Origin of the sequence: Flavobacterium succinicans LMG 10402 (assembly GCF_000611675.1) — a bacterium.
Lineage (GTDB): Bacteria > Bacteroidota > Bacteroidia > Flavobacteriales > Flavobacteriaceae > Flavobacterium > Flavobacterium succinicans.
The window spans coordinates 1-57,671 of record NZ_JATV01000011.1 but is presented as its reverse complement, the minus strand read 5'-3'; the positions used below and the strand labels follow the sequence as shown (position 1 = coordinate 57,671).

The 57,671-nt window shown below is 35.4% G+C and carries 57 protein-coding genes (1 of these 57 running past the window's edge); 32 read left to right on the top strand and 25 right to left on the bottom strand.

The annotated features are described in order from the left end of the window. From AO58_RS0111920 to AO58_RS0111905, 3 genes are all read right to left on the bottom strand, one after another. On the bottom strand, positions 1–809 hold the beginning of the coding sequence (locus AO58_RS0111920; protein ID WP_024981924.1) for a ribonucleoside-diphosphate reductase subunit alpha. Its footprint begins 1,615 nt before the window's first position; the window shows 809 of its 2,424 coding nt (coding positions 1–809); its start codon is at positions 807–809; its stop codon lies beyond the left edge, outside the window. Positions 810–1,020: 211 nt separating this feature from the next. Further along, positions 1,021–1,998 (bottom strand): ribonucleotide-diphosphate reductase subunit beta, encoded by a 978-nt coding sequence (locus AO58_RS0111915; RefSeq protein WP_024981923.1) that lies wholly within the window; start codon positions 1,996–1,998, stop codon positions 1,021–1,023. Between the two features lie 269 nt (positions 1,999–2,267). After that, on the bottom strand, positions 2,268–2,834 hold the full coding sequence (locus AO58_RS0111905; protein ID WP_024981922.1) for a DUF3109 family protein: 567 nt from the start codon (positions 2,832–2,834) through the stop codon (positions 2,268–2,270). Positions 2,835–3,079: 245 nt separating this feature from the next. Here AO58_RS0111905 and AO58_RS0111900 point away from each other — a divergent pair, with 245 nt between their 5' ends. From AO58_RS0111900 to AO58_RS0111890, 3 genes are all read left to right on the top strand, one after another. Next, positions 3,080–3,658, top strand: a complete 579-nt coding sequence (locus AO58_RS0111900; RefSeq protein WP_024981921.1) for a MarC family protein — start codon at positions 3,080–3,082, stop codon at positions 3,656–3,658. Positions 3,659–3,754: 96 nt separating this feature from the next. Then, a complete protein-coding gene (locus AO58_RS0111895; protein WP_024981920.1) occupies positions 3,755–3,958 on the top strand; it encodes a hypothetical protein in 204 nt (67 codons plus the stop codon). Next, entirely contained in the window at positions 3,958–4,578 is a 621-nt protein-coding gene (locus AO58_RS0111890) for an FAD-dependent oxidoreductase (RefSeq protein WP_024981919.1), read from the top strand. Before AO58_RS0111895 ends, AO58_RS0111890 begins: the two co-directional genes overlap by 1 nt. 2 nt (positions 4,579–4,580) lie before the next feature. Here AO58_RS0111890 and AO58_RS0111885 read toward each other — a convergent pair whose 3' ends face one another. Genes AO58_RS0111885 through AO58_RS0111875 form a run of 3 tightly spaced genes read right to left on the bottom strand, consistent with a single transcriptional unit; the run spans position 4,581 to position 7,180 of the window. After that, entirely contained in the window at positions 4,581–6,152 is a 1,572-nt protein-coding gene (locus AO58_RS0111885) for a S41 family peptidase (RefSeq protein ID WP_024981918.1), read from the bottom strand. Further along, the gene (locus tag AO58_RS0111880; RefSeq protein ID WP_024981917.1) at positions 6,153–6,584 is read right to left on the bottom strand and encodes a deoxycytidylate deaminase; all 432 of its coding nucleotides are present in this window, start codon (positions 6,582–6,584) and stop codon (positions 6,153–6,155) included. Between the two features lie 2 nt (positions 6,585–6,586). After that, positions 6,587–7,180, bottom strand: coding sequence for a HupE/UreJ family protein (locus AO58_RS0111875; protein WP_024981916.1), 594 nt, complete (start codon positions 7,178–7,180; stop codon positions 6,587–6,589). A gap of 265 nt (positions 7,181–7,445) precedes the next feature. On the opposite strand from AO58_RS0111875, the gene AO58_RS0111870 reads away from it, so the two are divergent. Both AO58_RS0111870 and AO58_RS18310 read left to right on the top strand, forming a co-directional pair. Then, the gene (locus AO58_RS0111870) at positions 7,446–7,877 is read left to right on the top strand and encodes a tellurite resistance TerB family protein (protein WP_024981915.1); all 432 of its coding nucleotides are present in this window, start codon (positions 7,446–7,448) and stop codon (positions 7,875–7,877) included. Positions 7,878–8,208: 331 nt separating this feature from the next. Continuing rightward, positions 8,209–8,334 (top strand): hypothetical protein, encoded by a 126-nt coding sequence (locus tag AO58_RS18310; protein ID WP_255211334.1) that lies wholly within the window; start codon positions 8,209–8,211, stop codon positions 8,332–8,334. A 179-nt stretch (positions 8,335–8,513) separates the two neighbouring features. On the opposite strand, the gene fbp is transcribed toward AO58_RS18310, so the two are convergent. Then, positions 8,514–9,521, bottom strand: a complete 1,008-nt coding sequence (gene fbp / locus AO58_RS0111855) for a class 1 fructose-bisphosphatase (RefSeq protein WP_024981914.1) — start codon at positions 9,519–9,521, stop codon at positions 8,514–8,516. Between the two features lie 170 nt (positions 9,522–9,691). Between fbp and AO58_RS0111850 the strand changes: the two genes are divergently transcribed. After that, positions 9,692–10,165 (top strand): GNAT family N-acetyltransferase, encoded by a 474-nt coding sequence (locus AO58_RS0111850; RefSeq protein WP_024981913.1) that lies wholly within the window; start codon positions 9,692–9,694, stop codon positions 10,163–10,165. A gap of 67 nt (positions 10,166–10,232) precedes the next feature. Beyond that, complete coding sequence (locus AO58_RS0111845; protein ID WP_024981912.1) at positions 10,233–11,492, top strand: aspartate kinase; 1,260 nt, start codon at positions 10,233–10,235, stop codon at positions 11,490–11,492. 67 nt (positions 11,493–11,559) lie between these two features. Here AO58_RS0111845 and AO58_RS0111840 read toward each other — a convergent pair whose 3' ends face one another. Continuing rightward, the gene (locus AO58_RS0111840; RefSeq protein WP_024981911.1) at positions 11,560–12,858 is read right to left on the bottom strand and encodes a TlpA family protein disulfide reductase; all 1,299 of its coding nucleotides are present in this window, start codon (positions 12,856–12,858) and stop codon (positions 11,560–11,562) included. A gap of 60 nt (positions 12,859–12,918) precedes the next feature. Further along, the gene (locus tag AO58_RS17810; RefSeq protein WP_074917642.1) at positions 12,919–13,623 is read right to left on the bottom strand and encodes a CPBP family glutamic-type intramembrane protease; all 705 of its coding nucleotides are present in this window, start codon (positions 13,621–13,623) and stop codon (positions 12,919–12,921) included. Between the two features lie 252 nt (positions 13,624–13,875). On the opposite strand from AO58_RS17810, the gene AO58_RS0111830 reads away from it, so the two are divergent. The 3 genes from AO58_RS0111830 to AO58_RS0111820 all read left to right on the top strand — a co-directional run bounded on the left by AO58_RS0111830 (position 13,876) and on the right by AO58_RS0111820 (position 19,406). Further along, a complete protein-coding gene (locus AO58_RS0111830; RefSeq protein ID WP_024981909.1) occupies positions 13,876–17,307 on the top strand; it encodes a DUF8818 domain-containing protein in 3,432 nt (1,143 codons plus the stop codon). A 418-nt stretch (positions 17,308–17,725) separates the two neighbouring features. Further along, a complete protein-coding gene (locus AO58_RS0111825) occupies positions 17,726–18,163 on the top strand; it encodes a hypothetical protein (protein WP_024981908.1) in 438 nt (145 codons plus the stop codon). 163 nt (positions 18,164–18,326) lie between these two features. Beyond that, entirely contained in the window at positions 18,327–19,406 is a 1,080-nt protein-coding gene (locus AO58_RS0111820) for a glycosyltransferase (protein WP_024981907.1), read from the top strand. Between the two features lie 61 nt (positions 19,407–19,467). Here AO58_RS0111820 and phoU read toward each other — a convergent pair whose 3' ends face one another. The 7 genes from phoU to AO58_RS0111785 form a co-directional block, all read right to left on the bottom strand. Continuing rightward, positions 19,468–20,136 carry a phosphate signaling complex protein PhoU gene (gene phoU, locus AO58_RS0111815; protein WP_024981906.1) on the bottom strand — a complete coding sequence of 223 codons (669 nt, stop codon included), beginning with the start codon at positions 20,134–20,136 and terminating at the stop codon, positions 19,468–19,470. Between the two features lie 72 nt (positions 20,137–20,208). Further along, the gene (gene pstB, locus AO58_RS0111810) at positions 20,209–20,967 is read right to left on the bottom strand and encodes a phosphate ABC transporter ATP-binding protein PstB (RefSeq protein ID WP_035717738.1); all 759 of its coding nucleotides are present in this window, start codon (positions 20,965–20,967) and stop codon (positions 20,209–20,211) included. Between the two features lie 427 nt (positions 20,968–21,394). Continuing rightward, the gene (gene pstA / locus AO58_RS0111805; protein ID WP_024981904.1) at positions 21,395–22,342 is read right to left on the bottom strand and encodes a phosphate ABC transporter permease PstA; all 948 of its coding nucleotides are present in this window, start codon (positions 22,340–22,342) and stop codon (positions 21,395–21,397) included. Between the two features lie 3 nt (positions 22,343–22,345). Next, positions 22,346–23,521, bottom strand: a complete 1,176-nt coding sequence (gene pstC, locus AO58_RS0111800) for a phosphate ABC transporter permease subunit PstC (RefSeq protein WP_024981903.1) — start codon at positions 23,519–23,521, stop codon at positions 22,346–22,348. Positions 23,522–23,585: 64 nt separating this feature from the next. Next, positions 23,586–24,419, bottom strand: coding sequence for a phosphate ABC transporter substrate-binding protein (locus AO58_RS0111795; RefSeq protein WP_024981902.1), 834 nt, complete (start codon positions 24,417–24,419; stop codon positions 23,586–23,588). A gap of 365 nt (positions 24,420–24,784) precedes the next feature. Further along, on the bottom strand, positions 24,785–25,867 hold the full coding sequence (locus AO58_RS0111790; protein WP_024981901.1) for a sensor histidine kinase: 1,083 nt from the start codon (positions 25,865–25,867) through the stop codon (positions 24,785–24,787). A 166-nt stretch (positions 25,868–26,033) separates the two neighbouring features. Beyond that, the gene (locus tag AO58_RS0111785; RefSeq protein ID WP_024981900.1) at positions 26,034–26,717 is read right to left on the bottom strand and encodes a response regulator transcription factor; all 684 of its coding nucleotides are present in this window, start codon (positions 26,715–26,717) and stop codon (positions 26,034–26,036) included. Positions 26,718–26,959: 242 nt separating this feature from the next. Between AO58_RS0111785 and AO58_RS0111780 the strand changes: the two genes are divergently transcribed. The 5 genes from AO58_RS0111780 (at position 26,960) to AO58_RS0111755 (ending at position 33,403) form a co-directional block, all read left to right on the top strand. Continuing rightward, positions 26,960–29,743, top strand: a complete 2,784-nt coding sequence (locus tag AO58_RS0111780; RefSeq protein ID WP_024981899.1) for a TonB-dependent receptor — start codon at positions 26,960–26,962, stop codon at positions 29,741–29,743. A gap of 190 nt (positions 29,744–29,933) precedes the next feature. Continuing rightward, on the top strand, positions 29,934–31,130 hold the full coding sequence (locus AO58_RS0111775; RefSeq protein WP_024981898.1) for a beta-helix domain-containing protein: 1,197 nt from the start codon (positions 29,934–29,936) through the stop codon (positions 31,128–31,130). Positions 31,131–31,239: 109 nt separating this feature from the next. Next, positions 31,240–31,578, top strand: coding sequence for a T9SS type A sorting domain-containing protein (locus tag AO58_RS0111770; RefSeq protein WP_024981897.1), 339 nt, complete (start codon positions 31,240–31,242; stop codon positions 31,576–31,578). 114 nt (positions 31,579–31,692) lie between these two features. Beyond that, positions 31,693–32,673, top strand: coding sequence for a LuxE/PaaK family acyltransferase (locus tag AO58_RS0111760; RefSeq protein WP_024981896.1), 981 nt, complete (start codon positions 31,693–31,695; stop codon positions 32,671–32,673). 10 nt (positions 32,674–32,683) lie between these two features. Beyond that, positions 32,684–33,403 carry a hypothetical protein gene (locus AO58_RS0111755; RefSeq protein ID WP_024981895.1) on the top strand — a complete coding sequence of 240 codons (720 nt, stop codon included), beginning with the start codon at positions 32,684–32,686 and terminating at the stop codon, positions 33,401–33,403. A gap of 50 nt (positions 33,404–33,453) precedes the next feature. Here the strand turns inward: AO58_RS0111755 and tyrS are convergent, their stop codons facing one another. Continuing rightward, positions 33,454–34,746, bottom strand: coding sequence for a tyrosine--tRNA ligase (gene tyrS / locus AO58_RS0111750; RefSeq protein ID WP_024981894.1), 1,293 nt, complete (start codon positions 34,744–34,746; stop codon positions 33,454–33,456). Positions 34,747–34,827: 81 nt separating this feature from the next. Here tyrS and AO58_RS0111745 point away from each other — a divergent pair, with 81 nt between their 5' ends. Continuing rightward, complete coding sequence (locus tag AO58_RS0111745) at positions 34,828–35,820, top strand: NAD-dependent epimerase/dehydratase family protein (RefSeq protein WP_024981893.1); 993 nt, start codon at positions 34,828–34,830, stop codon at positions 35,818–35,820. A gap of 158 nt (positions 35,821–35,978) precedes the next feature. Here the strand turns inward: AO58_RS0111745 and AO58_RS0111740 are convergent, their stop codons facing one another. The 5 genes from AO58_RS0111740 to AO58_RS0111720 form a co-directional block, all read right to left on the bottom strand. Further along, positions 35,979–36,533, bottom strand: coding sequence for a YbhB/YbcL family Raf kinase inhibitor-like protein (locus tag AO58_RS0111740; protein ID WP_024981892.1), 555 nt, complete (start codon positions 36,531–36,533; stop codon positions 35,979–35,981). A gap of 88 nt (positions 36,534–36,621) precedes the next feature. Further along, positions 36,622–37,458, bottom strand: a complete 837-nt coding sequence (locus AO58_RS0111735) for a helix-turn-helix domain-containing protein (protein ID WP_024981891.1) — start codon at positions 37,456–37,458, stop codon at positions 36,622–36,624. A 104-nt stretch (positions 37,459–37,562) separates the two neighbouring features. Continuing rightward, positions 37,563–38,006 (bottom strand): DUF4296 domain-containing protein, encoded by a 444-nt coding sequence (locus AO58_RS0111730; protein WP_024981890.1) that lies wholly within the window; start codon positions 38,004–38,006, stop codon positions 37,563–37,565. Further along, entirely contained in the window at positions 37,996–39,336 is a 1,341-nt protein-coding gene (locus AO58_RS0111725) for a dihydroorotase (RefSeq protein WP_024981889.1), read from the bottom strand. Before AO58_RS0111725 ends, AO58_RS0111730 begins: the two co-directional genes overlap by 11 nt. 11 nt (positions 39,337–39,347) lie before the next feature. Next, entirely contained in the window at positions 39,348–40,073 is a 726-nt protein-coding gene (locus AO58_RS0111720; protein WP_024981888.1) for a polyprenol monophosphomannose synthase, read from the bottom strand. 103 nt (positions 40,074–40,176) lie between these two features. Here AO58_RS0111720 and AO58_RS0111715 point away from each other — a divergent pair, with 103 nt between their 5' ends. From AO58_RS0111715 to AO58_RS0111705, 3 genes are all read left to right on the top strand, one after another. Beyond that, on the top strand, positions 40,177–40,848 hold the full coding sequence (locus AO58_RS0111715; RefSeq protein ID WP_024981887.1) for a DUF4271 domain-containing protein: 672 nt from the start codon (positions 40,177–40,179) through the stop codon (positions 40,846–40,848). Between the two features lie 12 nt (positions 40,849–40,860). Next, entirely contained in the window at positions 40,861–41,610 is a 750-nt protein-coding gene (locus tag AO58_RS0111710; protein WP_024981886.1) for a uroporphyrinogen-III synthase, read from the top strand. 567 nt (positions 41,611–42,177) lie between these two features. After that, positions 42,178–42,648 (top strand): Lrp/AsnC family transcriptional regulator, encoded by a 471-nt coding sequence (locus tag AO58_RS0111705; protein ID WP_024981885.1) that lies wholly within the window; start codon positions 42,178–42,180, stop codon positions 42,646–42,648. Positions 42,649–42,793: 145 nt separating this feature from the next. Here the strand turns inward: AO58_RS0111705 and AO58_RS0111700 are convergent, their stop codons facing one another. After that, the gene (locus AO58_RS0111700; protein ID WP_024981884.1) at positions 42,794–43,480 is read right to left on the bottom strand and encodes a zinc metallopeptidase; all 687 of its coding nucleotides are present in this window, start codon (positions 43,478–43,480) and stop codon (positions 42,794–42,796) included. Positions 43,481–43,643: 163 nt separating this feature from the next. Beyond that, on the bottom strand, positions 43,644–47,237 hold the full coding sequence (locus AO58_RS0111695; RefSeq protein WP_024981883.1) for a leucine--tRNA ligase: 3,594 nt from the start codon (positions 47,235–47,237) through the stop codon (positions 43,644–43,646). Positions 47,238–47,541: 304 nt separating this feature from the next. Here AO58_RS0111695 and AO58_RS0111690 point away from each other — a divergent pair, with 304 nt between their 5' ends. The 4 genes from AO58_RS0111690 (at position 47,542) to truB (ending at position 50,266) form a co-directional block, all read left to right on the top strand. Beyond that, positions 47,542–48,417, top strand: coding sequence for a cell division protein FtsX (locus tag AO58_RS0111690; RefSeq protein WP_024981882.1), 876 nt, complete (start codon positions 47,542–47,544; stop codon positions 48,415–48,417). A 65-nt stretch (positions 48,418–48,482) separates the two neighbouring features. Next, a complete protein-coding gene (locus AO58_RS0111685) occupies positions 48,483–48,725 on the top strand; it encodes a DUF3098 domain-containing protein (RefSeq protein WP_024981881.1) in 243 nt (80 codons plus the stop codon). A gap of 51 nt (positions 48,726–48,776) precedes the next feature. Continuing rightward, positions 48,777–49,571 carry an undecaprenyl-diphosphate phosphatase gene (locus AO58_RS0111680; RefSeq protein WP_024981880.1) on the top strand — a complete coding sequence of 265 codons (795 nt, stop codon included), beginning with the start codon at positions 48,777–48,779 and terminating at the stop codon, positions 49,569–49,571. Continuing rightward, positions 49,571–50,266, top strand: coding sequence for a tRNA pseudouridine(55) synthase TruB (gene truB / locus AO58_RS0111675; protein WP_024981879.1), 696 nt, complete (start codon positions 49,571–49,573; stop codon positions 50,264–50,266). The genes AO58_RS0111680 and truB overlap by 1 nt, the downstream gene beginning before the upstream one ends. 357 nt (positions 50,267–50,623) lie before the next feature. Here the strand turns inward: truB and AO58_RS0111670 are convergent, their stop codons facing one another. Then, entirely contained in the window at positions 50,624–51,241 is a 618-nt protein-coding gene (locus AO58_RS0111670; protein ID WP_024981878.1) for a thioredoxin family protein, read from the bottom strand. Between the two features lie 89 nt (positions 51,242–51,330). Between AO58_RS0111670 and AO58_RS0111665 the strand changes: the two genes are divergently transcribed. From AO58_RS0111665 to AO58_RS0111625, 9 genes are all read left to right on the top strand, one after another. Next, positions 51,331–52,116, top strand: a complete 786-nt coding sequence (locus AO58_RS0111665; protein ID WP_024981877.1) for a patatin-like phospholipase family protein — start codon at positions 51,331–51,333, stop codon at positions 52,114–52,116. A gap of 61 nt (positions 52,117–52,177) precedes the next feature. Then, positions 52,178–52,885, top strand: coding sequence for a UMP kinase (gene pyrH / locus AO58_RS0111660; RefSeq protein WP_024981876.1), 708 nt, complete (start codon positions 52,178–52,180; stop codon positions 52,883–52,885). A gap of 70 nt (positions 52,886–52,955) precedes the next feature. Continuing rightward, positions 52,956–53,519, top strand: a complete 564-nt coding sequence (gene frr / locus AO58_RS0111655; RefSeq protein ID WP_024981875.1) for a ribosome recycling factor — start codon at positions 52,956–52,958, stop codon at positions 53,517–53,519. A gap of 163 nt (positions 53,520–53,682) precedes the next feature. After that, positions 53,683–54,294, top strand: coding sequence for a hypothetical protein (locus tag AO58_RS0111650; protein WP_155959419.1), 612 nt, complete (start codon positions 53,683–53,685; stop codon positions 54,292–54,294). After that, positions 54,276–55,115 (top strand): hypothetical protein, encoded by an 840-nt coding sequence (locus AO58_RS0111645; protein WP_024981873.1) that lies wholly within the window; start codon positions 54,276–54,278, stop codon positions 55,113–55,115. Before AO58_RS0111650 ends, AO58_RS0111645 begins: the two co-directional genes overlap by 19 nt. Positions 55,116–55,117: 2 nt before the next feature. Then, positions 55,118–55,591, top strand: coding sequence for a hypothetical protein (locus tag AO58_RS0111640; protein WP_024981872.1), 474 nt, complete (start codon positions 55,118–55,120; stop codon positions 55,589–55,591). 321 nt (positions 55,592–55,912) lie between these two features. Further along, the gene (locus AO58_RS0111635) at positions 55,913–56,230 is read left to right on the top strand and encodes a hypothetical protein (RefSeq protein ID WP_024981871.1); all 318 of its coding nucleotides are present in this window, start codon (positions 55,913–55,915) and stop codon (positions 56,228–56,230) included. Positions 56,231–56,545: 315 nt separating this feature from the next. Next, positions 56,546–56,704, top strand: a complete 159-nt coding sequence (locus tag AO58_RS18010) for a hypothetical protein (RefSeq protein WP_155959418.1) — start codon at positions 56,546–56,548, stop codon at positions 56,702–56,704. Positions 56,705–56,710: 6 nt separating this feature from the next. Then, the gene (locus tag AO58_RS0111625) at positions 56,711–57,346 is read left to right on the top strand and encodes a hypothetical protein (protein WP_024981870.1); all 636 of its coding nucleotides are present in this window, start codon (positions 56,711–56,713) and stop codon (positions 57,344–57,346) included. Positions 57,347–57,671 lie beyond the last annotated feature (325 nt).

Genomic DNA, 57,671 nt, shown 5'->3' with positions numbered 1-57,671 from the left:
CCGTTTGAAGTACCATTCGTACCGCGAATATAAGAACCTGTAGCTCTCACATTATGAATAGAAAGTCCAATTCCTCCAGCAGATTGTGAAATTTTAGCCGTCTGTTTCAACGTATCATAAATTCCATCAATACTATCGTCTTGCATTGCTAAAAGGAAACAAGAAGACATTTGAGGCTTTGGTGTTCCGGCATTAAATAAAGTTGGCGTTGCGTGCGTAAAGAATTTTTTAGACATTAAGTCGTAGGTTTCAATAACCGATTCTAAATCGTTTAAATGAATACCAACAGAAACACGCATCAACATGTGTTGTGGACGCTCTACAATTTTGCCATTAATCTTTAACAAATAAGAACGCTCTAAAGTTTTAAAACCAAAATAATCATAATTAAAATCACGGTTATAAATGATATGAGAATTCAAGAATTCAGCATTTTCCATGATTACTTTATGTACTTCATCCGAAAGCAAGGGTGCCTTTTGACCATTTCTAGGGTTTACGTAATGATACATTTCGTTCATGGTCTCTGAGAACGATTTGTTAGTGTTTTTATGTAAATTAGAAATAGCAATACGAGCGGCTAATTGAGCATAATCAGGATGCGCAATAGTCATAGATGCAGCTGTTTCGGCTGCTAAGTTATCTAATTCAGAAGTAGATACACCGTCATACAAGCCTTCTATAACTCTCATAGCCACTTTTACAGCATCTACTAAATCATTCAAACCATAGCATAGTTTTTTAATTCTATCTGTGATTTTGTCGAACATTACAGGCTCTTTGTGGCCATCTCTTTTTACTACGTACATAAGTTTTGGTTTTAAAAAACAGCAAATCCCTTTGCCATTTTAGGGTATTTGTAATAATTGAATTGGGAAACTAATCCCTAGAATGCATTGATTTGTTAGAGGCAAAGGATTCCTTATCACCTTAGTAAGTAATGCCTAAAAAAGACAAAATTTAATAGGTAATAAAAAGAACTAATTACTTCTAATTACTAAACGATACTACTTCACTTTTTTAAAAATCAGCGTCGAATGAAATCTTTTGCGCTTCACTGTCTGTGTTCATTACGCCCGCTTTCTGATATTCTGCTACTTTTTTCTCAAAGAAATTGGTTTTTCCTTGCAATGAAATCATATCCATGAAGTCAAAAGGATTTGTGGTATTGTATTCTCTTTCGCAACCTAACTCAACCAACAAACGGTCGGTTACGAATTCTAAATATTGTGTCATTAATCCCGCATTCATTCCAATCAAACTTACCGGAAGTGATTCAGTGATAAACTCTCTTTCAATATTTAATGCGTCAACTAAAATTTCTCTTATTCGCTCTTTAGGAACTTTATTAATCAAATGATGATTGTGTAAATGTACCGCGAAATCACAGTGAACTCCTTCATCACGAGAAATCAACTCGTTAGAAAAAGTCAATCCTGGCATTAAGCCACGTTTTTTCAACCAAAAAATAGAACAAAAACTTCCTGAAAAGAAAATCCCTTCAACAGCGGCAAAAGCAATCAATCGCTCTGCAAATGAATCAGACTCAATCCATTTTAACGCCCATTGTGCTTTTTTCATAATGGCTGGAAAAACCTCAATCGCCGTAAACAATTGGTTTTTCTCTACTTCATCTTTCACATAGGTATCGATCAATAAAGAATAGGTTTCACTATGAATATTTTCCATCATAATTTGAAAACCATAGAAAAATTTAGCCTCAGCGTATTGTACTTCATTTACAAAATTCTCAGCTAAATTCTCATTTACAATACCATCAGAAGCGGCAAAAAAAGCTAAAATGTGTTTGATAAAATATTTCTCATCCTCACTTAATTTGTTGTTCCAATCACTTAAGTCTTGTGATAAATCAATTTCTTCAGCCGTCCAAAAACTGGCTTCCATTTTCTTATACCATTCCCAAATATCATGATGTTTGATCGGAAAAATTACGAAACGATTTTTGTTTTCTTGTAAAATTGGTTCTAATTGCGACATTTTTATGATTTATTTTTTTTTTAATTTTTAAGCGAATTTTAATGCATTTGGGGATTACAAAGATTGTGAAATTAAGCGTGGTTTGAAAGCCAAACTTATTCACAATCCCCCCCTAGTTTTTAACAAAGATGGTTTTTTTAAAAGTTTTACTACATTAAGATTCAATCTATTGAATTTCAATAATTTGCATCTCAACAAAACGGCTGAAGCACCGTAAAATATAGGATTTAAAAACTCAGATACAAGAGAAAAAAATTATTTTTTTTGATTTATTTTTTTAAGTCATTTGCTACTTTCTCCAGCTCTAAATACCAGTTTTCACCAAACCTTCTAATGAGAGCTTCTTTCACAAATTTGTACACAGGCACTTCGAGTTCTTTGCCCAGTGAACAAGCATCATCACAAATATCCCATTTGTCATAATTGACTGCTGCAAAATCACTAAAATCTTTCACTCGTATTGGATACAAATGACAAGAAACAGGTTTTTTCCAATCAATTACACCTTGATTATAGGCTTGTTCGATGCCGCAAAGCGCGGTCGCTCCATCAAAAATCACATAGGCACAATCTTTATTTTCGATTAAAGGCGTTTCTAAGTCACCATCCGTTCCTTTAAGCCAAGTGCCTTGTGCTTCTATTGCTTCTATCCCTTGTTTACGTAAAAAAGGCTTTACTTTTGGATAAATCGCTTCTAAGATTTTAGTTTCCTCCTCGCTCAATGGCGCACCTGCATCACCATCCACACAACAAGCTCCTTTACATGCTGACAAATTACATACAAATTCTTTTTCGAGTATATCTTCGGATACGATGGTTTTTCCTAATTGAAACATGATAGCAAGGCTCTTTTAATTTTGGGCAAAGTTAATCAAACCCGAGCACACGATTTCTATTTAATTATTCTTTAACAATTGTACTTCATTTAACTCAAAAAGCCCCTTAAATTTGATCGTTAAATCGCCTACCCTACACCCAAAACCCCAATAAACATTGCAACTCCATTTAAAGAAAACGTTTTCATAAGATAATTTGTTAATACTATCTACAAATTTTTAACTTTGACACCAAAAACAAGGATATGTTTGAATTCAATTTAAGAGAAGTAGCTACCGTGGGCATGGTGTTATTTGCTGTTATTGATATCGTAGGTTCAATTCCTATTATTATTAATTTAAGAGCCAAGCACGGTCATGTCGAATCAGAAAAAGCCTCCTTAGTAGCAGGTTTGATCATGATTGTTTTTTTATTCATTGGTGAAGAATTTTTAAGCTTAATTGGCATAGACGTCCATTCTTTTGCTGTGGCAGGATCATTTGTTCTTTTCTTTTTGGCACTTGAAATGATTTTGGGCATTCATTTGTATCGTGATGAAGAAGCGAACTCTGCTTCTATTGTTCCAATTGCTTTCCCACTTATCGCAGGAGCGGGTACAATGACGACCTTGCTATCCTTAAGATCTCAATTCCACACCATTAATATTGTTGTCGGAATCATCTTAAACATCATTTTGGTTTACGTTGTTCTAAAATCCTCGGGGAAAATTGAAAAAATGTTGGGCAAAAACGGACTTGGAGTGGTTCGCAAAACTTTTGGAGTAGTCCTTTTAGCAATAGCTGTTAAATTATTCGCAGCTAATGTTAAAGCCTTGTTTGTCTAATAAAAAAATATTTAAATTTACGAATAGAATGCCTTAACGACCTTTCTTGTTAAGAATTTATAATCAGATAGTTGTTTGTAATTAATAAAAAATACCATGAAAATCTTTACCTCTATTTTAATTTTTTTAGCCGTTGCTTTAATCATATTTAATATCACCATGTTAGATTTTTCTCAACCCTTAGAAGGAAAAAGTGCTGTTGCTCTTATTGGGGTTGGCGCCTCTTTTTGCGCAGTTTTGATTCTTCTTATTTTTAGAATTTCAAAGAAGATTGAAGAAAAAACAAATGGCAATTATTAATGTTTGATGTTCTCATCATTGGCGGTGGTGTCTCGGGAGTATCTTGCGCCTTAGTTTTAGGTTCCGCCCAAAACAAATTCTTTGTTTCAGACAAAAAGATTGGGATTTTTACCCATCAAAAAGCTTCTTCATTACAAGAAGCCTTGTTTAATAATGCCTATGGGATTCCTACTGGAACACTAGGGAGCGACTTGTTACCACAAAGTCTCTCACACTTGAGCACTTCTTATCCTAATATCATTCAAATTCCTGAAGAAAAAGTAATAAAAATTGAGAGTGATTCTGCCTCTCCCTCGGGACTTGAATTTAAAGTCTTTACTAACAAAAGCACTTATACCGCCCGAAATCTTGTTGTGGGTATTGGTTCCGCCAACACATTTGCTATCGAAGGCTTGATGCAGTTTGTAGAACCTCACCAAAAAGCATTACCTGAGAAACAACGCATACAATTGCGTAATACAGACCACAAAGTTTCGGAAGGGATTTATGTTATAGGTACACTAGCGGGTTGGAGAAGTCAACTAGCTATTGCGGCTGGAAGTGGCGCAGCTGTAGCAACGGATATTTTGACTTTATGGAATAATGGCATTCAAACTCATGCGCATGATAGCATTCGCTAATTTTATTTTTTAGTCAAGACTTTTTTAACCATTTCATCATGTTTCAAAACGATTTGATAGAAATATTCTTCGCCGAATAATTGTCTGGCAAATTCGGCCTTAATGTATTGATTTACTGCAGCCTTACTCTTTTCTAATTGCAACAACAAGCCATTCGATCTAAGATAATCTTGAAAGAAGTCAAAATACTTTTCTGCATTGTATTGCACTTGAAATTCTTGAAAAGTTAATCCTTTAAACACTTTCCGATCTTGATCCAACTTTTCAAAAACAAAATATCCCACCATTCCGGATTGTTCTAAAATTGCTGCATTTTCTTCGTCCTTTTCAGCACTTATGGGTACAAAAACATCAGGAACAATTCCGCCACCGCCATAGACTAGTTTCCCTTTTTTGGTTTTGAACTTCAAAGTATCAGCTACCTTAATACTGTCTTTGTGGTACAATTCGCCATTCAGAAAACGGTGTTCTGATTCTTTAAAATAATCGGTATTGCCTTTAGCATAAGGTTTTTGTATAGAACGTCCTGAAGGAGTGTAGTATCTAGCCACGGTCAAACGCACGGCAGAACCGTCTTTAAAATCCATTTCGCGTTGTACTAATCCTTTACCAAAAGAACGACGTCCTACTATAGTTCCTCTATCGTTGTCTTGTATCGCTCCAGCTAGAATTTCACTTGCAGAAGCACTATTTTCGTTGATTAAAACGAATAATCTGCCCGATTCAAAATTCCCTTTTTCAGTAGCGAAGGTTTTTTCTATTGTTCCGCTTTTACTTTTGGTAAAAACAATCAAGTCATTATCTTTTAAAAAATGGTCGGCTATCGCAATGGCTTCTTCCATATAACCTCCACCATTGTCACGCAAATCCAAGACCAAGGTTTGTGCACCTTGCTTTTTCAACTGTGCCAATCCCGAATTAAATTCAGCAAACGTAGTTTCAGAAAAACGGTTAATTTTGATATAACCCACTGTAGGATTCAACATCAAAGAGACGTCAACACTTTTCAGGGGAATTACCGCTCTTTTTATTTTGAATTTCAGCTTCTGACGTGTAGTTTTTCGGTAAACCGTCACTTCAATATCTGAACCAACGGCACCTTTTAGTTTTGCAAAAAGACTATCACTAGGCAAATGACGCCCAAATAATTTGGTTTTTCCTGCGTATAGCAATCGGTCACCCGCTTGTATTCCTGCTTTTGCCGAAGGCCCATTAACAAGAGGCTTTATGACCGCAACAGTGTCTTTGTACATGTAAAAATTGATGCCAATACCTACAAAATCACCTTTCATACTCTCGGCAACCTGCGTTTGAACGCTTGGTGGAATATAAACAGAATGAGGGTCTAACTTTGCCAAAATATTATCTACTGTTAAATTCACAATAGAATCCGTATTGACATCGTCTACATATTCGTTATTAATAAAATCAATCAAAGAATTCAACTTTGATTTGGACGCATTAGAAGCCACCAAACCAGGGTCTCTCGAAACATTAAGCCATCCGCCAATACCAACGCCAAGCGCTAAAGTAGCGCTCAATAGTATGGGCAAATATTTGTTTTCGAATTTCATTTAGTCGTCTAAATTGGGTATGTGAATTACCTCAACGCCTGCTTTGATTAAAAATTGTATGCCAGAATCATCACGATATCCGTTTTGGTAGACCACTCTCTTAATTCCGGATTGGTGAATCAACTTACTGCACTCTTTGCAGGGAGAAAGTGTGATGTACAAGGTGGCACCTTCGCAAGATTGTGTTGACCGAGCTACTTTGAGAATAGCATTGGCTTCGGCGTGCAATACATCCCAACGTGTTAATCCTTCGTCGTCTTCGCAACAATTTTCAAATCCTGAAGGCGTACCGTTGTAACCATCCGAAATAATCATTCGGTCTTTTACAATGATGGCTCCCACTTGCTTGCGTTTGCAATACGACAACAAACTCCATTCTCTCGCAATTCGCAAGTAGGCTTTGTCGTATTTATTTAGTTTTATTTCGTTCATTTTTATCGTAACCAAAATTCACTTTCAATAATCATTGGAAGCACTACACCGATTATAAAAGAAGACATGACCAAAGTCCAATCTCTTTTGGAGAATCTAAATACCGTTTGTACAATATAAGACAGTACCAAAACTACAAAAACTACCGCAATCTGCGCCGCTTCTATTCCTAAAGCGAACTCGCACAGCGGTAATAATTTGGAATTGGCCGTTCCGCCTAAAATTGTCTTGAAATAGTTAGAAAACCCTAAACCATGAATGATTCCAAAGAACAAAGTGATAAAAAACACCAGATTAATACTCTCTTTTTTGCTGGACTTCCCAGCGGTAAACAAATTAAACAAAGCGGTAATCAAAATCGTAATAGGAATCAACAACTCGACTACATTTACTTTGATAGCTACAATTCCGTACACCGACAAAAACAAGGCCATCGTATGACCAACTGTAAACAAAGTAACCAATAACAAGATGCGTTTCCAATCGTTAAACGAATAAGGAACTGCCAAAGCGATTAAAAATAAAACATGGTCATAAGCATGAATATCTAAAACGTGGCGTAAACCGATTTGAAAATAAATCCAAAATTCTGACATAGGTAATTATATAAATTTGATTAAGGGTCTGTAAACTTACGACAATTTTTGAAAAGGAGTTGTTCGAAAACTTGCCACTAATTCACTAATTTTTATTGAAAATAAAGTTTGAATGCTGCTAATTTTCCAACACTCTCGGGATTAAGGCTGAATAAAGCATTTGATACTGCTATTTTTAAAGTACAATAGTGGATTATTTCAACCTGGCATTCCTACTTTTTTTAAAAAAATTCGTATCTTTAATACAACCATAAAAACAACTATTATGTCAATTTCTGATTTATTTGATAACGAATTCAAAAGTCGCAACAAAGGTCATTTTTCAGCTATTGTTCGTGTAGCTTTAGCAGACGGAAATGCAACCCCTGAAGAACAAGCTTTTTTGGACAAACTGGCTTCTCGCTTGGAAATTTCTGCCGAGGAATACCGCGAAATTTTAAAAAACCCATTGAACTATGACATTAATCCTCCTTATTTGTATGTGGAGCGTTTAGAAAGATTGTATGATTTGGGTCGTATGGTTCACGTAGACCATCATTTGGGCGATAAACAAGAACGACTGTTGGTGCGTTTTGGTTTAGCGCTAGGCTTTACTCCAGGAAATGTAGGTTATATTGTCAACAAAGCTTTGACACTCCTTGACAAGAAAGTAGACTTAGATACTTTTATTTTTGAAATGAAGAATATGAATAAGTAGTGATTAGTCCTTAGTAATAGTGATTAGTAATAGTGATTAGTCGTTAGTTCTTAGTGAAAAATATTTTAAAACAGAAAACCGGTGGCTTTTTACAGCTACCGGTTTTTTTGAGGTAGTACGACAAATTCTGTTCTTTTTAATAGGGTATGAATTGTCGCATTTTTTTGTGTGTAAGTCTTAATTGCCTCCAACTTTAGTTGGAGGGATAAGATTTGTTAGATTTTATAGGCTTTGGCCAAAATTATTGAATTTTGGCTAAAGCCAATTTACATTTATTCCTTTATCTCCAGCTAAAGCTGGAGCCAATTCAAAAATTATTGCAACTTAAAAGATGTTCCAAGCTAAAGCTGGAGCCAATTCAAAAATTATTGCAACTCAAAAGACACTTCAAGACAAAGCTGGAGCCAATTCAAAAATTATCAATAGAATGAAAGCTATAAAAATGACTTTTGATTAGGCTTTTTTACATTCAAAACGGAAACTTGTCGAATCCTTTTTTATGCTTACAAAGAAGCGAATTGTTTTTCTTATAGCCCTGATCGCAGCGGCATCCTTTTGGGGCGGGGTTCGCCCCAAAAGATATAGCGGAGAGCAGGAACCCATATTTCCTAAAAATGCCTGATGTTTTGCTCCTGATTATTTTGCTTTTGCCATAAATTCTTCGGCTTTTTCGACCATATTGTAGCTGCCACAAAAGAAGGGTACGCGTTGGTGCAACTCTGTAGGTTGAATTTCCATAATGCGACCAAAACCATCCGAGGCTTTGGCACCTGCTTGTTCCGCAAGGAAAGCCATAGGATTGCATTCGTACAACAAACGCAATTTTCCGTTGGGCGCTTTGGAACTCGTAGGGTACAAATAAATTCCACCTTTAATCATGTTTCGGTGAAAATCGGACACCAAACTTCCGATGTAGCGCGAAGTGTAGGGGCGATCGCCTTCTTCGAGCTGGCAATATTTGATATAATCTTTGACTCCTTGTGGGAAATGCACATAATTCCCTTCGTTGATGGAATAAATGGTTCCGTCTTTTGGGTATTGCATATTAGGGTGCGAAAGATAGAATGTACCGATTGCGGGGTTTAGCGTAAAGCCGTTTACTCCGTGACCCGTAGTGTACACCAACATTGTCGAGGTACCATAAATTACATAACCTGCCGCCACTTGGTTGATACCTGGTTGCAAGAAATCCTCGATAGTTACCGGAGTTCCTATTGGCGTAACGCGACGATACACGGAGAAAATAGTTCCTACCGACACGTTTACATCAATATTAGAAGACCCATCCAAAGGATCCATCAATACGACATATTTGTTGTTGTGACTGCTGTCCGAACCTTCGACGGTGATGAAATCGTCGTTTTCTTCGGAGGCGATACCGCATACTATCTCACGATTGATTAAGGTTTGAATAAATACTTCGTTGGCATAGACGTCTAATTTTTGTTGGTCTTCGCCTTGAATGTTTTGTTCGCCAGCCGCTCCTACTATATCTACTAATCCGGCTTGGTTCACCTTATAGTTGACCACTTTGGCTGCCAAGCGAATGGAGTTGATGATTCGGGACAATTCGCCCGAGGAGTACTGAAATTGGTTTTGTTTTTCGATGATAAATTCACCTAAAGTCTTGTTGCGTTCTTCCATTACGAAATCGTTGTAGTTAATTTGAAGTCACAAATATCGTTTTTTTTGTGAAAATGAAATGATAATTATGAAGATACTTCATCACTATTGTATCTTTGTAATAAAATCGACAAAAAAATTGTATTTTTAGCGGTTTTTTTAGTCAATTTAGAACCTAAATATCAGAAAATATGATAATACGAAAAGGAACTGCAGCAGATATGAACGGTGTTTTAGCGCTTATTAAAGAACTAGCCGTATTTGAAAAAGAACCTGAAGCTGTGGTAATTACTGTGGAGGACTTGATTCGAGATGGTTTTGGAGCCCATCCTTTGTTCTCAGTTTTCGTTGCCGAGAAAGAGCAAGAGATTGTAGGCATCGCTTTATATTATTATCGCTATTCTACTTGGAAAGGAAAAACGATTCATTTAGAAGATTTGGTGGTCAAAGAAAGCATGCGCGGCACTGGATTGGGCTCGGCATTGTACTCGGCCATCATAGAACAAGGTAAAACTGACGGTGTACGAAGAATAGAATGGAATGTTTTGGACTGGAATACGCCTGCCGTCAATTTCTATGAGAATTCTGGAGCCAAAGTTTTAGACGATTGGCGCGTGGTACAAATGGATCAACAAGGCATTGATGCCTTTTTAGAGAAAAAATAAATAACATAAAATAAGTCTTTCCGTTTCGGAACATAGAAAAGACTCGTTTACAATTTTAGCATACAACATGAGAGTATTTAAATTTGGAGGAGCCTCGGTCAAAGATGCCGAAGGGATCAAAAATGTTCACCACGTATTACAAACCGTGGGATTTGATGATGTATTAGTGGTGGTTTCGGCCATGGGAAAAACGACTAACGCTTTGGAAGTCGTGATCAAGAATTACTTTGAGAAATCTCCTGAATTGAACGCATCGGTTCAAGAAGTGAAAAAATACCACAATCAAATCATTTTGGATTTGTTTGAAAATGAAAACCATCCCGTTTTTAGTGCTGTGAATTTGTTGTTTGCAGAATTAGAATATTTCTTGGCACATAACAAATCGCCAAATTACAATTTTGTGTACGACCAAGTGGTAAGTTTTGGCGAATTGATTTCGACTACCATATTGAGCTACTTCATGAACTTCATGGATATCGAAACCCAATGGGTAGATGTTCGTAATTTGATTAAAACCAATGCCAATTATCGTGATGCCGAAGTAGATTGGGAGCAAACCAAAAAGAATATTACCAAAACCATTAAATCAAAGAGCCTAAACATCACTCAAGGATTTTTAGGATCGGATGAGAATAACTTTACGACCACTTTAGGAAGAGAAGGTTCGGATTATACTGCGGCTATTTTTGCGTATTGCTTGAACGCCGAAAGCGTAACGATTTGGAAAGACGTTCCTGGAGTGATGAATGCCGACCCAAGGTATTTTGAAAATGCAAGTTTGTTGCATCAGATTTCCTATCGTGAAGCGATTGAACTAGCTTTTTACGGCGCCACAGTAATTCACCCAAAAACCTTACAACCTTTGCAGAAAAAGGAAATTCCTTTGTATGTTAAATCCTTTATAAATCCTTTATTGAAAGGGACTTCAGTTTCAAAAGGAGCAGACTTGGAACCTAAAATGCCTTGCTATATTGTAAAACGCAATCAGTTGATGATTTCGCTTTCCTCTATTGATTTTTCATTTATTATGGAGGAAAACATCAGTGAAATCTTTGCTTTGTTCCATCAATACAAGATCAAAGTGAATTTGATTCAAAACTCAGCGATTAGTTTCTCGGTTTGCGTAGAAGACAAATTTGGCAATTTTGGGGAATTGAATGCCAAACTCTCTAAGAAATTCAAAGTAGAGTTTAACGAAGATGTGACCTTGTATACCATTCGTCATTTTAACGACCAAGCGGCCAAACTGGTAGAAGAAAATAAGATTGTCTTGCTCAAACAAGTCAGTCGTGAAACGATGCAAATCATCACCAAAGAGACGTTATAAAAACAAAAAAGACCATTTTGAAAATATTTTAAAATGGTCTTTTTTATTGAAAACATCAATTTATGAATTACAAATGACGTTGTAATAACTTTTCAATATCTGGACTTGAAGGTCTAGGGGCGTCTTTGTGAAGTATTTTACCATCTTTTCCAAACAAAACATAACGAGGTATAGAATAAATCTTAATCTCTTTCATTAATAGGTCTTCTTCTGATTTTGTTAGCAAAAAACTATTGTCTTTATTTAAAATTTTGGGATACTGAAGCATTGCTTTTTCCCAAGCTGCTGCACTTTGATCAGTAGAAACAAAGACAAACGCTACTGCTGGAAACTTATCCATCAAAGCTTTTTCAGCAGGGAATTCTGCTCTGCACGGCTTACACCACGATGCCCAAAAATCGACCAAAACCAATTGCCCTTTGTACTTATCAATTTTACTTTGCAACACAAATGGCGTGTTCTTAGGTTGTAAATCTAAATTGATAGCATCAAGATATTCTTGGTCTTTACAATGCTTACGAAATAAATCAATAGAGGGTTGATCTACTTTAGTTGTCGATTTTGGGTCATTTAAAGCAAAATTCAAATTCTTAAACAAGAAATAATCTTTGACTTTTTGACTTTGAAAAGTGGTTACTACGAATGTTAACTCCTCAAATAACGTAGCTTTTTGGGTTGATTTAGATAAAGTTTTGTCAATGTACCTGCCTACTAATGAACGATATTTATCCACCACAAAAAGGGAATCTGCTCCCTTAAAACTCTCTTCTATTGCAGAAATAGTTGCCGGAGCAACAGTTCCCTTTTCAAGTTCATTCGTTTTAATCAAAGACCAATACATCATTTTAAAATACGAATAAAATTCTTTAGAAACTTTTCCAGATTTAAAATTACTTTCTAAGAATTCTTGTTCTTTTTGATACGTTGGGTCAAAATTTTTCAACATCTTATTTATTGAACGAATTCTTTTTAGTTCATTATAATCAGAGAAACTTTCTGCAACTCCATACTTTTCAAAACTCTCATTCAAATACTGCGATTCGGTTGCTCGGTACTTGTTGGTTTTACAAGAATATTCTATTAGTCCTTTTTCATTGAAATCAAATTCAATCACTTCATTAGGCAAAGCAAAAATGGGTATTGGCTTTTTGTAATGCGTACATTTAATCACTGCTGGCTGATTGAGTTTAAACACCAATTCTCGTTCTCCAGGACTGAAACCTCTGGGGCCAATCAAAAATTTTTCGGAGTAACCAATAAATGAAATACCATCGTCATTATCGCCAATAAATTTTAAAACGATGTTTTGAGAAAAACAAAGGGAAGTAAGAAACAACAAGCTGAGCGTAATTTTGAATACTTTCATAAATTTAGGTTGGGTTGGTTAACTGTAATTTCCAACGTAAATTACTATAGTTTATTATTTTTAAAAAAGTAAATGCAGCAGAAAAAAAGTCAAATTAGTCATACAATGTAGCAGTATTCCCCATACAAAACCTTGTTTTAATCTCAAATTAGTAGCAAAATAACCAATCAATATTTGTGGAAGAACAAAGAATGGATAGATTAATAGTAAAGAATAATATATCTTTTCTAAGTTATCAATATGCATCAGACCAAATGCTATTATTGAAACTATCGTTAGGCTTCTTTGTAAACGAATTGAAAACTTGATGTTGTCAATTACAAAAAAATACAGCACTACAACAACCGAAAGTGAAATTCCAACCTTTACCCAAGTAGAAATCAAAAAAAAGGCTTCACTAGTAAACCGAATTCCCAATACCAACAGCAACATCAAAAATACACTGAGACAAATTTCCTTTTTCTTGAAATTCAAAAAAAGGCGAAATAAAATCTCTTCGATAATTGGTATTATTATAACAACAAACCAAAAAGAAATAGTAGCAATCCTGTCACTAGATTTTTCTATTGCCTCCATTAAAGAGGGAAAACCCAATATGTCGGTAACTAAATAGTCAAGTGGTCTTAGCAAAAAAAGAACACTTAGTATGATTGCTAAATACATATAGCAATAAGACAACAGAAGGTTTTTGATTTTTGCCTTCCAATCGTAAGACGGGTGACTTTCTTCAGAAGGATTAAAAACAGTAAATAAATTGAAAAACATAAAATGATTTTAAGTACTCAATTAAAGATTGATATTGTAGGATTACTACTTTCTATCCTTTTTCAAATATACCATTATTTCCTACAAAACCAAATTCAAAAATCGAAAGAACAGTACTTTTCAACCTTAAATCACCAATATAATTATAATTCTTCACTACAAAATCTATCTAATTGCGAATCACTATTCACTAATTACTAACTGCCATTCACTATTAAATACTACTTTTGAACATTGGACGTTATCGTAGCTATGTGGAATAAAATTGTGCTTCTTGGAGTCTTCTTTTGGCTTTCTGGCGTATACGCGCAGGAAAATCAATCGTCCTATCGCACTAAAAAAATCCGTGTTACTACCGATACCATTTGGTTAGAAAAAACAAGCATCAATCCGAGCTTTTTTAAAATTACAACCGACAAAAAGGAGACACTTGCTACCACAAACTACAGCGTGAATTTTGAAAAAGGCTATTTGTTGTTACAATCTCTTTCGCAACTTAACTCTGAAGAACTAACGGTTCAGTACCTAAAGTATCCCGATTTTTTAACCAAAACCTACCAAGTCTACTCGGATAGTCTAGTGGTCAATAACGAGACGCTGATGGGCACTTTATATCAAATGACTGATACGAATCCCAAAAAAGCAACTCCTTTTGATGGGCTCAACACCTCTGGAAGCATCACGCGAGGAGTAACGGTCGGCAACAATCAAAACGCTGTGCTCAACTCGAATTTGGACTTACAAATCAGCGGTAAACTCTCCGACAAAGTAAGTATTAGTGCCTCGATTCAAGACAGCAATATTCCGTTACAAGACGGAGGCTATTCGCAAAAACTGGACCAGTTTGACAATATTTTTATGGAATTGTACAGCAAGGATTGGAGAGTCCGCGGAGGCGATTTGTTTTTAGAAAATCGAACGGCTCAGTTTTTGAATTTCAACAAAAAAGTACAGGGATTGAGTACTCAATTCGATTGGGGCGACACCGAGAAACACACCAAAATCGAGGCTGCTGTTGGTTTGGTCAGAGGTCAATATGCCAGAAGTGCGTTTATTGGTCAAGAAGGCAATCAAGGGCCTTATAAACTCAAAGGAAATAATCAAGAAGCCTACGTATTGATTGTTTCGGGTTCGGAGCGCGTGTATGTCAATGGCAATTTGCTAAAACGAGGAGAAAACAACGATTATGTGATGGATTACAACGCGGGTGAGTTGGTCTTTACGCCTTTATTCACCATCACTTCCGAAATGCGAATTGTAGTCGAATACCAATTTACAGACCAAAACTACACCCGAATTGTAGGCTATGGAGGTGGAATGTACCAAAACAAAAACTGGAGTTTTGGCAGTTATTTGTATTCCGAAAGCGACTTGAAAAACCAACCCGTACAACAGAGTTTATCCAAAGAACAAGTTGCCATTTTACAAAATGCAGGCAATGACCCCAGCAAAATGAATGCGCCTTCGGCCTATGAAGATTCATATTCTGAAAACAAAATTTTATATGAGAAAAAAAGTGCCAATGGCATCGAATATTTTGAATTTTCTACCAATGACCAAGCCGTTTTGTACAATGTTCGGTTCAGCAAAATAGGTCCAAATCAAGGAAATTATCTCTTGAAAAACACTGGAGCTATTGGTCGAATTTACGAATACATAGCGCCACTCAACGGGATTTTACAAGGAGAATATGAACCTACGATTCCGCTTATTGCTCCAAATAAACTACAAATCGCCACCTTTTTAGGAAGGTACAATCCAAATGAAAAAAGCAGTGCTGATTTTGAAATTGGCGTAAGCAACAACGACAAAAACCTGTTCTCTAACCTTGATGACAATCAAAATAAAGGACTAGCTGCAAAATTCAACACCAAACAACGTCTGTTTACTGGAAAATGGAATTTGGATTTCATAGGCAATTACCAATACATAGCCGAAAGTTTCAAAACCGTAGAACGCTTGTTCAACATCGAATTCAATAGAGATTGGAATTTGGGCACCACAACCACTGGTAACCAAAGTTTCTTGACCGCAGGAATCCAAAGCGAATGGAACCCAAGCTACAAAGGAACATTAAAAGGCAATGCCTCATATCAACTAGAAAAATTAGATTTTACCGATTCTTTTTCTGGGCAAAAACACCGCATTATGGCACACTTCCAGCTTCCAAATTGGCGTTTTCAAAACCAGACTAGCGTACTCAAAAGCGACAATTTGTTGAGCACTTCTAATTTTATTCGCCAACAAACGCAAGTCCGTTTTCACAAAAAGAAAAACTGGGTGGGCGCTACTTTTCGCTTAGAAGACAACCAAGAGAAAATCAAAAGCACACAAACCTTCACTCCCATCAGCCAGCGTTTTTCAGAAATAGGAGGTTTTGCGGGTCACGGCGATAGTACCAGAGTCTTCGTGGCTTTGGGATATTTGCAAAGAGTCAACGACAGTATTCAAAATGGCGTCTTACAACGCGTCAACCACTCGCAGACCTTCAGCTTAAAATCGAAAGTTTTTCAAACTTCCAAAAGCGATTTATCTGTTTTTGCCAATTATCGTGTCCTAGAATACACCAATAATTCAGCCCAAAAAGAACCGTCACTCAATTCGAGAGTGGTCTACAACGACCGTTTTTGGAAACAATTGGTACAAAGCACCACGGCTTATGAAACCAATTCGGGTTCGATTGCCCAACAAGAATTTACCTTTTTAGAAGTCAATGCGGGTCAAGGAGTGTACGCTTGGAACGATTATAACGGTAACGGCATTCAAGAATTACAAGAATTCGAAATCGCGCCTTATCCCGATTTGGCCAAGTACATTCGCGTGTTTTTGCCCAACCAAATCTTTATCAAAACCCATCAAAATAAGTTTTCGCAATCCCTAATCATCAATCCTAACCAATGGCAAAACGAAAAAGGGTTCAAAAAAATAGCCTCCTATTTTTACAACCAAACCTCGTTCATTATGGACCGAAAAATTAAAAACGAAGGTGGCAACTTCGATTTGAATCCGTTTGGTAGCCCGAAAGACGATGTCTTGGGACTCAACTCCGTTTTCAGAAATAGCTTGTTTTTCAATCGAGGCAAACAAAAACACTCGGTCACTTACACCTATTTGCAAAACAAATCCAAGAGTTTATTGTCCAATGGCTCACAGGAAAACAGCAATGCCTCGCACCAGTTGCAATACCAACATTTGTTTCAAAAAAGTTGGTTGTTGAACTTCTTTACCAAGACTTTGGCGACCGCCGTGGTTTCCGAAAATTATGCTGAGAAAAATTTCGACATCAAAGGCTACCAAATCGCCCCAAAAATCAGCTATTTGTTTTCTAAAAACGCCAGTTGGGAATTGCTTTATGAATTCCAACACAAAGAAAACCAACTCGCACAAGCCGAAACCTTGCAACAAAACCGTTTGGGAACCGCCTTTAGTTATGCGCGCAACTCCAAATTCACCCTCAACGGCGAACTCTCTTTTTATCAAAACAAATTCGATGGCAATGCACAATCTGCCGTGGGTTTCCAAATGCTCGAAGGCTTACAAACCGGACAAAACATCACTTGGCGTGTGTTATTGCAAAAAAACATCACCCAATTTCTCGACATTAATTTCAACTACCAAGGCCGCAAAAGCGAAACCAGCGCTGCCATTCACACCGGCAATGTACAGTTAAGAGCTTATTTTTAGGACAGCTATAAATTGTTATAACATATATTTTATTTGTCAAAAAACAAGCAAAAATAGCAGTCCAATTAAGCTGATTCATTGAGCCTTGAAACCAATAACCTTACCTTTTATGGACTAATATCCACAACTACACAAAATAGTGTTTTTCTAACTTTTAAACTTACTTGACTTATATGTTAAAAATTAAATAATCAGGAGAGCCAACAAAAGGCTTTTTCAGCCATCAGGGGTTCCTGCTATCCACTATATCTCTTGTCTTGTTGTAAGGACAAGACAAGAGGATGCCGTTCCTATTAGGACTAGAAGGAAAATTGAGGCATTCCTACCAACAGTAACACTAAGATTTTTAGAACTTTATATCCAATTTACAAAAATAATTAGTAGTTTTAGTACACTTTTAATTTAAAAAACTACCATTATGAAAAGAATACTGATTTTATGTTGCTTGTTTATTGCGTCCAACACCATTTTCGCTCAAGAAACAGCCACGAAAAAGAAAACCACAAAAGCTAAAACAGAAGTGTCTGCTGCCGAAAAAGAAGCCAAACAACAAGCTGCAAACGAGAAAAGAAAAGCAACCATAGCTGCCCAAAAAGCCGCTGCCGAAAAAGAAACCGCTGAAAAAGAAGTCAAAAAAGCCAAAACTGAAAAAAGTAAAGCCGAAAAAGCAGTAACTGAAAAAACTACTAAAGCGAAAAAAACAGGCGAAGTAAAAATCAAAGAAACTAACGAAAAAGCGCCTAAAACTCCAGACAAAGTAACGGGTGAATACAACGGTAAAAAAGTGTACACTGGCCCAAGAGGTGGACGATACTACATCAACAAAAACGGAAATAAAACTTATATCGAAAACTAGTTTCGATGTAAAACACAGAATCACAAAGGCTTTCTTTTTACAGAAAGCCTTTTTTTTATATAAACAGTTGTTAAATTAAACTTTTCATAATAGTTTATAAACTTAACAAAATAGAACTATTGCTACCTTGCCCCCGAATTAATATTTAATATTGCATACTATAATGACATTGGATTCTACCTCAAAAACGATACTCATTGCGCCATTAAACTGGGGCTTAGGCCACGCCACCCGTTGTATTCCAATCATTAAAGCTTTACAAGAAAACAATTTTACCCCCATCATTGCCTCAGATGGAATAGCACTCGAATTGTTGAAAAAAGAGTTTCCATACATCCAAATGTTGGTCTTACCTTCTTATCAAATAGAATATGCCAAAAACGGCAAAAACTTCAAATGGAAACTTATTCAAAGTTTACCACGAATGATTGAAGCCATTCGGGAAGAGAAGAAATTGGTTCAAAAATGGATTACTAAATACGAGATAGACGGCATCATTTCAGACAACCGTTTGGGAGTTTATAGTCCCAAGGTGCCTTCTGTTTTCATCACCCATCAATTGAATGTAATGACTGGAAACACTACTTGGTTTACTAGTAAAATACACCAATATATTATCAAAAAATACACCCAATGCTGGGTACCCGATGTAGCTGGAACACCTAACTTAACAGGTGATTTGGGCCACGTAAGCGGAAAGCATTTTCCCGTGCGTTACATTGGCCCCTTAAGCCGCTTGCACAAAAAGGAGAGCCCAAAACTATACGATTTGATGATTATTCTTTCGGGTCCTGAACCCCAAAGAGGCATTCTAGAAGAAAAATTAACAGAAGAGGTAAAACGCTTCAAAGGTAAAGTCGTTTTCGTAAAAGGAATCATAGAAAAAACACAAGTTAAAGAAACCGTTGGCAACGTAACCTTTTACAATTTTATGAATACACGCCAATTGGAACAAACCTTTAACGAAAGTGAATTCATTTTGTGCCGCTCTGGCTATACCACTATTATGGATTTGGTCAAATTAGGTAAAAAAGCCTTTTTTATTCCCACGCCTGGACAATACGAACAAGAGTATTTGGCCGTAAAACTAGACCAAGAACGCATCGTTCCTTATGCCACTCAAAACGATTTCAAAATTGAAATACTGTCAAAAATTGCCGATTACAAAGGGCTTTCAGAAATGGATACCACAATAGATTGGGAGGAACTTTTAGCTGTTTTTCAAACAACTAAAAAACCATAAGATTACTAAAACCCAAATTAGAAATCTATTACATCCGAAGTTGTAAATACCTTTCCAAAAACTACGCTTCTCCCGAAAGATCCAATTTCTCGTGTTTGATAATCTTTGCGTGAACCATAAAATAAACCGATTCAGCTACATTGGTGCAATGCTCAGAAATGCGTTCCAAATGTTTCAACACCATCACTAAATTAGTACCCGAAACCACTACTTTCGAATTGGATTTCATAGTGCTGATGATCTCATGAATGGTCTCATCAATTTTGGTCTGAATTGATTTATTCAAAATAAAAATTTCACCAATAGTATTTTCCTCTTTCGTTACAAAACAGGCGTTCGTTTTGGCTACAATTTGAATGATTTCATAGGTCAAACTCTCAATATCAAACTTCGTAATTAAATCATGTTTGTCCTTGATACTTTTAGTTTTCTTAATAATACTAATCGACAAATCGCCAATGCGCTCAATCTCATTGCTCATTTGCATGGCCGACATGATAAAACGCAAATCCGAAGCCACCGGTTGATGCAACGCAAAAATGTTTTGGCAAATCTCCTCGATTTTTACGTCCAATTTATCAATTTTATGCTCTGTCTTTTTGACTTCTTTCCCTGCAATAGGTTCAGACAAAATCGCTTTTACCGCCTCACCCACTTGCGTTTCGGCCAAAACACCAATTTTGGTAATGATGTCCCTTAACTTTACTAATTCTATCTCAAAATGTGTCATCCTCTATTTATTTAGTTTAAAAAGATTAATCGGTTATCGGTTAAACAAATAACCAATTCAACGGTTCAACCATTACCCAAATCTTCCCGTAATATAATCTTCCGTTTGTTTCTTCTCTGGTTTCGTAAAAATATCTTTCGTTTTTCCCATTTCGATCAATTCTCCCATATAGAAAAACGCCGTATGATCACTCGTTCTAGCAGCTTGTTGCATATTGTGTGTCACGATAACAAGCGTGTATTGCTCTTTTAATTCATGCACCAATTCCTCTATTTTCGAAGTCGACAACGGATCGAGCGCACTAGCAGGTTCATCCATCAAAATAATATCCGGATTCACCGCCAAGGTTCTAGCAATACAAAGGCGTTGTTGTTGTCCGCCCGAAAGTCCCATCGCCGAATCGTCCAAACGATCTTTCAATTCCTCCCAAATTGCCGCTTGCCGCAACGAAACCTCGACAATCTCGTCCAACTGTGTTTTATTTTTTATCCCATTAATCCTAGGACCATAGGCCACATTCTCGAAAATAGACTTAGGAAACGGGTTCGATTTTTGAAAAACCATGCCAATTTTCTTTCGAATATTCACCACATCCACTTCTTTATCATAAATATCAACGCCCTCCACCAGCATTCTTCCCGAAATTTTCACCCCCGGAATCAAATCATTCATTCTATTTATACAACGCAAAAAAGTCGATTTACCACATCCCGAGGGCCCAATCAAAGCCGTGACTTTGTTGGCCTGAATTTGCATCGAAACACTGCTCAATGCTTTCTTCTCACCGTAATACAGCGACAAATCAGTAACGTCTATTTTTACATCTTTCATAATTGTATGGTATCAAATTAAAAAAATTAGTTGGGCGTGACCCCATTTGCAAAAGGCTTCCTTCAGCAACCCGTTAGTTTGCGCCTTTCGCAACTGCGGTCGGGCTATCCGCAGTACTTCGGTACTTGCTCCTATCCCTCACGCAAAATGCCATTAAGTTAAGAGATAATCAATAATTTGATTGCTGATTTTTGATCAACGATTTTTGATTGCTGATGTATAAGCTACTGAAAATCATTTAATTTTTCACTCACTTGCTCCAAAAATCAAGTATTGTTAATCTTCAATCAAAATGATTGCTGATGTATAAGCTACTGAAAATTATTTAATTTTTTACTCACTTGCTCAAAAATCTAAAATCAAGAATCGTTAATCTTCAATCTAAAATCTCTTATATTAAAACCGTTACCCTCACGCAAAAAAAACATCACCCTTTTGCACTGCTTCTTATTCTAGATCTTATCAGAACCGCCACCAAATTCAGCGACAAGGTAAGCAACAACAAAACCAGCGTCGTAGCAAATTGAATCGGCATCGTTTTATCCACATCAGAAGATTGCGTCGACATAATATAAATATGATAACCCAAGTTCATAAACTGATCACTCAACGAACCGGGCAACGAAGCCAAATAATAAGCCGCACCTGTAAACAATATCGGCGCCACTTCACCCGCTCCTCGACTCACCGCCAAAATAGTTCCTGTCATAATCCCCGAAATAGAGCCGGGCAATACAACATTTTTTATCGTTTCCCATTTTGTTGCGCCCAAAGCCAAACTCGCTTCGCGTAACTCCCTCGGAATGGTTTTTAGTGCCTCCTCTACCGAAACAATAATGACAGGCAGCGTCAACAAAGACATCGTTAGTCCAGCCCATAAAATATTGGGTTGTCCCCATCGCAAGGCACCTCCATTAAAAACAGTATCAGCTCCCGCACCCACAAATTGAATAAAAAAACCCAATCCAAAAAGTCCAAAAATGATGGAAGGCACCACCGCCAACGTACGAATCGAAAAACGAACCGCAGCCGCAATTTTTGAATCCTCGCTGGCATATTCTGTCAAATACAACGCGGTAATCGTTCCAAAAGGCACCGCAGCAATCGACATGACCACCACCAAAATAAAAGTACCAATAATGGCAGGCAAAATCCCCCCTTCGGTCATTCCGTTGGTGGGAAAAGAAGTGATAAATTCCCATGAAAATTTAGACCGCCCTTCATAAATAATGATCCCTAAAATCACTGCTAAAATAGCGATGATTAAAAAAACCGCTAGTTGCGTAATGCCTACAATAGTCCTTCCTTTCAAACCCTCATTTTGAGCATTTGAACTAAAAAAAGACAAACCATCAGACGTGTTTGAAGTCTCCATATTTTATTTTCCTTGAAATTTTTTGATCAATTTTCCTTTCACATAAAACTCTGCAATAGCATTCAGTACAAAAGAAAACACAAACAGTAAGGCACCTATAAAAAACAAAACGCTGTAATGGGTTTCACCAAACACCGTTTCGGCCATTTCAGATCCAATAGTAGCTGCAAAAGTACGCACACTCTCAAAAGGATTCACCGATAATAAAGCAGCATTTCCAGTTGCCATCAAGGCAATCATCGTTTCGCCAAAAACTCGACCAATGCCTAATAACAAAGCCGCAAAAATTCCAGGTGTTGCCGCCGGTAAAACCACCAAAAAAGCCGTTTGTGCCTTACTCGCCCCTAATGCCAAACTGGCCTCAGTAAACGTTTTGGGAACCGACGACAATGCATCTTCAGAAATGGTATAAACAATAGGAAGCGCAGCCAAAGCCATGGCAACTCCTCCAATAAAAGCATTAAGTCGCGAATCGTAGCCGAAAATATCTTGAAAAAAAGACGCTAACACCATCATGGCAAAAAAACCAATCACCACCGATGGAAAGGCGGCCAACATTTCGATTACAGGCTTGATGATTTCTTTATGCCGATTTGAAGCAAAACAGGAAGTATAAACCGCCGCCAATATCGCCAAGGGACCAGCAATTAACATTGCTATAAGCGTTACTTTGAGCGTACCTACCAACAAAGAAAGCAACCCAAAACGGGGATTATGCGAAACAGGCACCCATTCTGAGGAGGCAAAAGTACTCCAAGTTTTATCCGCGCCTTCTTGATTGGGTTGGGCACTTTTTTCGGAAATGGGAGCACTTTCAATAAGGTCTTCTATAGGTTCGCCGTAAGTATCTGGCTGTAAAATTTCCGCTTCATCCGCTGCGGGAGCCAAATCTTCAATCGGGTCACCGTAAGTATCGGGTATCAAAACAGGTTTAACCATTGCTTCGGTTTGAGACGGATTTGCTGACTGCTGGGAGGTTTCGGTTTGAGCGCGGTCTCTAGACGAACTAAAAAGAGGTAGCGACTCTTTGAACACAAAAACAAAAATCAAGAAAATAATTGCGATGGATAAAAACGCAACACTGGAAATGATTTTTTCTGCTAAAAATTCAGACCATCGAAATTGCTTTTTCAGGCTGTCTTTAGTAAAAGTCGCTTGCTCAACACGGGATGCCTTCATACTCTTGATTTAGTAGTGATAAAAAATCCTTCTATAAAGATACAGAAGGATATTTAGATTGCGTTTATTTCAAAGGATAATAACCTACTTCGACAATTACATTTTGTCCTTCGGCACTCAAGATCCAATCAATAAATTTTTTCGTATCGCCCGTGGGTTTTTCTCGCAAATACATAAAAAGATATCTTGAAATGGGATAAGTTCTATTCTTTATCGTAGCAGCAGAAGGCAACACACCTTTACTCTTTGCATCTTTCTTAACTTTACAATCTTTAACGCCTTCCGCATAGGCAGCACCTCCGTAGCCAATCCCAAATTTATCTCTTTTTATTGCATTGACAATAGCTGCCGTTCCCGGCAAGGTTTGGCAATTACGAGCAAAATCTGTTTTTACCACATGGTCTTTAAAAAACTCGAAGGTTCCCGAACTACTTTCTCTTCCATACAATTGAATCCTCGCGTCAGGGCCACCTACTTGTTTCCAATTCGTGATTTGACCCGAAAAAATATCGGCCAATTGTGGAATGCTCAATTCGCTGACAGGATTTGCATTATTTAAATATACCGACAAGCCATCTTTGGCACAAGCAATTTGAATACCGTTTTGGTTGTATTTGCTTTTTAGTTTTTCTAACTCTTGCTGATCAATCGGACGACTCGAATTGGCAATCACCGTTGAACCATTAATCAATGCCGCAATCCCAACACCCGAACCTCCGCCAGTCACTTGAATGCTAATGCCTGGGTTTTTCTTCATGAACACTTCGGCCCATTTTTGAGATAAAATCACCATCGTATCCGATCCTTTTACAGTTATTCGCTTAGGAATAGAAAAGGAAAAAGCACCGAATGCCACAACAACTAGAAGGATAACGACCTTGAAACTTATTTTATACATGTAAAATAATCAATTTAATTTTTACAAAAATAATGGAAAATTAAACATTCCATGTTAACTCAAAATTATGCTGTTTGCTAAAAAAACAAAGTAAGCATTTGTCAAACATCAGAACTGACGATATAATCATACCCAACAATTCCTTAAACCCAGATTCCGCATTAGAAATCTACTACAACTAAATTCTTCTTCAAAACCAAGAACTTACTCCCATTTTTAAATTCAAAATACAAAAGTATTAGCTCATTGGTTTATATTTATATAGGTATTCGCTGAACGTTGTTTCCTTCTTCAAAAATAGTCCGTGAGCTCCTGCTTTTATTGAATAATTCAGTTTCGCTACGAAGTCTAATGCGGATTCTGGGTTAAACAGTGTCGGTTTTGATTATAGGTTTAGCTTTCTCTAATGTAAATGAAAATTCTGAACCGATGCCATACTCACTTTCCACATAAATTTTTTCTTTATGGGCTTCAACAATGTGTTTTACAATAGATAATCCCAAACCTGATCCGCCTTCAGACCTAGACCCGCTTTTGTTAACACGATAGAAACGTTCAAATAATCTCGGGATATTATGTTTTTCTATTCCTTCACCATTATCCGTAACGCGGATTAGTATTTTTTTACTGGTTAAGTTCACTATAGCGACTTCAGTTGCTCCACCATTTTTTCCATATTTTATGGAATTTACCAGAAGGTTTTCAACGATTTGCTGAATTCTATCTTTATCTCCATACACAAAGACGGGTTGAATATTATGGTGCTCGAAAGACAGTTTGATTTTCTTTTTGTCGGCTTTCATTTCCAATAAATCAAAAACATTCTGTATGATCTCTACAATATCAAAATTAGTGAACTCAAGATTCAAATCACCCGATTCTAATTTGGTGATCATGTCCAAATCTTCTACTATATAAATCAAGCGTTCCACTCCTTTTTCGGCTCGTTTGATGTATTTTTTTCGAACCGATTTATCATCAATAGCACCATCCAACAAGGTCGACAAATAGCCTTGAACGGTAAACAAAGGGGTTTTCAATTCATGTGATACATTTCCTAAAAACTCACGACGATAGACTTCGCGCACTTGAAGCATTTCAATCTCTAACTTCTTATCTGATGCGAATTTTTTAACCTCACGGGTCAGCGTTTCCATATCAGTAGTAATGGGTTGATTGACAAAAGAACTGGATTCAAGCAAGGCCACATCATCGTATATTTTTTTTACTCTTCGGTAAATAAAGCGCTCCACTCGATATTGAATAACCAAAAATGCAAACGCATAGGTTCCTATGAAAGCAATAATGGCATAAGAAAAAATCAAGGTAGACTCGGGCTTGAAAAAAGCTTGAAGCAGAATAATGGATGCCAATGCTACAAATAAACTGATGTATAGTGCCGATTTGATCGCGAATTTGTAGGTTTTCTTAAAATTGATTTTAACCATGTTATTTAGTTCCAAAGCAAAAAAATTAAATATTATAAAAACGAATTGATACGAAGTTAAACTTCTATTTGTAACACAAAAATCACAAATAACAACCTAATAGCAAGTTATTATTTGTGATTTTACAAGAATATAAAAAGGTACAAATGAAGTTTTGTATACAATACTACACTTCAAATTTATAGCCCACTCCTTTAATGGTTTTGAATAAATCCTCACCAATTTTTTCTCTTAATTTTCGAATGTGTACATCGATGGTACGTCCACCCACTACAACTTCATTGCCCCAAACTTTATCCAAAATTTCGTCCCTTTTGAATACTTTACCCGGTTTTGAAGCCAATAAATAAAACAATTCAAACTCTTTTCTTGGTAAAGCAATTTCGACATTGTCTTTGATGATTTTGTATTCTTCGCGATTAATCTCTATCCCTCCTACATTCAACGTTTCGCTATTTTGAGTCTCTTCCTTTACTCTTCGCAATAAGGCTTTGACTTTACTAACCAATAATTTTGGTTTAATGGGTTTAGTAATATAATCATCGGCACCTGCATCAAAACCTGCAACTTGCGAATAATCTTCGCTTCTTGCGGTCAAAAATGTAATGATCACATGACTCAATTCCGGTATTTTTCGAATGTTTTCACAAGCTTCCATTCCGTCCATTTCTGGCATCATCACATCCATAATAATAAGATCTGGAATTTCTTTTTTAGCTTTCAAAACAGCTTCTTTTCCATTGCTTGCGGTCACGATTTGATAACCTTCTTGAGCCAAATTGTAGCCAACAATTTCCAGAATATCTGGCTCATCATCAACTAATAAAATTTTAGTGCTTCTTTTTTTCATAAAAAATGGTGCAAAATCTATTACAATAATTCAAATTTAGGCTTTTATAACTAAAATTTCACAAAAACCATCGTAAATGTAGCCATAAAGAAATCATATAAAAAAGCGCATTCAGACTACTTAACTTTAATTTAACCTGTTAACATTTATGTAATGGTAATAAAACACAATGTTAATATTCAAGTAACATCGGCTTTACCACTAGCACGCTATTTTTGCCCCCAACAAACAAAGACAACACAATGAAATTAAAACTTTTGATCCTAACCCTTTGTATAAGTGTATTTGGATTTTCACAAAACAAAGGAACCATTACTGGAATCTTATCAGACAAAGACTCGAATAACCAACCATTGCCATTTGCGAATGTAACTTTAAAAGGAACAAAAATTGGGGTTAACACTGATATTGATGGTAAATATAGTATTAGCGTTTCACCAGGAAACTATGTAGTTCAATTTAGTTTTGTAGGTTATGAAACCGTTGAAGTACCTGTAAATGTAAAAGAAGGCGCAACAGTTACTTTGAACAAAGCCATTGGATCCGGTAGCTACAAACTTGAAGACGTAGTCATCAAAGCAACAGCTCCAAGCCGAGAAAAAGAGACCGCTATCTTGTTGGACCAAAAAAATGCTGTAGTTTTTAAACAAAGTATTGGAGCGCAAGAAATGGCTCGTAAAGGAGTAAGTGATGTCGAAGAAGGTTTAACTAAAATTACCGGTATCACTAAAGTAGAGTCAAGAGGACTTTTCGTAAGAGGTTTAGAAGATCGTTACAATAATTTATTGATTAATGAATTACAAGCTCCATCCAATAGTCCATTTACAAAAATCATCCCATTGGATATATTTCCAACTGACATTGTTGGTGTTTTAAATGTTTACAAAACATTCAATCCAAACATTTCTGGAGATTTTGCTGGAGCAACAGTAAATATTGAAACTGTTCAAGCTAAAAGCATCACTAAACTTTCTGTAGGTGTTGGCTATACTACCAACAATAACGCGGCTGATTTTTTAATCCACAGCGATGCTAATAATACACAAGGATTTTTTGGATTAAACGGTAAAGATCGTCAATTGAGTGGTGTTTTTGGAAAAGTGCCATCTACCAAAATCATGACTCCAGACGAATATAATAATGCGTATGAGAATAACACTTGGAATGTTGATAAAACATCAAGCCCTCTGAACACAAGTGTTGGCTTTATTCATGCTGAAAAATTCAATTTAGAAAACGGAAACAAAATCAATTATACTCTTTCATTAAACGGAGATAATAAATATGTAATCCGTAAAGGAGTTGACCGTACCTTCATTTTGGGTGCTGGAGATTATGATAACAATTTACAAAAAGAGAGTTACAGCTACCAAACTAATGCTTCTGCATTGGCAGCGATCAACTACAAAACTAATCGTTTTGACATCGGCTTAAATTCATTTTATTTAAGATCAACCGATAGTGAAATTCAAGATCAATTAGGGTATACTAACAACCAATCAAGTAATCCAAATATTTTAATTCGTACCAATCAATTTGATCAGTCTGACTATATCAACTCGCAATTGTTCGGAAATGTAAAACTGACTTCAGATGAAAAACATACCTTGAAATTTGGTGGTTCTTTCGTTAAAACATCATACGAACAACCAGATCGTAAGTTCATCATTGGAGAAAAAGTATCTCCTACTGAAATCAATGTTTCTTACGGTGGAAATCATTTGAACAGACAATACTTAGACATTAAAGGAAATTATTATTTTTCAGGTTTATTAGAATACAATCTTAAATTTAATGAAAAAGAAAACGGTAAATCCAACCGTTTAACTGTAGGATACAATGTTTTTGAAAATGATTTAAAATCTACCTACAGAATATTTTCAGGACTTCGTTCAGTGAACAAAAATTACACCGCGCCTATCAACACAATCAATTCATTTATTGTTGACGACATCAACAATGGTATTCTTGCTGTACGCGAGGAATCAAATGCAGATTATAAAGTAAAATTAAATCAAATTGTTAACGCAGGATACATCAATTACTTGCACAACTTTGGCGAAAAATTAGAAGTAAATGCTGGTGTAAGAGTTGAGAATTCAGACAGAATCGTAAGCTACAGAAGCATTGGTCAAATCATAAACGGACCGTACAAAAAAATAGATGATCAAAATTTAGATATTTTACCAGTATTAAATGCCAAATACCAAGTAACAGAAACTAGTAATTTACGTTTTAACGGTTCTAAAACCATTACTAGACCAGTAACCATGGAATTATTACCTATACAATACATTAGCCCAGATGGTAAATCTATCTTAGGTAATCCAAACTTAAAAAACACCGAAAACTTCAACATCGATTTGAAATATGAATTGTTTCCAAAAAATAATGAATTAATTGCTGTTGGTTTATTCGCCAAACAAATTCAAAATCCAATTGAAAGAATATTCATTGCAAGTGCTGGTGGAAGTGGACAACAAATGAACTACAAAAACTCAAAAGAAGCATCACTTTTCGGAGCAGAGATTGAATTATTGTTACAATTGGATAGAATCTCACCTGCTTTAGCTGATTTTTCATTCGGATTAAACACATCCTTATCTAAAACAGATGTAAAAGTAGAGTACGGTGCAACATCTATTGAAAACAATCCAAGCAGAAAATTGCAAGGAGCTTCAGAATGGATAATTAACTCCGATTTGAAATATGATTTCGAATTTAGCGAAGTAATGAAAAACTCCATATCATTGGTATATGGCGTGTACGGGCCAAGAATATTTGCTGTAGGTTCTGCAGGGATGGACAACATTTATGAAAAACCATTTCATAAATTAGACTTCATCTGGTCTAGTAAACTAACTAAAAATATCGATGCTAAGTTTTCTGTAGATAATTTACTAAATCCATTATATAAAATGGAGCTAGGTAACAACAATAAATTTGCCATTAACGAAGACTCTCTTTTATTGGAATCCTTCAAGCGCGGAAGAGGATTTTCTTTAAACCTCTCTTATACATTTTAACATCAAAGCTACCCTCAGAGGTAGCTTTTTTTTTGAAATATATTCAAAAGTTTATCAACCGATTTGTTTACATAAAATTTACCTAATGTTCAGCTTTTAGCAATAGTATTATAATATTTAGTTAACACCTTTAGCGAATTGTCACTATACATTTGTAACAAATAATCACAACAAACAAATAATAAGAAAAATGAAAAAATTAGTATTAAGCCTATCGATTGTAGCTTTATTTTTAGGAAGTTGTTCTTCTGACAATGAAGATATTTCAACACAACCGCTTCCAACTGGAACTATTTCAGGAGATATTACAACTGCAAAATCGTTCCCTAAAGGAAACTATACTATTCAAGGAACTGTTAAAGTTAAAAACGGTGGATCGTTAACTATTGAGGCTGGATCAGTAATCACTGCAACAGTTGGAGACGGAACTCCTGATGCGCTATTAGTAGAAAATGGTGGTAAATTATTCTTAAACGGAACCGCTGCTTTGCCTATCGTATTTACTGAGACATCAAAAACTCCAGGATCATGGGGAGGAATTATTATGTTTGGTGATGCTCCAATCGTTGGTGCTAATGGTGTTACAACGGCTACTTCTGAAGACGGAAACAACTTACCGTACGGAGGAACAAATGCAGCACATAATGGCGGTTCATTAAAATATGTTAGAGTAGAATACGCTGGAAAAAAATTAACTGACAACACAAGTGAAATGAACGGATTCTCTTTCTATTCTGTAGGATCAGGAACTGTTCTAGAAAACTTAGTAGCTTACAAAGGAGCTGATGATGGTTTTGAATTTTACGGAGGAACGGTTAGTGCTAAAAACTTAATTTCTTTCGGTAACTTTGATGATTCTTTTGACTGGCAAGATGGTTGGAGAGGTGAAGCTAACACTAACTGGTATGCTTACCAAGTTGGAACAGGTAACTACGGAATGGAAATTGAAGCAAAAGCAGTAAACAATGCTTTCGGACCAAAAGTTAGCAACATCACTTTAACTAGAGCTCCTGGAACGGTAACTGAAGGAGGATCTTCTGCTAATGAGTTTGACGCCATTCAATTCAAAAAAGATGGAAATGGAGAGTACAGCAATGTGGTGATTTCTGGTTACACAACTACTAACGCAACTCTTACTGCTACAGCGGTTAGAATTCAAGATAAAGCAACTAATGACAACCAAGTAAATGGTGGTGTTGAAAAAATAGGAAAAATCAAAATGTTGAATGTAAAAATCAACGACGGCACTTCTCAATACGCTGGAGTAGGAACTACTTTTACAGTTACTTTCCCAACAGCAAATTTCACAACAAGTACTACAGCTACAGGAGCTACTTTAACTGCTGGTGCATGGGCAATTGTTGATGGCGTTAGCTTGATCAAATAATTTCAAGAATAAACAAAATACAATATTAAAATGCCTTTCAAAATTGAAAGGCATTTTTTTTTAATATATCAAATCAAATTCCATATCTTTACTATTAAAATTAAGGCTAATGGTAAAAAACTACTTTTATATTACACTCTTATTGGTTCTGTTTTTCTCCTTAGGCCTTTCGGCTCAAGAAAGTAAACCTCAGCCAAAGCCACAAGAAAACGTTTCTATTGAAGGGTTGAGCTTGTACCCTAATCCCGTGAATAATGGTAAAGTATACATTTCTACCAAAGAAGATTTAGAAAAAGAAATCACCATTTTTGATGTTTTAGGAAAAAAAGTGCTTCAAACACAATTAAGTTCGAGAGAACTCAACGTTTCAGCACTACCACCTGGAGTTTACATCATTAAAATTAATGAGAATCAAGCCACTGCAACACGAAAACTGATCATTAGGTAATTATAAAAAAACAACCACTAAACTCCAACCTTGTTGGAGTTTTTTTTGTTTACCCCTTTTTTTAACCACGCCAAAAAAGGGTAAAAAAGTATACCTTTGTAAAAAAACTTTCTATTGGTCTCAAATTCTGACATTTTCTCTATTTCCAATCAAAAGCAATTTGAAAAAATCGCTTTAAAAACCTTTCGTTATCAATACGAAAACAACTTGGTGTACCAAGAATTCTGTGACTTATTAAAAACCAATGTGCAACAAGTAAAAACACTGCAACAAATTCCGTTTTTACCCATTCAGTTTTTTAAAAGCCATGAGGTTGTGAGCAGTAACGAAGCTCCTCAAGCTATTTTTACGAGCAGTGGCACTACAGGAATGATTACCAGTAAACATCTCGTTACGGATGTCTCTTTATATGAAGAAAGCTATCGTAAGGGATTTTCTCAATTTTATGGCAACATAGAGAATTATGTAGTTTTGGCGCTTTTACCTTCTTATTTAGAACGCGAAGGCTCCTCTTTGATTTATATGGTCGAAGATTTGATTCAGTTATCCAATCAACCTGAAAGTGGCTTTTACCTCAACAATCACGACGAATTAATAGAAAAGTTAATCGAATTGGATTGTCAGGGACAAAATGTGATTTTGATTGGTGTTACCTATGCCTTATTGGACTTGATTGAAAAAAGAAAATTCCAGCTCCAAAATACCATCATTATGGAAACGGGCGGTATGAAAGGCAAACGCAAAGAGATGATACGCGAAGAATTACACCAACAATTATGCGCTGGTTTTGGAGTTTCTAGCATTCATTCAGAATACGGGATGACCGAATTACTCTCACAGGCGTATTCTCTTGGAGAAGGCCTATTTGAATGCCCTTCTTGGATGCAAATTCTCATTCGAGATACCGAAGATGCTTTAAGCTATATAACCAACGGAAAGACTGGAGGAATCAACGTAATTGATTTGGCCAATCGCAATTCCTGCTCTTTTATTGCTACTCAAGATTTGGGTAAAAAATACGCTAACGGTACTTTTGAAGTGTTAGGTCGTTTTGACAACTCAGATATTCGTGGGTGTAATTTGATGGTGGTTTAATTCTTTTTTTATGAGAAAAATAGTGATGTTGTTTTTTTGCTTTCCACTATTGGTTGCTGCTCAATTACAAATAAAAATCAACACAATTACTACTGATAACAGTGATAAAAACCATAGAAAGTTCAACATTGAATATACTCTAGAAAACACTAGTGATAAAGAAATTGCCTTTTTCTTCACTCCAAATCATTTCAATTCTGCTCACCGTGGATCCTTGCAAACAGCAATGTTATTTAAAATATTTGAAAATGACACGTTAATTCCAGCCGACGGAATGCTATCGAATTCAAAAAATGATTATTCCAAACTCTCGAATGTATTAGATAATACTGAGAGACTTAAAATTTTGGATAAAATGAAAGCAGATGAGCTAAACATATCTCTAGACTCCCTCCGTTCCTATCGAAAAAAAATCATCAGTGATCCTGATTTTTTTCAAAAAGAATCTAGTAAAAGACTCATGAATAGCATCATTAGGTTACCTCCAAAATCAAGCAAATCCTACCATAAAATTCTCTATTGGAACAAAAAAAGATATTTTAAAACCGATGATAACGAATATTATTTTGGTGAAACAAGTCCCTTTTTTATTGAACTTTCCATAGTAGCCCTTAAAGAAGAATTGAGTTTTAAATTAAGTTCAGAAGACTTCAAAACCATAAAAAAGGATACTTCTTTTATTAAAGGCTATTTTACATCTAACAAAACTCTTATCGATTTGTCAAAATAAAAAAGTCCGCAATAAAAATTGCAGACTTTTTACTGTATAAATTTCGGGTGTTACACCACTCTAATCACAAAATAATTTTTCTTACCACTTTGCAACAAGACAAATCTATCGTTGATTAAGTCGTTGGCTGTCAACACAAAATCTTCTTTTACTTTTTCTCTATTTACCGAAATAGAATTGGCCGTCAAAGCTCTTCTCGCTTCACCATTCGATTTAAAGAAACCTGTTTTTTCATTTAAAACTATAATGATATCCAAGCCAGCTTCCACTTCATTTTTTGCAATTTCTGCCTGAGGAACACCATCAAAAACTTCTAAGAATGTGGCTTCATCTAATTGTTTTAAGTCATCAGCCGTAGCATTTCCAAACAAAATTCCAGAAGCTTTAATTGCATTTTCTAAATCTTCCTTAGAATGTACCATAATCGTGATTTCCTCGGCTAATTTCTTTTGTAACAAACGCAAATGTGGTGCTTCTCTATGTTGCAACGTTAACTCCTCGATGGCTTCTTTGGTCAAGAACGTAAAAATCTTGATGTATTTTTCCGCGTCGACATCAGAAGTATTCAACCAATATTGGTAGAATTTATAAGGTGACGTTCTAGCGGCATCCAACCAGATATTTCCTCCTTCGGATTTTCCAAACTTAGTCCCATCAGCTTTAGTAATCAAAGGACAAGTTAAAGCATAGGCTTTCCCTCCTTCTTTTCTACGAACCAATTCGGTTCCTGTGGTAATATTTCCCCATTGGTCACTTCCTCCCATTTGTAGGGTACAACCTTTGGCTTTGTATAAATGCAAGAAATCATAGCCTTGCACCAACTGATAGGTAAACTCCGTGAAAGACATTCCCTCGGCTGCTTCTGAGGACAAACGTTTCTTTACCGAATCTTTGGCCATCATATAATTCACCGTAATGTGCTTTCCGATATCGCGAATGAAATCCAGAAACGAAAATTCTTTCATCCAATCATAGTTGTTCACTAGCTCAGCAGCATTATCATTATTCGACGTGAAATCTAAAAAACGTCCTAATTGCGCTTTGATCGCTTCTTGATTGTGACGTAAAGTAGGTTCGTCTAATAAATTTCTCTCATTTGATTTCCCAGATGGATCTCCAATCATTCCAGTAGCTCCACCAACCAAAGCCAATGGTTTGTGTCCTGCTAACTGAAAATGTCTCAACAACATCACGCCTACCAAATGACCAATATGCAATGAATCGGCAGTTGGGTCAATACCCACATATGCCACACGCATTTGCTCCAACAAATGTTCTTCGGTGCCTGGCATAACATCGTGGAGCATTCCTCTCCAAGTCACTTCTTCAATAAAATTTTTCATTTTTTTTCAATTTTGACAAAGATAAGAATTTCAACGGCAATGACAATTTGAGTTATGAGTCAAAATAGTATATTTGTCCTTATGATATTAGTAACAGGAGGAACCGGCTTAGTTGGCGCACATTTATTGCTTCATTTGATAGAAAATGGAGAACAAGTTCGGGCAATCTATCGAACAGAAACAAATTGTTTTAAAACAAAAGCGCTCTTTAGCTATTACCAAAAAGAGCATTTATATGATTTGATTCAGTGGATTAAAGGAGATATTTTGGACATTCCTTCTCTTGAGATGGCATTCCAAAACATAAAACAAGTCTATCATTGTGCTGCTTTTATTTCGTTTGACCCCAAAGACGAAGATGCCATCCGAAAAACGAATATCGAAGGAACCGCCAATATTGTCAATTTTTGTTTGGCAAAAAAAACTGAAAAATTATGTTTTGTGAGTTCGATTGCCGCATTGGGCGACTTAGCCCCTCACGAAACAGAAATCACCGAAACCACCGAATGGAATCCAGAAAAACCGCATAGCGATTATGCTATTTCAAAATACGGTGCCGAAATGGAAGTTTGGCGCGCTCAACAAGAAGGACTGAAAGTGATTATTGTAAATCCAGGTGTAATTTTAGGCCCAGGTTTTGCTGACCAAGGTAGCGGCACTTTATTTACAGCTGTACAAAAAAGAATGTTCTTCCATACTTTGGGGTCCACGGGTTTTGTTGCAGTGCCTGATGTAGTAAGCCTGATGTACCGCTTAATGAAAAGCGACTGTTGTGGAGAACGCTTCACCTTAATTGCAGAAAACCTTAGCTTCAAAACGATCTTGTTTGAAATTGCCGATGCTCTAAAAACAAAAAGACCGACGTTATACGCCAGTCCTTTTTTAACTTCTATAGCATGGAAAATGGATGCTTTAGTAGCCTTTTTACACCTTAAAAAAAGAACTTTTACCAAAGTGACCGCTATTGCTTCTCATACCAAAACGTTGTACAGTAACGAAAAAATAACAAACGAAATGCACCCAAATTTTACATGTATTAAAGAATACATTCACAAAATTGGATCGTCGTTTTAAGTACAACAATCCCATTCAAAAAATTCAATACAATTAGTTATAACTCAAAGAGCATTTTATAGAGATAAGAAGCTAGAAAAGAACTCCCAAAGTACAAAGCAAACGATAACAAAATCTGCTTCTCTTACAACCCTTTTGTGTACACTACTTTTCCAGTACTAATTGTCTCGCTTGTAATATGCTACAATACTCGCTTTTGCAAGAGTGTTGTTCCAAAGATAAAAGCCAACAACAGCAGGATTAATATTTGCATCAAGCCCTAATTTGTCCGTTTTTAAGGCATAAACTGTTATAATGTACTGATGAAAACCGTGTCCGATAGGTGGGCAAGGACCACCAAAGCCATTAATTCCGTAGTCCGTTTTGCTTTGTATAGCCCCTTTTGGAGCCAAATTAAGCTTAACATTACCTGCGTTAGTCACCAATTCGTTTATGTTTTCAGGAATATCAAATACAACCCAATGCCAAAAACCACTTCCAGTTGGAGCATCAGGATCATACATTGTAACAGCAAAACTCTTTGTTCCTTCAGGTGCATTTTCCCAAAACAACTGTGGTGATTCGTTGTCTCCCGAACAGCCAAATCCATTAAATTCTTGTGTTTTAGTGGTAGATCCTCCCAAATTTTTACTGGATAGAGAAAATGTTTTTTGTCCAAAAACAGAGGTTCCTAAAAGCAAGAACAGTACTAAAATTAAATTTGTTTTTTTCATTTTTGTAAATCTTATAATATAATGCGAAGTTAAGAGTAACACTACCGATTAAATTAAAGATTAACGTTCGAAAACTGTTGACAAAAGTTCAATTTTTATACTGTTGTTTAGGCGTAATTCCGAATTTCAATTTATAAGCCTGAATAAAACTTGATAAACTCTCATATCCTACTTCTAAATATATTTCTGACGATTTTTTTTGTTCTTCTTTGAGTAAATATTGTGCATACTCCAACCTTTTGTTCAAAAACCATTTTATAGGCGATTCTGCATACTGTTTTTCAAATTCTCGTTTAAAAGTAGACACACTCATGCTACATAAAAAGGCTAATTCTTTTATCGTCATCTTTTTAAAACAATTCGCTTCAATAGTTTTAATGAACTTTTGGGTTATGTCACTACTTTTTTCTAACAATGAATACAAAAATTCTGTACCATAAATCCCAATCAAATAAAGCATTATCTCTTCAAACTTTACTTTAAGTAATTTCAATTGTATGTTCTTTGGAAGTTTAGAAATAACTAGTAAACTACTCACATAACCTTGAACAAATCGATCGTTTTCAAATGAAAAAACAGATTTGTATTTAGTAGGTTCATTTTTATCTAATTCATATTTAAGTACAAATTTTGATAAGGCTTCCGTTGTAAAAAACATAAGAACACTTCTGTAATTACTACTTTCTGAAAGCTTTTCAGTCATTAAACAATGTCCCGATTTCATTATCAGAAATTTTGAATTGTCAATTGATAACGAAGAATTATCAAAAACAACTTCTTTGGTTCCCTCTATTAAAAAACTAAATGTGTTTTGATTTAGAATAATTTGTTGCCTAGAAATTACTTTTGAACTACAGTAGTCAAAAACACCAACGGGTTGTAAATCCTCTAAACTTAAATCATCGGGAAGCGTAATTGTGTCCATTCCTTTCTTTGTTTTTCAACTTTAGTGAAGCTGTACCCACAACTACACCATGGCCGTATTTCTTTTGAAAAAAAACCAAATTAGATTCAAGTATTTTTTTACACTTACTGTGCTAATGCTTCAGCTTTACTCTCCGTTTTATCGTTTCTTTTATACTTTGCTTTTTTCTTAAGTGCCTCTTGTTTTCGTTTGATCAAAGTATCCATTTGGTTGCTTCGGGTTTGCAAACGTTTTTCTACTTCTTGAAACATCGCCTTGTAATCCTCGATGGAAGCGGCATAAAATTGATTGTTTTGTGCGAACTGCACACTATCAATTTTGTATTTTTTAAAAATAAAGGCTTTGGGTGTTGTTTTTTGGTATTCGGTTTTAGACAACATTTGATATTTTGACGCCTCTAAAAGAGCCAAATCATAATAAATAGCAATCATGACCGCTCTGTCAATGGGCTTTTTGGGAGCTTTAACGGTCGAATCCTCTTTACAGCTTACCAAAACCATAAGAGCGGCTAAAACAAACAAGGCTTTTTTCATCATTTTATCTTTCAAACAATAAACGTTTTCCAGCTTTCACTTCACTCACTTGTTCATCGGCATACACTAATTGTCCGTTTACAAAGGTATGCGTGATTTTGGAAGTAAAAGTAAAATCCTCAAACGGAGACCAACCACATTTGGCCAAAACATTTTCTTTAGTAACTATCCACGGTGAATGAGTGTCGACAATGACTAAATCAGCGAAATAACCGGGCTTAATAAATCCTCTTTTTTCAATTTGAAAAAGCAAAGCTGGGTTGTGACATATTTTCTGTACGATTTTTTCAACGCTAATTTTCCCTTGATGATGCGCCTCAAATAGAGCCACCAAAGCATGTTGTACCAAAGGACCTCCAGAGGGAGCTTCGGAATATCTTTTACTTTTTTCTTCTAAAGTATGCGGTGCGTGATCTGTAGCAATTACATCAATTCTATCATCATTCAAGGCTTCCCAAAGCGCTTCGCGATCATGGGCTGTTTTTACTGCAGGATTCCATTTGATAAAATTTCCTTTGGTTGTATAATCTTCATCCGTAAACCATAAATGATGAATACAAACTTCGGCGGTAATCTTTTTATCTTTTAATGGAATTTCATTGGTAAACAACTCCATTTCTTTGGCAGTGGACAAATGAAAAACGTGCAATCTAGCTCCTGTTTTTTTGGCCAAAGCAATCGCTTTTGAGGACGACAAATAACAAGCTTCTTCACTTCGAATCAAATGATGCGCCGTTACAGGAATATCATCACCGTATTGTGCTTTATAGTTGGCTAAATTATTTTTAATGGTAGCTTCATCTTCGCAATGTACCGCAATCAATAAAGGAGTACTCGAAAATATTTTTTCAAGAACCGCCTCGTTATCAACCAACATATTTCCTGTGGAGGAGCCTAAAAAGATTTTTATACCCGCAACATTCCTTGGATTTGTTTTTAAAACTTCTTCTAAATTATCATTGGTTGCCCCCATCATAAAGGAATAATTTGCAAAAGAAGACTTCGATGCAATTTCATATTTTTGGGCCAACAATTCTTGTGTCACAGCATTAGGAACCGTATTGGGCTGTTCTATAAAAGAGGTTATTCCTCCCGCAACCGCTGCTCTAGACTCAGATTCAATATCGCCTTTATGCGTAAGACCTGGTTCTCTAAAATGTACCTGATCATCAATAGCACCGGGAAGTAAAAAATTTCCTTTGGCATCAATAACCGTACATTCAGCATTACTAGCATTGACAACTTCTCCAACCTCAACAATCAGATCGTTTTCAATCAACACTTGACCGTCAAAAATCAAACCTTCGTTTACAATTTTAGCATTCTTGATTACAATTCTATTCATCATATAATTTTTTAAAGTCTTCCAATTAATTGACGCATACGCAAAGAAATCACTCCGAAAACCGCTTCTACAATGATGGAGTTACTCATTTTCGAAACCCCTTTGGTTCGATCGGTAAAAATGATAGGCACTTCGGTAATTTCTAATTTATTACAATAAGTTCTATATTTCATTTCGATTTGAAAAGCATAGCCCACAAATTTAATCTTATCCAAATTTATACGCTTGAGCACCTCGCTTTTGTAACACACAAATCCTGCGGTAGCATCATGAATCTTCATTCCCGTAATCAACCTTACATAAACAGAGGCAAAGTAAGACATCAACACGCGACTCAAAGGCCAGTTCACCACATTTACTCCTGTTACATATCGTGAACCGATGGCTAAATCTGCTCCTCCAAAATGACAAGCATCGTATAATTTTTCTAAGTCGTTAGGGTTATGTGAAAAATCGGCATCCATTTCAAAAATAAACTCATATTTACGCGCTAGAGCCCATTTAAAACCGTGAACATAAGCTGTTCCCAAACCTGATTTTTGAAGTCTTTTTTCCAAAAACAATCGTTCAGGATATTCTTCCTGAAGCAGTACCACCTTATCAGCAGTATGATCAGGAGAATTATCATCAATAATTAGAACATGAAAATTTTTATGTAAAGAAAGCGTAGCTCTTATGATTTTTTCGATATTCTCAATCTCGTTATAGGTAGGAATTATAACTATACTATCATTCATATTTGTAGCAATTTCAGGGCAAAAGTAAACTTTTTAAAGCATTTGATTCATATTAAATCGAGAATAAAAAGATTGAAACAAAAAATTAGTAATTTTGCGAGCTATGATGGATCCTGTACTTCAACTGAGAATAATTGAAAACAAAGACTGGGCAACCGCACTGTTTGTATTGTCCTTACTTTTAATTGCCTTTACCAAATCGGCATTTGAAAATCGCTTTAGTGATTTTACCAAATTGATTTATTCTGACAAATACGTAAAATTGTATCGGGACAGCATTCATTTGATGAGTGGTTTTACTATTGCATTATTTATTGTTCAAATTATTGCCTTTTCATTTTTCGTGCAACTCTTTTTGAGTTCTTATGGACGTGCTTCAAAAACCGATTGGATGTTATTTATCCAACTCTTCACCTTTATCACCTATTTTGTTTTAGCCAAATTTTTAATTGAAAAAATTATTGCAACTGCTTTCAAAATAGAAGATTTTATGGAGCAATACAACCTGAGAAAAGTAACCTATCGTACTTATATGGGGCTTTTTATACTGCCTCTTGACTTGATTCTTTACTATTATGATGCCTTTTCAAAAGACCTATTTATACCAATTTTTATTATCGCATTGATAATTAACCTCTTTACTTATTTGCTTACAATAAAAAGCTATCAAAATGCAATTATGAGCAAATTGTTTTATTTTATTTTATATCTTTGCGCACTTGAAATAGCACCCTATTATTTTATGTATTATTGGTTTGCAAAAGGGAATACTTAGACAATATTAACTATGAAAGTGAAAACAATTTTGGTCTCACAACCAGAACCCAAAGTAGAAAACTCTCCGTACTTTGAGTTACAACAAAAGCATAAAGTAAAAATTGATTTCAGACCTTTTATTCATGTAGAAGGAGTCAACGCAAAAGAAATTCGATTACAAAAAATCGATCTTCACAATTACAATGCGATCATCTTAACCAGCCGTAATGCAGTAGACCACTTTTTTAGAGTGGCTGAAGAAATGCGCTACAAAGTCCCCGAAGATTTAAAATATTTTTGTCAATCAGAAGCTATTGCTTTTTACCTTCAAAAATATGTAGTGTACAGAAAACGCAAAATCTACGTTGGCCCAAAAGATTTTGCTGATCTTTCGCCACTGATTAAAAAATACAAGGACGAGAAATTTTTACTACCTGCATCGGATCAATTAAATGCCGACATACCGGTTACCTTAAATGCTTTAAAAGTAGATTGGACACCCGCTACTTTTTACAGAACAGTAATGAGTGATTTGTCAGATTTGGCCGATGTGTATTATGACGTTTTAGCGTTTTTCAGCCCAACAGGTATCAAATCATTATACAAAAACTTCCCAGATTTTGAGCAAAACAATACTCGAATTGCAGTTTTTGGAAGTACTACTCAAAAAGAAGCTTTAGATCGTGGATTACGAGTAGACATTATGGCTCCCACTCCAGGAACACCTTCAATGACTATGGCTTTAGAAAAATACATCAACGAGGTTAACAAAGGAAAATAACACATCTCAATTCCAAAATATAAAATCCAAATTCCAACTAAAACGGAATTTGGATTTTTTTTATGCAATCAAAACACTTAATGCCTCAAAATATAGCATTTTATAAAAAATCAAAAACATGTAAGCCATTTCAGTTTCTTTTAGGACAAGGAGAGTAAATAAATAGCTCAATAAAGTAATTCCGTAATTTTTTAAAAGAATAACCGTAACTTATATTCACTTTTAACCACGAACATTAGTACACTGGCAAAAAAAACTTAGCTGACTTATATGTTTACTACCAGCTACACCATTTTATCCAATCAAAACATATCATATAAGCCTTCAAGTTTTACTTTGACAAGGAGAGCAAATGAATAGCTCATTAAAGTAATTCCGTAATCTTTTAAAAGAATAACCGTAACTCATATTCACTTTTAACCACAAACATTAGTATACTGGCTAAAAAAACTTACCTGACTTATATGTTTAAAATTAAATACTTTTGATTTTAGAAAACTGCACCATAAAATTATATTTACTTTCAAATTAAAACCAAAATAACTATTTTAGTTAAAAATTTACCACATGAAAATCAATTCTCTTATAGTTGAAATTGACGGAATCGACAAAGAAATTTTGCGCTACCTAATGGAAGATGCTAGAAAACCCATTTTACAAATCGCCAACAAAATTGGGATTTCGGGAGCTGCTATCCATCAACGCTTGCGCAAACTTGAACAATCTGGAGTGATTTCTGGTTCTAAGTTCACTGTCAGCCACAAAGTATTAGGCTACAATACGATGGCTTTCGTTGGAGTGTATCTCGATAAAGCCGCTCGAAACTCAGAAGCTGTTCGGGATTTAAAAAAAATTCCAGAAGTACTAGAATGCCATTACACCACAGGTAACTGGTCTATCTTAATAAAAATCATTTGTCGAGATAACGAGCATTTAATGCAACTTTTGAATTCGAAAATCCAAACAATAGAAGGCGTTTCTAGAACCGAGACATTCATTTCACTAGAGCAACAAATAGAACGACAGATACAACTTTGAGGACAGTGAAAAGTTAGAGGTGAAAGGTGAAAAGTGAAAAGTGAAAGGTGAAAAGTGAAAAGTGAAAAGTGAGAAGTGAAAAAATAAAAAATCCAAACTCCATTGAAAATTGGAATTTGGATTTTATTTTTATTGGATTATTCTTTTATTCCCTTCTACCACCCAAATAGATAGAAACATAGTACAACAAAGTCGCTATAGACCCTAAAGCCGCTACTACATAGGTTCTAGCTGCCCATTTTAAGGAATCTTCGGCCCCATCATACTCGGCACGATTAAGCATGTTCTTATTTTTCAACCAAGCCAAAGCGCGATTGCTAGCATCATATTCTACTGGCAAAGTAACAATAGAAAACAAAGTGGTCGCTGCAAAAATGATTATTCCAATCAACAACAAACTTGGAAACGTTTTAATCATTAGAATTCCCGCCAACAAAATCCATTGTACAAATCCAGAAGCCACACTTACAATTGGCACCAACTTAGAACGCATTTGTAACCATTCATAACCTACAGCGTGTTGTACGGCATGACCACATTCGTGCGCCGCTACAGCAGCAGCTGCCGCATTACGCTGATTATATACTGCCTCACTCAAATTGACCGTTTTATCTACTGGATTGTAATGGTCTGTTAATTGTCCTGGAGTCGAAATGACACGAACATCATAAATCCCATTATCTGCGAGCATTTTTTGAGCAATCTCTGCACCGGACATACCGTTTTGCAATTGTAATTTAGAATAGTGTTCAAATTTACTCTTCAATCTTGAACTTACTAACCAGCTGAAAAGCATAATGGCTCCAGCCAAAATCAAATAACCACTTCCCATATTTTTGTTTTTTAGTTTATATTTTTGGTCTCAGTTGTTGACAACAATTTACGAACCAAACTCCAAAAATGCCATTTTGACACGAGTTAAATATTCTATAAAAAAATCCAAACCCCAATCGTGAAATTGAAATTTGGATTTTTTAAAGTTACAATTTTATGGTTTATCCCACCAAGTTGATGATTTTCCCTGGCACAATAATTACTTTATTTGGGGTTCTGCCGTCTAATTGTTTTTGCGTTCTTTCGTCTTGCATTACGATTTCCTCGATTTGTTCTTTGGTTAAATCCAAAGGCAATTTGATGGTGAAACGCATTTTCCCGTTGAAAGAAACTGGATATTCTTTCTCGCTTTCTACCAAATAGCTGGCTTCAAAAACTGGAAACGGAACCGTAGCAATAGACCCTTCGTGCCCTAACAACGACCATAATTCCTCGGCAATATGAGGCGCATAAGGCGAAATCACAACCGCCAAAGGTTCTAAAATGGCACGAGAATGACAGTTTTGAGCAGACAACTCATTCACACAAATCATAAACTGAGACACTGACGTATTGAAAGAGAATCCTTCAATGTCTTCTGCCACTTTTTTGATGGTTTTGTGCAATGATTTCAAGTTGTCTTTGGTAGGTTCATCGATGTTTACAATCAAACCATTCTCATCAAAATACAAACGCCATAGTTTTTTCAAGAAACCAAAAACTCCTGAAATTCCCGCTGTATTCCAAGGTTTGGCTTGTTCCAATGGTCCTAAGAACATTTCATACAAACGCAAGGTATCCGCTCCGTATTCTGCACAAATATCGTCTGGAGTGACTACATTGTATTTCGATTTCGACATTTTTTCGACTTCGCGACCAACGATGTATTTTCCGTTTTCGTCTAAAATAAAGTTAGAATTTTTAAAATCTTCTCTCCAAGCCTTGAATTTTTCAACATCTAATTCATCTGATGAATCAACAAATGAAACATCCGCATGCAATTCGTCCATATCCAATTCAACAAAAGAATCCTCATAAATTGTGATTCCCGTAGTATTTCTTGTTGTTAATTCAAACAACTTTTCTGACAATTGGGTAAGTATATCATTCTTTATCCCATTAACATTTACGTCTTGTCCTCTAGATAAAGTTATCTTAATCTTAGATAAATCTAATTTCTTTTTTAATCCAATAAATTCTTTATAGTATTTTGAGCTAACAAAAACTGATTCTCCATAAATACCATCTCCAACAGTATCGTTACCAAAACTATCTCTTCCCCCTGAAACACTATTAATAGTTAATCTATACACAAACGCACTCGTTCCCAAAATCATCCCCTGATTAATCAGTTTTTTGAAAGGTTCTTCTGTTGGCGCAAACCCTTTATCTTTTAAGAATTTGTTCCAAAAACGAGAATACAACAAGTGACCTGTCGCGTGCTCGCTTCCTCCAATGTATAAATCCACGCTTTCCCAATATTTCAAGGCATCGGCAGAAGCAAATTCGGTGTCGTTTTGCGCATCCATATAACGCATCCAATACCAAGAACTTCCCGCCCAACCCGGCATAGTGTTTAATTCTAAAGGGAAAATGGTAGCCTCCCCCGACCCCTCCGAAAGAGGGGAGATAAGCTCATTAGAAACTACTTTGTTATTTACAGTATCCCAAGCCCAAGTCGTTGCATTTCCTAACGGAGGCAATCCGTCTTCGGTTGGTAAATATTTCTCTACTTCTGGTAAAACGATTGGCAAATGTTTGGCATCAATCATTTGTGGCAATCCGTTCACATAATACACAGGGAAAGGCTCGCCCCAATAGCGTTGACGCGAGAAAACCGCATCACGCAAACGGTAATTGATTTTTCCTTTTCCTTGGCCTATCACTTCAAGTTCTGCAATAACTTTTTGAGTCGCTTCTTTATAACCTAAGCCGTTCAAGAAATCAGAATTTTTAAATACAAATCCTTCTTTGGCAGTAAAAGCGCAATCCTCCCCCAGCCCCTCCGAAGGAGGGGAGCCAGCTACTGTTGCTGTTCCCCCTTCGGGGGCTAGGGGGCTTATTATATTTTTGATTGTTGGCATTCCTTTTTGGTCTTTGAAAAAATTCGCAAAAGCATAATCTCTTTCGTCTCCACAAGGCACCGCCATTACTGCTCCAGTTCCGTAACCCGCCAACACATAATCGCCAATCCAAACCGGAATTGGTTCTTTGGTAAACGGATGTTCTGCATAAGCACCCGTGAACACTCCAGAGATAGTTTTCACATCGGCCATACGCTCTCTTTCGGAACGTTTTGCTGTTTTTTCAATATACGCTTCTACAGCTTCTTTTTGTTCAGGAGTTGTGATTTGAGCCACCAATTCGTGCTCTGGAGCCAAGGTCATAAACGTTACTCCAAAAATAGTATCAGGACGAGTTGTAAATACACTAATCCCCCTAGCCCCCGAAGGGGGAACATCAGCGTTGAGTAATTCATGCTTGATGATATTTAAAACACTATCAATATTATTTAAAACCTCTTTATTATTAAAACGAATTACCTTAAACCCTCTTTCATTAAGAACTTTTGTTCTTTCTGCATCAGCTTCTTGTTGAGAATCATGAATTCCTCCATCAACTTCAATCACTAATTTTTTTGAAAGGCAAACAAAATCTACAATAAAATCAGCGATCAGATGTTGTTGTCTAAATTTAAAATCTAAAGCTTTCGACTTTAAATTTAACCACAATATTTTTTCAGCCTCTGTTGGATTATTCCTCATTTCTTTAGCTCTTTCAAGCAATAAATGTGAATTATTTCCTCCCGTCATATAACCCAAAGTTTTTTTAGACTCCGAGTTCTCTTCCCCTTCGGGGAAGGATAGGATGGGGAAAGTTACCATCGCCCCAACCGATTTTCCAATCCAGTTTCTCTGACTTTCTTTGATACTTTCACTCCAATCAATTTCGTTTAATCCTTGCAACAAACGCTCGGCGTAGGCAGAAATTCGCATACTCCATTGTGTCATTTTCTTGCGAATTACCGGATAACCACCACGCTCCGAAACGCCATTCACAATTTCGTCATTCGCCAAAACCGTTCCCAATCCAGGACACCAGTTTACCTCGGTTTCTGCTAAATAGGTTAATCGGTATTGTAATAAGATTTTTTGTTGCTCATCAGATGAAAATGCGTTCCATTCGCTTGCTGAAAAACTAATAATATTGTCATCACAAACAGCATTAACAGTAGCATTTCCTTCTTTTTCGAATATAGCTGTCAAAGTCGAAATATCTTCGGCTTTGTCGGTTTTGTTATTGTACCAAGAATTGAACAATTGGATGAAAATCCATTGCGTATGTTTGTAATAATCAGGATTGGAAGTTCTCACTTCTCTGTCCCAATCGAATGAAAAACCTATTTTATCCAATTGTTTTCGGTAACCCGCAATTGCATTTCCCTCTTTATCTAAACCTCCGTCAATATTAACGCGTGTCGTATCTTCAGGACGTTGTCCCGTTTGTATCGCATATTGTTCAGCAGGTAATCCAAAACTATCATAGCCCATTGGATGCAACACATTAAAACCTTGATGTCTTTTGAAACGCGAATACACATCTGATGCGATGTACCCTAGAGGATGTCCAACGTGTAGTCCCGCTCCTGATGGATAAGGAAACATGTCCAAAACATAATATTTTGGTTTATCAGAGTTGTTTTGCGCCGCAAAAGTCTTGTTGTCAGCCCAATATTGTTGCCATTTGGCTTCGATTTCGTTCGGATTGTATTTCATTCGTACCTAGTTTATTGCTTTTTAAAGGTCTTATGCTTTCACTTTCGCTCAAGTCATCCCTTTTTTATATGGTTTTTTTAATAGAATAATGCTTTAGCTTACTCAAGTCTTTGTTCAGTGAAGATTTTTGGCTGACGATTTATAAATCTGTTTTATGTCGATAACAACGAACTAAAAACTATAAACCACAAACTAAAAATGAGCCGCAAATTTACATTTATTGTACGAAAGTTGAAAGTTTGGACGTTATTAACTTCAAATAAAGAATTTGTTTGTTATTTTTACGGCATAATTTAAGTACACTATGAGTTCTAACTTTGACAAATTTCAAAAAAGAAGACTAATTTCCTCTTATTTCTCTGTAGTATTGAGTGTTTTCCTAGTATTGTTTTTACTAGGAACCTTGGGGCTTTTCATCGTGAATTCTAAAAAATTAGCCGATGATTTTAGGGAAAATATCGCCATGACAGTTTTCTTCAAAAAAGAAGCCAATGACAGTACTTTTCAGGCCTTTGAAAAAGAATTAAAAGCGGCTAAATTTCCGAAACAATTTGTTTTTGTTTCCAAAGAAAAAGCAGCAAAAGAACACACCGATATCATTGGAGAAGATTTCCTGACTTTTTTAGGCGAAAACCCACTACAAAATTCGTACGACATCAATCTAAATGCAGATTATGTAGTGCGTGATAGCATTAGCCGTATAGAAAGTCATTTAAGAAAAAACGCTATGATTTCTGATATTGTGTACGACAAACAATTGGTCAATTTGGTAAATGACAACATCAAAAAAGTCAGCATGTGGATTTTGATTATTAGCGGCTTTCTTACCGTTATTGCTGTTCTTTTAATTAATAGCTCTTTACGTCTGTCTATTCATTCGAACAGATTTATCATCAAAACGATGCAAATGGTAGGTGCTACCAAATCATTTATCCGCAAACCTTTTGTGTATAGAAGCATTAAACTCGGTATGATTGGCGCAGCACTAGCCATTATTGGACTCGTTTCTTTACTATTATATATAGAAACCAACTTCCCGAACTTAGGAATATTAGAAGACCCTTTGTCTATTGGCGTAATTCTTTTGGGTGTATTTGGACTAGGCGTATTAATCACATGGCTGAGCACCTATTTCGCAACGCAACGTTTTTTAAACTTAAGAACTGACGATTTATACTAGCACTTCGTTTACTGCAAAATACATTCGATAAAAAAATATTTACAATAGCTTAAGTTGCACTAAAAATGAAAAATAACGAAATAAAAAAGGAATTCCTTTTTGAAAAAACCAATTACATCACTCTATTAATCGGGATTGCCGTAATCACCCTTGGCTTTATTTTAATGTCAGGCGGAGGTAGCGAGGACCCAACTGTTTTCAACGAAGCGATTTTTGATTTCAGAAGAATTCGTTTGGCGCCTACCACTGTACTTGTGGGCTTTGGAATCACGATTTACGCTATTCTAAAAAAATCTAAAAAACAGTAAGTAGCTTTTAGTCCATAGTAACTAGCTCTTCTACATTTTATACACATAAAAATGAATACATTACAAGCAATTATTCTTGCTATCATAGAAGGAATAACTGAATTCTTACCTGTTTCTTCGACTGGGCATATGATTATTGCCTCTTCCTTTTTTGGAATTGCAGATCAAGACTTTACCAAATTGTTCACTATCGTAATTCAATTGGGAGCAATTCTATCGGTGGTCATTTTATATTTCAAAAGATTTTTTCAATCCTTCGATTTTTATTTCAAATTATTGGTGGCTTTTATACCTGCAGTAGTTTTGGGATTACTTTTGAGTGATTTTATAGATGGCTTATTGGAAAACCCTGTCACCGTTGCGATCTCGTTGTTACTTGGCGGTCTTATTTTATTAAAGGTGGACCAATGGTTCAACACCTCCACCGACGAAAGCGAAAAAGAAATCACCTATCAACAAGCCTTTAAAATTGGTTTGTTTCAATGTTTAGCGATGATTCCCGGAGTCTCTAGAAGCGGAGCAAGTATTGTAGGTGGAATGTCTCAAAAACTATCCCGTACTTCAGCGGCTGAATTCTCCTTTTTCTTAGCGGTACCAACCATGTTGGGCGCTACAGTCAAAAAATGTTATGATTACTATAAAGCAGGATTTACCCTTAGCGACGATCAAATCAATTATTTGATCATTGGTAATGTAGTTGCTTTTGTAGTTGCTTTATTGGCGATTAAAACATTTATCGGATTTTTAACCAAAAACGGATTCAAAATTTTTGGCTACTATCGCATATTGGCTGGACTTGTACTGCTGATAATTCATTTTTTCATTCATCCACTGACAATTATCTAATGACACCGGAAGACTATTTAGAAGGTCAAATCCTATTGATCGACAAACCGCTACATTTTACTTCTTTTCAAGCAGTAAACAAGCTGAAGTATTTACTGATCAACAAAGTAGGTTTGCCAAAAAAATTCAAAATTGGTCACGCTGGAACCTTAGATCCTCTCGCTTCTGGTCTACTATTAATTTGCACCGGAAAATTTACCAAACGCATTACCGAATTACAAGGACAAGCCAAAGAATATACTGGTACTTTTCATGTTGGAGCTACTACTCCATCCTATGATTTAGAAACAGAAATAGATCATCATTACCCAACTGATCACATTACAGAAGCGTTGATACACGAAACTTTAAAACAATTTTTGGGTGAGATTGATCAAAAACCTCCTATTTTTTCTGCCATAAAAAAAGAAGGCGTTCGCTTATACGAACACGCAAGAGCTGGAGAAACAGTGGAAATTGCTAGTCGAAAAACTACGATTTACGAATTTGAAATTACTAGAATTGCTTTGCCTGAAATTGATTTTCGAGTAGTTTGCAGTAAAGGCACCTACATCCGTTCCTTAGCTTTTGATTTTGGCAAAGCTCTACAATCCGGCGCACATTTAACGGCTTTACGACGCACCAAAATTGGAAACTACGAGGTTAAAAATGCGCAAACTCCTTCTGTTTTTGAAGAGCAATTAGCCAACAAATAAAAAACACATTACAAAGTCTATCCTTTAGAGCTTGCAATGTGTTTTAAAAAAAAATAAACAAAGTACTTTTTAAACCATACTTTTTTTGTTTTTAACGATTGGGGCTACACCGTGAATTAATAATGAATTGTGGTTTTTCCTCCAAACAATAGGGAAGAAACAAAATCATAAAACTTTTCAAAAATCTTTTTCATAAGGATGTTTTTTAAATTGTGATACACTATTTTAAACACCAATAAAAAAGTAAATTAATGAAATAGACTTGGATAGCTTTTGCTAATTTACAACAATTATTCTTCCAAAAGAAAAAAACAAATCAAAATTTCACATTATCAATCTGTTGTAAAGCACTTTATATTACGCTTCAATGTTTTCAACTGATGCCACCATCAAATTCATGATTTCGTTTTGGGTAGTTAATCCTTTATCATGTAAATACCATAGTTGCAATTCGGCTTTGGCTGTAGCATCTACAACCCCATGTTCCTTTTTGTAATTAATAATTAATTCGGCTGCCGCTTTAGGTCTTGGTCCCCAAGTAGCGACCACCTCAGAGGTTTCTTTATCAATAATTACTAGTTTAGGAATCGATCTGGCGCCATTTGTTAAGAAGTGCTGCATGAAGTCGTCATTATCATCTCTAAAAACCACTTTTAAATCAATTTTATCGGTTTCAAGCGCCATTTTATTCATAATCGGCAATAGTTGAGCAGCATCACCGCACCAACCTTCAGCCAAAACTAACCAAATGTATTCGTTTTGTAGCCCTTTCAACTGAGCTGCAATCTCGGGATCCACTTTGATGGTCTTATCCAAACGATTCATTCTGGTTTCATTAAGAGAACTGTAATGCGTTAAATCTTCGGACTGTTCGTGCCCTGATGACTTTCCTTCTTTCAACAAATCTGAAACAATTTTTCTGAAATTAGTATAGGTATGACTATGAAATAATGCTTTCGCTACTGATGTTTTCATTTTATTCTTATTTTTAGGCAAAATTACACAACTGATCTCATAAATTCGGTGATAAAAATCACTTACATCTCTTTAAAATAAAACATTTGATGCTAAATCACACTAAAACTATTGGTTTAACATTATCGGGCGGTGGCTCTAAAGGAATAGCACATGCAGGTGTGCTTCATTTTTTGGAAGAAATAAAAATAGTTCCTCATCAAATTGCAGGGTCGAGTGCTGGCTCCATTGTAGCGGCCTTGTACAGTAGCGGAAAATCGCCTTTGGAAATCTTGGCTTTCTTTAAATCCATTTACTTTTTTCATTGGAAGCATTTCACTTTTTCAAAAGCAGGTTTGATTGACCCTGATGCTTTTAAAATATATTTTTCGACACTCTTCAAGGATACAACATTGGGGGATTTAAAAATTCCACTTTACATCACTGCAACAGATATCGTTAACGGCAAACTGACAATTTTTGGCGAAGACACCAAAGTTATTGATGCTATTTTGGCTTCAAGTGCTTTTCCTGGCATTATTTCACCATACGAAATAGAGGGAAATTTGTATAGTGATGGCGGCATATTGAACCACTTCCCGACGGAATTGCTTCAAGAAACTACCGATTTTTCTATTGGAGTATATGTAAGTCCTTTGCAAACCGTACAACCGTCGGACCTAAAATCGATAAAATCCATCACGACCCGAGCTTTTGAATTGCTGACTGCCCATTCAAGCCTCCGTAAATTCGATAACTGTGATTGGCTCATTCAACCCGAAGCATTATCGGCCTACAGTACCTTCGAAACCAGCAAAACTAAGATGGACGCCATTTTTAAAATTGGCTACGAAGCCGCGAAGCAAAGTTTTGAAAAACTAAATTTAGATATTTAAGGCTCAATATTTCACTAAATTTAGAATATAACTATATTTGCACAAACAATTCAACTATCAAATGAAATACAAAAGAATTCTTCTCAAATTAAGTGGCGAAGCTTTAATGGGTGATTTACACTACGGAATTGATCCAAAACGTTTAGCAGAATATGCACAAGAGATCAAGAAAGTACATGAGCAAGGAGTAGAAATTGCCATTGTAATTGGTGGAGGAAACATTTTTAGAGGAGTGGCAGGTGCGAGTTCAGGGATGGATCGTGTGCAGGGAGATTATATGGGAATGCTAGCTACCGTAATCAACGGAATGGCATTACAAGGTTCTTTAGAAGATAACGGAATGAAAACCCGTTTGATGACCGCTTTAAAAATGGAATCTATTGCAGAACCGTATATCAAAAGAAGAGCCGACCGTCATTTAGAAAAAGGACGTATTGTGATTTTTGGAGCTGGAACAGGAAATCCTTATTTCACAACCGATACCGCAGCAGTTTTACGAGGAATCGAAGTTAGTGCAGATGTCATTTTAAAAGGAACACGCGTTGATGGTGTGTATGATTCTGATCCAGAAAAAAATGCTGCTGCTGTAAAATTTGACTACATCTCATTTGAGGATGTATTAAGCAAAGGATTGAACGTAATGGACACCACAGCATTTACTTTGAGTCAAGAAAACAAATTGCCAATTGTAGTTTTTGACATGAACAAAGAAGGCAATTTATTGAAAATCTGCAAAGGCGAAAACATAGGAACAGTAGTTAACATATAAGTTTATGGTGAAAGATTTGTAGTTTATAGTTGACTGCGAACCACCAACAACAAACAACAAACATAAGATTATGACTGAAGAAATTGAATTTATATTAGATAGTACAGAAGAATCTATGAACGGTTCTATTGCACATTTAGAGAAATCATTTTTGAATATCCGTGCTGGAAAAGCATCCCCTGCGATGTTAGGAAGTGTTTTTGTAGATTATTACGGATCTGCATCACCGCTTTCTCAAGTGTCTAAAATTAGTGTACCCGATGCTAGAACTATTACTTTGCAACCGTTTGAAAAAAGCATGTTGCATCCTATAGAAAAAGCAATTATGGTGGCTAATTTAGGGTTTAATCCAATGAACAATGGAGACGTAATCATCATTAGTGTTCCTCCTTTGACAGAAGACCGTCGTAGAGAATTGGCCAAACAAGCCAAAGCCGAAGCCGAAGATGCCAAAATTGGAATTCGTAACGCTCGTAAAGACGCCAATACCGATATCAAAAAATTAGAAAAAGACGGCACCTCTGAAGACATTTGCAAAAGCGCCGAAGAACAGGTTCAAAACTTAACCAACACTTTCATCAAAAAAATCGATGAATTGCTAGCCGTTAAGGAAGCCGAAATTATGAAAGTGTAACTTTCGCAACAAACATATACGAAACCGTCTCCAAGATACTTTTGGAGACGGTTTTTTTGTGGTTAAAAATCACTAAATGTGGGTATTGTCTATTAATTTTTAAATCAATATTTTTAGCTAAATTCTCTTCTTTAGAATGATTTTAACTTTAACCAAATTTTTTATGAAAAAAATCTTTTTTATTACAACATTTATAAGCTTTTCTGCTTTGCTATTCTTAAATTCCTGTACAAATGAAGATCCTGTAAGTAAAGGCAAAACCGATTTAATCAATATAAATCTAGCAAGAGAATATTTTAATAGTACACCAATTAAGATTAAAAAAAATATTTATTTTTCGAAAGAATTAGATTGGGAAAGAGGTCATTTTGAAAACGATACATTATCTATTCCTATTTTATCAAACAAGCCCATTTTAATTAAGAGATTAAAAAATCCAAATTCATCAAAATATTTATATCCATTTCTTCTTATAACAAAGAACAAATCGAACAACACTTACGATTACAATTTAAAAGTTTTTATAGCTTCAAATAATAATGGCTTTGATAAAGAAAGTTATCATTTATATGACACAAACAATAAATTAATTTTGAATAAAGAGAAGTCAGGAATTAGCACCACTTCAAAAACATCAAAAATTAGTGATGTTGATTGTGAATTGTGGGGCTATTTCTTAACCAATGATGATACTGGTGAAAGAACGCTTATCTATACACTTCAAAAACATCAAAAATTAGTGATGTTGATTGTGAATTGTGGGGCTATTTCTTAACCAATGATGATACTGGTGAAAGAACGCTTATCTATACTTGGTATGTATGTTCCCGTTCTGGTCAACCAGATCAGGTTCCCCCTGGTGATGGGGGTGGTGGCGAAACTGAAAGTTGTGGCACTGGATATATTCAAGATGAATATGGAAATTGTGTTTTAGATGACCAGATTATTGTTGAACTTACTGGAAAAGCAAAATGCGTTTATGATAAATTAATGAATTCAAATTCTGGATTTAAAAATGCAATTTTGAAATTTGATGGGGAATTTCCAGTAAGTCACTTGAAATTAACAATTAACAATGCATTAGCTTCAAATGTATATGGAGAGACTCAACCTCCTGTTGATTTTGTCACAGAAATACAATTTAATGAAAATAGCTTTGCCTCTTTATCAGATTTAGGTATAGCAACAGTATTTGCACATGAAATAATTCATGCTGAAATTTTTAGAAAAATGTTATCAGCTGCTCAAAGAGGTACTCTAAACTCAAACACTCCAGAAGAACAAGTAATATTAGTGAACTCTTTAAAAAATAATTTTCCAGGATTATATGACTACTATGAAAGAAGATGGAAGCCAACCTGGAATCATGAAATGATGGCAAACCATTACAGAAGTACAATTGCTGATGTGATACAACAATTTGATAATAATCGTCTTCCCCGATCTACTTATGAAGCTGTAGCGTGGGTAGGTTTGGGTAAACTTGACAAAAATCTAACTACAATTGCTTGGGATAATTTACCTCCAGATGTAAAAACCTCAATTGATACATTAATCAGAAATAATTTTTATAACGGACCAAAAAATTGTAATTAACCATGAAAATAATTATCTACACATTACTATTAAACGTAAGTTTTATTTATTCCCAAAATCTAAAAACGGATTTTGATAATTTTTATAGAGGAAAAAATGAAAGAGAAAAACCAAAAAAGTATATTTTATTCGAAAAAGAAAATAGTACGAAACAGAAAAGTGAAGATAAAAATGTAACTTACTTTTACATAGAAAAAGAAAGATTTGTTTTTAATAAAGAAAGACACAAAATCGATACATGCTCAATTAAAATTCTAAAAAAAATTAAGTTAGAAAACTCAGGAAATTTACAGGAAGAAGAAGTCAATTACTTTAGAAAAAAAGTTGAAGAATTCAAAAAAAAAACAAATCAAAAAGTTCCAAAATCAATGCCTATATCACGCATTCATAAATATCTCAAGGTTTATATCCTTGAAAAAATGGATAATGATAAGATAATTAAGTACGAGGTAGACTGGGAATTAAGTAGTTTTTGAGAGGAATTGCAATTTGGTTTATCTCAAACAACCAACCTATGATCCGTTCGCAAAACACAGATTTAGCGACAATTATATGGAATAATTTATTTCTTAAAACAAAAGTCTACTTTGATCTATTAATCAGATAAAATTTTAATAATGGCTCAAAAAATGATAATTAATTATGAAAAACTACATTTGCATATTTTTTCTTACAGTTTCAACATTTATTAATGCACAAACAAAAGAAAGCGATTACTTTAGATTTTATAGAGGAGGAGAGAAGTATTTGAAATTAATAAAGTATGTTTATTCGACACAACGGTTTCTGATAATCAAATGACAAATGATGGACATAAATTATACTTCTACATTGATGGTCAAAGATTTTTACATAAAAAAAATTATAAAATTGATACTTGTTCAAATACTTTTTTAAAAAAAATAAAACTAAGTAAACCTTCAAGCTTACAACAAGAAACGTATGAATATTACAAGAGCAAGAAAAAAGAACAAGAAAAAAAAATGAATAATGGTACTCTTTTATTATTTCCGGTTACAGGATTTCATAATTATGTTAAAGTATATGTTTTAAAAAAGGTAAATACTGGTAAGTTACTTAAATATGAAGTTGATTGGAACGATTCTGTGTTTTAAAATAAAATATAAAAGCCTCTTTCAACCACCGTTTGGCAATATGGCGGGATTAGGCTTAATTAAAAGATGGTTTTGTACTTGGAAAATGAATTTGATTATATTCGAATGGTAGATCCCTCCGATTCCCTCGTTGCCGAATCCATTCTTGTATTTGTTTGTTGATATGAATAGAAAGCATATCACAAAAGATATATTAACCAAGAGGATAAATACTAACGCACAACTTAACTTTCTCAACAAACATATACGAAACCGTCTCCAAAAGTATCTTGGAGACGGTTTTTTTGTATCCAAAAATCACTAAATGTGGGTATTGTGTCAAGATTGAGATTACCTATTTTTGATATAATCTATCCGATTGGCAATTTCAACAGAGAGAGAATTTTAAATAGATATAAAGCAGAGCAACAAGGATTCACTATAGATCCTGGAACACCACGTGAACAAACTCCATTAGGCAAACCTTGTAAATAGTACACTATGAAAAAAATAACATGTCTTTTACCTTTAGTTCTACTATTTTTTTGTACAACACAAAAAAGTAGAACTGAAAGTAAAAATTCAACAATTGAATTCGCTTTTGGAAACGAACTCACTGAAAATGAAAGGGAAATCATAAATGATTTTATAGACATTGAGCTAAAAAAAGAACGATATAATAATTATAGAAATTTTGAAATTGTAATAATTGAAGAAGCGTTAAAAAAAATGAAGCCAATTTCAGTTTATGAATTCAACCTAAATCACAAAGAAAGTTGGGGGAAATTTATTGATAATTGGATTTTGGATAGTTTGCAAGTAAAACAAATAAAACGGGAATTAGAAACAGAAGAGATCTATCACTGGAAAACAACTGATTTTAAAAACATCAAAGCAAATTTGCTTAAGTACGACGAATTAATAAAAACCATAAGAACAAACGAGTATCGTACTAACTGTATAATCATTTATCTATCAAGACCATTACTGATAGACAAAAAAAATGCCCTTATTAGCTTTGAAATAGGTAATGGTAATTTTGGTTTTGGTGGTATAACTCATTTCACTGTTTTAATGAGAAAAATAAATAAAAAATGGAAGCAAAGCCATCATTATGAAGATGGGGTTTATGATTAAAAAAATGGCTAAATATTCAAGAAATTGGAGATTATGCTTGTAGTGGATGTTATTAAAAGAGTTAACCAAATCTTTCCTTTATCAAAAAAATCGATGAATTGCTGGCCGTTAAGGAAGCCGAAATTATGAAAGTGTAACTTTCACAACAAACATAAACGAAACCGTCTCCAAGATACTTTTGGAGACGGTTTTTTTGTGGTTAAAAATCACTAAATGTGGGTATTGTCTATTAATTTTTAAATCAATATTTTTAGCTAAATTCTCTTCTTTAGAATGATTTTAACTTTAACCAAATTTTTTATGAAAAAAATCTTTTTTATTACAA

Coding starts and splice junctions, on each gene's coding strand:
- frr (WP_024981875.1), top strand. CDS start 52,956: ATGACTGAAGAAATTGAATTTATATTAGATAGTACAGAAGAATCTATG.
- AO58_RS0111850 (WP_024981913.1), top strand. CDS start 9,692: ATGATAATACGAAAAGGAACTGCAGCAGATATGAACGGTGTTTTAGCG.
- AO58_RS0111770 (WP_024981897.1), top strand. CDS start 31,240: ATGGTAAAAAACTACTTTTATATTACACTCTTATTGGTTCTGTTTTTC.
- AO58_RS0111650 (WP_155959419.1), top strand. CDS start 53,683: ATGAAAAAAATCTTTTTTATTACAACATTTATAAGCTTTTCTGCTTTG.
- AO58_RS0111700 (WP_024981884.1), bottom strand. CDS start 43,480: ATGGGAAGTGGTTATTTGATTTTGGCTGGAGCCATTATGCTTTTCAGC.
- AO58_RS0111640 (WP_024981872.1), top strand. CDS start 55,118: ATGAAAATAATTATCTACACATTACTATTAAACGTAAGTTTTATTTAT.
- AO58_RS0111795 (WP_024981902.1), bottom strand. CDS start 24,419: ATGTATAAAATAAGTTTCAAGGTCGTTATCCTTCTAGTTGTTGTGGCA.
- AO58_RS0111875 (WP_024981916.1), bottom strand. CDS start 7,180: ATGTCAGAATTTTGGATTTATTTTCAAATCGGTTTACGCCACGTTTTA.
- AO58_RS0111625 (WP_024981870.1), top strand. CDS start 56,711: ATGAAAAAAATAACATGTCTTTTACCTTTAGTTCTACTATTTTTTTGT.
- AO58_RS0111725 (WP_024981889.1), bottom strand. CDS start 39,336: ATGAATAGAATTGTAATCAAGAATGCTAAAATTGTAAACGAAGGTTTG.
- AO58_RS0111705 (WP_024981885.1), top strand. CDS start 42,178: ATGAAAATCAATTCTCTTATAGTTGAAATTGACGGAATCGACAAAGAA.
- pstA (WP_024981904.1), bottom strand. CDS start 22,342: ATGGAGACTTCAAACACGTCTGATGGTTTGTCTTTTTTTAGTTCAAAT.
- pstC (WP_024981903.1), bottom strand. CDS start 23,521: ATGAAGGCATCCCGTGTTGAGCAAGCGACTTTTACTAAAGACAGCCTG.
- AO58_RS0111885 (WP_024981918.1), bottom strand. CDS start 6,152: ATGAAATTCGAAAACAAATATTTGCCCATACTATTGAGCGCTACTTTA.
- AO58_RS18310 (WP_255211334.1), top strand. CDS start 8,209: ATGTTCCAAGCTAAAGCTGGAGCCAATTCAAAAATTATTGCAACTCAA.
- AO58_RS0111915 (WP_024981923.1), bottom strand. CDS start 1,998: ATGTCGCAATTAGAACCAATTTTACAAGAAAACAAAAATCGTTTCGTA.
- AO58_RS0111685 (WP_024981881.1), top strand. CDS start 48,483: ATGAAAAATAACGAAATAAAAAAGGAATTCCTTTTTGAAAAAACCAAT.
- AO58_RS0111825 (WP_024981908.1), top strand. CDS start 17,726: ATGAAAAGAATACTGATTTTATGTTGCTTGTTTATTGCGTCCAACACC.
- AO58_RS0111740 (WP_024981892.1), bottom strand. CDS start 36,533: ATGAAAAAAACAAATTTAATTTTAGTACTGTTCTTGCTTTTAGGAACC.
- AO58_RS0111775 (WP_024981898.1), top strand. CDS start 29,934: ATGAAAAAATTAGTATTAAGCCTATCGATTGTAGCTTTATTTTTAGGA.
- pyrH (WP_024981876.1), top strand. CDS start 52,178: ATGAAATACAAAAGAATTCTTCTCAAATTAAGTGGCGAAGCTTTAATG.
- AO58_RS0111680 (WP_024981880.1), top strand. CDS start 48,777: ATGAATACATTACAAGCAATTATTCTTGCTATCATAGAAGGAATAACT.
- AO58_RS0111665 (WP_024981877.1), top strand. CDS start 51,331: ATGCTAAATCACACTAAAACTATTGGTTTAACATTATCGGGCGGTGGC.
- AO58_RS0111785 (WP_024981900.1), bottom strand. CDS start 26,717: ATGAAAAAAAGAAGCACTAAAATTTTATTAGTTGATGATGAGCCAGAT.
- AO58_RS0111840 (WP_024981911.1), bottom strand. CDS start 12,858: ATGAAAGTATTCAAAATTACGCTCAGCTTGTTGTTTCTTACTTCCCTT.
- AO58_RS0111635 (WP_024981871.1), top strand. CDS start 55,913: ATGACAAATGATGGACATAAATTATACTTCTACATTGATGGTCAAAGA.
- AO58_RS17810 (WP_074917642.1), bottom strand. CDS start 13,623: ATGTTTTTCAATTTATTTACTGTTTTTAATCCTTCTGAAGAAAGTCAC.
- pstB (WP_035717738.1), bottom strand. CDS start 20,967: ATGAAAGATGTAAAAATAGACGTTACTGATTTGTCGCTGTATTACGGT.
- AO58_RS0111745 (WP_024981893.1), top strand. CDS start 34,828: ATGATATTAGTAACAGGAGGAACCGGCTTAGTTGGCGCACATTTATTG.
- AO58_RS0111830 (WP_024981909.1), top strand. CDS start 13,876: ATGTGGAATAAAATTGTGCTTCTTGGAGTCTTCTTTTGGCTTTCTGGC.
- tyrS (WP_024981894.1), bottom strand. CDS start 34,746: ATGAAAAATTTTATTGAAGAAGTGACTTGGAGAGGAATGCTCCACGAT.
- AO58_RS0111715 (WP_024981887.1), top strand. CDS start 40,177: ATGATGGATCCTGTACTTCAACTGAGAATAATTGAAAACAAAGACTGG.
- AO58_RS0111890 (WP_024981919.1), top strand. CDS start 3,958: ATGTTTGATGTTCTCATCATTGGCGGTGGTGTCTCGGGAGTATCTTGC.
- fbp (WP_024981914.1), bottom strand. CDS start 9,521: ATGGAAGAACGCAACAAGACTTTAGGTGAATTTATCATCGAAAAACAA.
- AO58_RS0111780 (WP_024981899.1), top strand. CDS start 26,960: ATGAAATTAAAACTTTTGATCCTAACCCTTTGTATAAGTGTATTTGGA.
- AO58_RS0111880 (WP_024981917.1), bottom strand. CDS start 6,584: ATGAACGAAATAAAACTAAATAAATACGACAAAGCCTACTTGCGAATT.
- AO58_RS0111870 (WP_024981915.1), top strand. CDS start 7,446: ATGTCAATTTCTGATTTATTTGATAACGAATTCAAAAGTCGCAACAAA.
- AO58_RS0111670 (WP_024981878.1), bottom strand. CDS start 51,241: ATGAAAACATCAGTAGCGAAAGCATTATTTCATAGTCATACCTATACT.
- AO58_RS0111790 (WP_024981901.1), bottom strand. CDS start 25,867: ATGGTTAAAATCAATTTTAAGAAAACCTACAAATTCGCGATCAAATCG.
- AO58_RS0111905 (WP_024981922.1), bottom strand. CDS start 2,834: ATGTTTCAATTAGGAAAAACCATCGTATCCGAAGATATACTCGAAAAA.
- AO58_RS0111820 (WP_024981907.1), top strand. CDS start 18,327: ATGACATTGGATTCTACCTCAAAAACGATACTCATTGCGCCATTAAAC.
- AO58_RS0111845 (WP_024981912.1), top strand. CDS start 10,233: ATGAGAGTATTTAAATTTGGAGGAGCCTCGGTCAAAGATGCCGAAGGG.
- AO58_RS0111695 (WP_024981883.1), bottom strand. CDS start 47,237: ATGAAATACAATCCGAACGAAATCGAAGCCAAATGGCAACAATATTGG.
- AO58_RS0111735 (WP_024981891.1), bottom strand. CDS start 37,458: ATGGACACAATTACGCTTCCCGATGATTTAAGTTTAGAGGATTTACAA.
- AO58_RS0111720 (WP_024981888.1), bottom strand. CDS start 40,073: ATGAATGATAGTATAGTTATAATTCCTACCTATAACGAGATTGAGAAT.
- phoU (WP_024981906.1), bottom strand. CDS start 20,136: ATGACACATTTTGAGATAGAATTAGTAAAGTTAAGGGACATCATTACC.
- AO58_RS0111895 (WP_024981920.1), top strand. CDS start 3,755: ATGAAAATCTTTACCTCTATTTTAATTTTTTTAGCCGTTGCTTTAATC.
- truB (WP_024981879.1), top strand. CDS start 49,571: ATGACACCGGAAGACTATTTAGAAGGTCAAATCCTATTGATCGACAAA.
- AO58_RS0111710 (WP_024981886.1), top strand. CDS start 40,861: ATGAAAGTGAAAACAATTTTGGTCTCACAACCAGAACCCAAAGTAGAA.
- AO58_RS0111900 (WP_024981921.1), top strand. CDS start 3,080: ATGTTTGAATTCAATTTAAGAGAAGTAGCTACCGTGGGCATGGTGTTA.
- AO58_RS0111755 (WP_024981895.1), top strand. CDS start 32,684: ATGAGAAAAATAGTGATGTTGTTTTTTTGCTTTCCACTATTGGTTGCT.
- AO58_RS0111690 (WP_024981882.1), top strand. CDS start 47,542: ATGAGTTCTAACTTTGACAAATTTCAAAAAAGAAGACTAATTTCCTCT.